The 57,671-nt window shown below is 60.5% G+C and carries 52 protein-coding genes (2 of these 52 cut by a window edge); 38 read left to right on the top strand and 14 right to left on the bottom strand.

Going from position 1 to position 57,671, the window contains the following annotated elements:
• Both IPM54_42660 and IPM54_42655 read right to left on the bottom strand, forming a co-directional pair.
• Nucleotides 1–952 carry the 5' portion of a sensor histidine kinase gene (locus IPM54_42660; protein ID MBK9266479.1) on the bottom strand. It extends 5 nt beyond the left edge of the window, so the window shows 952 of its 957 coding nt (coding positions 1–952); it begins with the start codon at nt 950–952; its stop codon lies off the left edge, out of view.
• On the bottom strand, nt 924–2,210 hold the full coding sequence (locus IPM54_42655) for an MASE1 domain-containing protein (GenBank protein MBK9266478.1): 1,287 nt from the start codon (nt 2,208–2,210) through the stop codon (nt 924–926). The genes IPM54_42660 and IPM54_42655 overlap by 29 nt, the downstream gene beginning before the upstream one ends.
• 437 nt (nt 2,211–2,647) lie before the next feature.
• Here IPM54_42655 and IPM54_42650 point away from each other — a divergent pair, with 437 nt between their 5' ends.
• The 7 genes from IPM54_42650 (at nt 2,648) to IPM54_42620 (ending at nt 8,699) form a co-directional block, all read left to right on the top strand.
• Nucleotides 2,648–3,268, top strand: a complete 621-nt coding sequence (locus IPM54_42650) for a PAS domain S-box protein (GenBank protein ID MBK9266477.1) — start codon at nt 2,648–2,650, stop codon at nt 3,266–3,268.
• Complete coding sequence (locus IPM54_42645) at nt 3,186–4,580, top strand: PAS domain S-box protein (protein MBK9266476.1); 1,395 nt, start codon at nt 3,186–3,188, stop codon at nt 4,578–4,580. Before IPM54_42650 ends, IPM54_42645 begins: the two co-directional genes overlap by 83 nt.
• Before the next feature lie 6 nt (nt 4,581–4,586).
• On the top strand, nt 4,587–5,285 hold the full coding sequence (locus IPM54_42640; GenBank protein MBK9266475.1) for a HAMP domain-containing histidine kinase: 699 nt from the start codon (nt 4,587–4,589) through the stop codon (nt 5,283–5,285).
• 203 nt (nt 5,286–5,488) lie between these two features.
• Entirely contained in the window at nt 5,489–5,836 is a 348-nt protein-coding gene (locus tag IPM54_42635; GenBank protein ID MBK9266474.1) for a hypothetical protein, read from the top strand.
• 185 nt (nt 5,837–6,021) lie between these two features.
• Nucleotides 6,022–6,672, top strand: a complete 651-nt coding sequence (locus IPM54_42630; protein MBK9266473.1) for a sigma-70 family RNA polymerase sigma factor — start codon at nt 6,022–6,024, stop codon at nt 6,670–6,672.
• Nucleotides 6,669–7,871: a hypothetical protein gene (locus tag IPM54_42625; protein ID MBK9266472.1), complete on the top strand. Its 1,203-nt coding sequence runs from the start codon at nt 6,669–6,671 to the stop codon at nt 7,869–7,871. Before IPM54_42630 ends, IPM54_42625 begins: the two co-directional genes overlap by 4 nt.
• A gap of 93 nt (nt 7,872–7,964) precedes the next feature.
• On the top strand, nt 7,965–8,699 hold the full coding sequence (locus IPM54_42620) for a hypothetical protein (GenBank protein ID MBK9266471.1): 735 nt from the start codon (nt 7,965–7,967) through the stop codon (nt 8,697–8,699).
• A 100-nt stretch (nt 8,700–8,799) separates the two neighbouring features.
• Here the strand turns inward: IPM54_42620 and IPM54_42615 are convergent, their stop codons facing one another.
• Both IPM54_42615 and IPM54_42610 read right to left on the bottom strand, forming a co-directional pair.
• Entirely contained in the window at nt 8,800–9,312 is a 513-nt protein-coding gene (locus IPM54_42615) for a hypothetical protein (protein MBK9266470.1), read from the bottom strand.
• A 54-nt stretch (nt 9,313–9,366) separates the two neighbouring features.
• The gene (locus tag IPM54_42610; protein MBK9266469.1) at nt 9,367–9,726 is read right to left on the bottom strand and encodes a hypothetical protein; all 360 of its coding nucleotides are present in this window, start codon (nt 9,724–9,726) and stop codon (nt 9,367–9,369) included.
• Nucleotides 9,727–10,035: 309 nt separating this feature from the next.
• Between IPM54_42610 and IPM54_42605 the strand changes: the two genes are divergently transcribed.
• The 4 genes from IPM54_42605 to IPM54_42590 all read left to right on the top strand — a co-directional run bounded on the left by IPM54_42605 (nt 10,036) and on the right by IPM54_42590 (nt 12,400).
• A complete protein-coding gene (locus IPM54_42605) occupies nt 10,036–10,662 on the top strand; it encodes a hypothetical protein (protein MBK9266468.1) in 627 nt (208 codons plus the stop codon).
• 10 nt (nt 10,663–10,672) lie between these two features.
• Nucleotides 10,673–10,969 carry a hypothetical protein gene (locus IPM54_42600; protein ID MBK9266467.1) on the top strand — a complete coding sequence of 99 codons (297 nt, stop codon included), beginning with the start codon at nt 10,673–10,675 and terminating at the stop codon, nt 10,967–10,969.
• A gap of 7 nt (nt 10,970–10,976) precedes the next feature.
• Nucleotides 10,977–11,678, top strand: a complete 702-nt coding sequence (locus tag IPM54_42595) for an ankyrin repeat domain-containing protein (protein MBK9266466.1) — start codon at nt 10,977–10,979, stop codon at nt 11,676–11,678.
• A 119-nt stretch (nt 11,679–11,797) separates the two neighbouring features.
• The gene (locus IPM54_42590) at nt 11,798–12,400 is read left to right on the top strand and encodes a hypothetical protein (protein ID MBK9266465.1); all 603 of its coding nucleotides are present in this window, start codon (nt 11,798–11,800) and stop codon (nt 12,398–12,400) included.
• Nucleotides 12,401–12,460: 60 nt separating this feature from the next.
• Here IPM54_42590 and IPM54_42585 read toward each other — a convergent pair whose 3' ends face one another.
• A complete protein-coding gene (locus tag IPM54_42585) occupies nt 12,461–13,573 on the bottom strand; it encodes a sigma-70 family RNA polymerase sigma factor (GenBank protein MBK9266464.1) in 1,113 nt (370 codons plus the stop codon).
• Nucleotides 13,574–13,600: 27 nt separating this feature from the next.
• Between IPM54_42585 and IPM54_42580 the strand changes: the two genes are divergently transcribed.
• Both IPM54_42580 and IPM54_42575 read left to right on the top strand, forming a co-directional pair.
• Nucleotides 13,601–14,611, top strand: coding sequence for a hypothetical protein (locus IPM54_42580; GenBank protein MBK9266463.1), 1,011 nt, complete (start codon nt 13,601–13,603; stop codon nt 14,609–14,611).
• 4 nt (nt 14,612–14,615) lie between these two features.
• The gene (locus tag IPM54_42575) at nt 14,616–14,801 is read left to right on the top strand and encodes a hypothetical protein (protein ID MBK9266462.1); all 186 of its coding nucleotides are present in this window, start codon (nt 14,616–14,618) and stop codon (nt 14,799–14,801) included.
• 213 nt (nt 14,802–15,014) lie between these two features.
• Here IPM54_42575 and IPM54_42570 read toward each other — a convergent pair whose 3' ends face one another.
• Both IPM54_42570 and IPM54_42565 read right to left on the bottom strand, forming a co-directional pair.
• A complete protein-coding gene (locus IPM54_42570) occupies nt 15,015–15,998 on the bottom strand; it encodes a transposase (protein ID MBK9266461.1) in 984 nt (327 codons plus the stop codon).
• A 37-nt stretch (nt 15,999–16,035) separates the two neighbouring features.
• The gene (locus tag IPM54_42565; protein MBK9266460.1) at nt 16,036–16,590 is read right to left on the bottom strand and encodes a hypothetical protein; all 555 of its coding nucleotides are present in this window, start codon (nt 16,588–16,590) and stop codon (nt 16,036–16,038) included.
• 414 nt (nt 16,591–17,004) lie between these two features.
• Here IPM54_42565 and IPM54_42560 point away from each other — a divergent pair, with 414 nt between their 5' ends.
• The 7 genes from IPM54_42560 to IPM54_42530 all read left to right on the top strand — a co-directional run bounded on the left by IPM54_42560 (nt 17,005) and on the right by IPM54_42530 (nt 26,610).
• On the top strand, nt 17,005–17,394 hold the full coding sequence (locus tag IPM54_42560) for a hypothetical protein (protein MBK9266459.1): 390 nt from the start codon (nt 17,005–17,007) through the stop codon (nt 17,392–17,394).
• Nucleotides 17,378–17,896, top strand: a complete 519-nt coding sequence (locus IPM54_42555) for a hypothetical protein (protein ID MBK9266458.1) — start codon at nt 17,378–17,380, stop codon at nt 17,894–17,896. The genes IPM54_42560 and IPM54_42555 overlap by 17 nt, the downstream gene beginning before the upstream one ends.
• Before the next feature lie 1,445 nt (nt 17,897–19,341).
• Nucleotides 19,342–19,461, top strand: coding sequence for a hypothetical protein (locus tag IPM54_42550; GenBank protein ID MBK9266457.1), 120 nt, complete (start codon nt 19,342–19,344; stop codon nt 19,459–19,461).
• 10 nt (nt 19,462–19,471) lie between these two features.
• Nucleotides 19,472–20,008 carry a hypothetical protein gene (locus IPM54_42545; GenBank protein ID MBK9266456.1) on the top strand — a complete coding sequence of 179 codons (537 nt, stop codon included), beginning with the start codon at nt 19,472–19,474 and terminating at the stop codon, nt 20,006–20,008.
• A 75-nt stretch (nt 20,009–20,083) separates the two neighbouring features.
• Nucleotides 20,084–20,257 (top strand): hypothetical protein, encoded by a 174-nt coding sequence (locus IPM54_42540; protein MBK9266455.1) that lies wholly within the window; start codon nt 20,084–20,086, stop codon nt 20,255–20,257.
• Between the two features lie 32 nt (nt 20,258–20,289).
• Nucleotides 20,290–21,339, top strand: coding sequence for a hypothetical protein (locus IPM54_42535; GenBank protein MBK9266454.1), 1,050 nt, complete (start codon nt 20,290–20,292; stop codon nt 21,337–21,339).
• A gap of 51 nt (nt 21,340–21,390) precedes the next feature.
• Nucleotides 21,391–26,610 carry an SDR family NAD(P)-dependent oxidoreductase gene (locus tag IPM54_42530; protein ID MBK9266453.1) on the top strand — a complete coding sequence of 1,740 codons (5,220 nt, stop codon included), beginning with the start codon at nt 21,391–21,393 and terminating at the stop codon, nt 26,608–26,610.
• A gap of 13 nt (nt 26,611–26,623) precedes the next feature.
• Here IPM54_42530 and IPM54_42525 read toward each other — a convergent pair whose 3' ends face one another.
• Nucleotides 26,624–27,772, bottom strand: coding sequence for an acyl-CoA/acyl-ACP dehydrogenase (locus IPM54_42525; GenBank protein MBK9266452.1), 1,149 nt, complete (start codon nt 27,770–27,772; stop codon nt 26,624–26,626).
• A gap of 174 nt (nt 27,773–27,946) precedes the next feature.
• Between IPM54_42525 and IPM54_42520 the strand changes: the two genes are divergently transcribed.
• From IPM54_42520 to IPM54_42480, 9 genes are all read left to right on the top strand, one after another.
• Nucleotides 27,947–29,731, top strand: a complete 1,785-nt coding sequence (locus IPM54_42520; GenBank protein ID MBK9266451.1) for a DUF4215 domain-containing protein — start codon at nt 27,947–27,949, stop codon at nt 29,729–29,731.
• 113 nt (nt 29,732–29,844) lie between these two features.
• Nucleotides 29,845–30,885 carry a hypothetical protein gene (locus IPM54_42515; protein MBK9266450.1) on the top strand — a complete coding sequence of 347 codons (1,041 nt, stop codon included), beginning with the start codon at nt 29,845–29,847 and terminating at the stop codon, nt 30,883–30,885.
• Nucleotides 30,886–31,058: 173 nt separating this feature from the next.
• A complete protein-coding gene (locus tag IPM54_42510) occupies nt 31,059–32,036 on the top strand; it encodes a DNA-processing protein DprA (GenBank protein ID MBK9266449.1) in 978 nt (325 codons plus the stop codon).
• A gap of 85 nt (nt 32,037–32,121) precedes the next feature.
• Complete coding sequence (topA, locus tag IPM54_42505) at nt 32,122–34,773, top strand: type I DNA topoisomerase (protein ID MBK9266448.1); 2,652 nt, start codon at nt 32,122–32,124, stop codon at nt 34,771–34,773.
• A 154-nt stretch (nt 34,774–34,927) separates the two neighbouring features.
• The gene (trmFO, locus tag IPM54_42500) at nt 34,928–36,316 is read left to right on the top strand and encodes a methylenetetrahydrofolate--tRNA-(uracil(54)-C(5))-methyltransferase (FADH(2)-oxidizing) TrmFO (GenBank protein ID MBK9266447.1); all 1,389 of its coding nucleotides are present in this window, start codon (nt 34,928–34,930) and stop codon (nt 36,314–36,316) included.
• A gap of 55 nt (nt 36,317–36,371) precedes the next feature.
• Nucleotides 36,372–36,794: a hypothetical protein gene (locus IPM54_42495; protein MBK9266446.1), complete on the top strand. Its 423-nt coding sequence runs from the start codon at nt 36,372–36,374 to the stop codon at nt 36,792–36,794.
• A 165-nt stretch (nt 36,795–36,959) separates the two neighbouring features.
• The gene (locus tag IPM54_42490; protein MBK9266445.1) at nt 36,960–38,873 is read left to right on the top strand and encodes a potassium transporter Kup; all 1,914 of its coding nucleotides are present in this window, start codon (nt 36,960–36,962) and stop codon (nt 38,871–38,873) included.
• Between the two features lie 92 nt (nt 38,874–38,965).
• Nucleotides 38,966–40,663 (top strand): DUF4118 domain-containing protein, encoded by a 1,698-nt coding sequence (locus IPM54_42485; protein ID MBK9266444.1) that lies wholly within the window; start codon nt 38,966–38,968, stop codon nt 40,661–40,663.
• Nucleotides 40,660–41,376, top strand: a complete 717-nt coding sequence (locus tag IPM54_42480) for a response regulator (GenBank protein ID MBK9266443.1) — start codon at nt 40,660–40,662, stop codon at nt 41,374–41,376. Before IPM54_42485 ends, IPM54_42480 begins: the two co-directional genes overlap by 4 nt.
• Before the next feature lie 9 nt (nt 41,377–41,385).
• On the opposite strand, the gene sseA is transcribed toward IPM54_42480, so the two are convergent.
• On the bottom strand, nt 41,386–42,225 hold the full coding sequence (sseA, locus tag IPM54_42475; GenBank protein ID MBK9266442.1) for a 3-mercaptopyruvate sulfurtransferase: 840 nt from the start codon (nt 42,223–42,225) through the stop codon (nt 41,386–41,388).
• Between the two features lie 207 nt (nt 42,226–42,432).
• Between sseA and IPM54_42470 the strand changes: the two genes are divergently transcribed.
• The 4 genes from IPM54_42470 (at nt 42,433) to IPM54_42455 (ending at nt 47,874) form a co-directional block, all read left to right on the top strand.
• On the top strand, nt 42,433–44,847 hold the full coding sequence (locus IPM54_42470) for a DUF1588 domain-containing protein (GenBank protein ID MBK9266441.1): 2,415 nt from the start codon (nt 42,433–42,435) through the stop codon (nt 44,845–44,847).
• A gap of 11 nt (nt 44,848–44,858) precedes the next feature.
• Nucleotides 44,859–46,196 (top strand): DUF1501 domain-containing protein, encoded by a 1,338-nt coding sequence (locus tag IPM54_42465; GenBank protein MBK9266440.1) that lies wholly within the window; start codon nt 44,859–44,861, stop codon nt 46,194–46,196.
• Between the two features lie 382 nt (nt 46,197–46,578).
• Entirely contained in the window at nt 46,579–47,211 is a 633-nt protein-coding gene (locus tag IPM54_42460) for an Hsp20/alpha crystallin family protein (GenBank protein ID MBK9266439.1), read from the top strand.
• Nucleotides 47,212–47,409: 198 nt separating this feature from the next.
• Nucleotides 47,410–47,874 carry a hypothetical protein gene (locus IPM54_42455; GenBank protein ID MBK9266438.1) on the top strand — a complete coding sequence of 155 codons (465 nt, stop codon included), beginning with the start codon at nt 47,410–47,412 and terminating at the stop codon, nt 47,872–47,874.
• A 245-nt stretch (nt 47,875–48,119) separates the two neighbouring features.
• On the opposite strand, the gene IPM54_42450 is transcribed toward IPM54_42455, so the two are convergent.
• From IPM54_42450 to dusB, 3 genes are all read right to left on the bottom strand, one after another.
• Entirely contained in the window at nt 48,120–50,207 is a 2,088-nt protein-coding gene (locus IPM54_42450) for a hypothetical protein (protein ID MBK9266437.1), read from the bottom strand.
• Nucleotides 50,208–50,245: 38 nt separating this feature from the next.
• Nucleotides 50,246–50,731 carry a hypothetical protein gene (locus IPM54_42445; GenBank protein ID MBK9266436.1) on the bottom strand — a complete coding sequence of 162 codons (486 nt, stop codon included), beginning with the start codon at nt 50,729–50,731 and terminating at the stop codon, nt 50,246–50,248.
• 96 nt (nt 50,732–50,827) lie between these two features.
• On the bottom strand, nt 50,828–51,751 hold the full coding sequence (gene dusB / locus IPM54_42440; GenBank protein ID MBK9266435.1) for a tRNA dihydrouridine synthase DusB: 924 nt from the start codon (nt 51,749–51,751) through the stop codon (nt 50,828–50,830).
• 153 nt (nt 51,752–51,904) lie between these two features.
• On the opposite strand from dusB, the gene IPM54_42435 reads away from it, so the two are divergent.
• The 5 genes from IPM54_42435 (at nt 51,905) to IPM54_42415 (ending at nt 56,143) form a co-directional block, all read left to right on the top strand.
• Entirely contained in the window at nt 51,905–52,702 is a 798-nt protein-coding gene (locus tag IPM54_42435; protein MBK9266434.1) for a hypothetical protein, read from the top strand.
• Between the two features lie 133 nt (nt 52,703–52,835).
• A complete protein-coding gene (locus IPM54_42430; protein MBK9266433.1) occupies nt 52,836–54,365 on the top strand; it encodes a DUF2330 domain-containing protein in 1,530 nt (509 codons plus the stop codon).
• 60 nt (nt 54,366–54,425) lie between these two features.
• Nucleotides 54,426–55,553 (top strand): prohibitin family protein, encoded by a 1,128-nt coding sequence (locus IPM54_42425; GenBank protein ID MBK9266432.1) that lies wholly within the window; start codon nt 54,426–54,428, stop codon nt 55,551–55,553.
• A gap of 42 nt (nt 55,554–55,595) precedes the next feature.
• Nucleotides 55,596–55,823: an addiction module protein gene (locus IPM54_42420; protein ID MBK9266431.1), complete on the top strand. Its 228-nt coding sequence runs from the start codon at nt 55,596–55,598 to the stop codon at nt 55,821–55,823.
• Nucleotides 55,820–56,143: a type II toxin-antitoxin system RelE/ParE family toxin gene (locus IPM54_42415; protein ID MBK9266430.1), complete on the top strand. Its 324-nt coding sequence runs from the start codon at nt 55,820–55,822 to the stop codon at nt 56,141–56,143. The genes IPM54_42420 and IPM54_42415 overlap by 4 nt, the downstream gene beginning before the upstream one ends.
• Here the strand turns inward: IPM54_42415 and IPM54_42410 are convergent, their stop codons facing one another.
• Both IPM54_42410 and IPM54_42405 read right to left on the bottom strand, forming a co-directional pair.
• A complete protein-coding gene (locus IPM54_42410) occupies nt 56,144–57,160 on the bottom strand; it encodes a peptidylprolyl isomerase (protein ID MBK9266429.1) in 1,017 nt (338 codons plus the stop codon). It lies immediately after the preceding gene.
• Nucleotides 57,161–57,226: 66 nt separating this feature from the next.
• Nucleotides 57,227–57,671, bottom strand: the 3' portion of a protein-coding gene (locus IPM54_42405; protein ID MBK9266428.1) for a hypothetical protein. 41 nt of this gene lie beyond the right edge of the window; the window shows 445 of its 486 coding nt (coding positions 42–486); its start codon lies off the right edge, out of view; it ends in the stop codon at nt 57,227–57,229.

Here is a 57,671-nt window from a genome sequence, read left to right as displayed (position 1 = left end):
ATGTCAATCTCGGAGGCAAGCCAATCCCATTGTCACCCACCGACAAGACGAGATGCTCGGCGTCCGCACGTTCGAAGCTTATTCGAATTTCATTGTCGTCGTCGCCTCGGAATGCATGCGCCAAGCTATTCGATACGAGCTCGTTGATGAGCAATCCACAAGGAATCGCCGTGTCGATGTCGAGCATGAGTGGCGAAATCCGCGCTCGTATCGTTACCCCATGCGCCGACGACCGATATGCGCCCACGAGCGTCGTGACGAGGCGATCGACGTAGCTGGGAAACTCGATGCCAGCGAGATCGGGCGCCATGTACAGTTGTTCGTGCACCAGCGCCATCGCGTGCACGCGACGCTCACTCTCGGCGAGCTGCGCGCGGACAGGACCCTCGGACACATGCCTCAGTTGCAAATGGAGCATCGACGTGATGACCTGCAGGTTGTTCTTCACGCGGTGGTGAATCTCCCTCAGCAGCACTTCTTTCTCGTGAAGAGATGCCTCGAGCCGCTCGGCCTGCTGCTTCAGCGCCGTGATGTCCTGCACGACGTAGGCAAAACGTGGGCTCGCGCCCGTCGTTGGCGTGATTGGACAAACCGTCGCCGAAAGCCATCGCGTGCCCTCGTTCGACGGATGTTCGTATTCGAATTGCACGGGCACGCCGCGCGCGGAGCTTTCGCGGTAGCGTGAAACCCACATGGCAATGACCTGCTCGGGCACTCCGCGGTCGCGCGCCGAAGGAGTGTCTTGGGTTTCGGGGGGAATTTGGAAAAAGACACGGGCAGCCGCATTGTCGCGAATGTGTCGTATGTCGTCGTCGTCATCGAGCTCGACGATTCCCATCATGGACGCGGCGTTGTCGAAGAAGCTGCGCAATGTCGCCTCTTGCTCGACGAGCGCCTGCGTTGCACGCTTGATTTCTGCGATGTCACGCCCTTCGGCAATGAGCTGCGTCACGCGCCCGAGCTCGTCGTACACGGGCTTGATCGAGAAATCGGATGGTGGTCGTCGTATTGCCCGCCCCGAGAACTTCGACATCGTAGCGCACGAACTCGCCGTTCGCCGCGACTTGAATGGCCTCGCGGAGCCTCCGCTGCGTTTCGGGAGAAATCGTCCACCAGCGCGCGTGCCAAAATGGTTTGTCGAGAACATCCTCGGGCTCGAGGCCCCCGAATTCGAGCGCGGTCCGGTTGGCTTCGATGAGCGTGCCATTGGGTTGCATGAGGCCGACGAATTGGAATTGCGAATTGAACATGGCTCGAAAACGCCGCTCGCTTCGCTCGAGCGCCCCCTCCAAGCCGAGCCGCTCGCTCATGACGGCCGCGACGACCAGCGCCGACAACACGGCGACGCCCAGATAAACCTGCACAGCAAGGATGTGCTCGGCCTTCGACGAGCCGGCGATGACGAAAGGACCACGACCTCGGACCGTTTCCCAAACGGCAATGCACGAGAGCGCGAGCGAGCTCAGCGCCGCGCCACGAGGACCTCGCCGCACGGAAATCCAAAGCAGAAACGGCAAAGTCAAATAGGGGAGCACGAGCAAAAAGGTGTCATTTTTGACCACTCGACCAAAAATGAGAAACGTCGAAGCGACGAGCAGGACGAAGACCAGGAGGTCCCCGAAACTGCGGTGACTTCCGCCGCGTGGAAAGAAGCGCAGGTCGGCGTGTGCTGCGGTAAGGACCACGGGACACACCATCAGCATCCCAAGCGCGCCACCGACCAGCCAGACACGCCAAGCAGGCCAAAAAGGCGCTCCAAACCCGAACGTTGCAACGGCTGCACCAAGGAGCGACGTGACACTCATGGAGCCCGTGGCGGCAAGAAAGACCAGCGCCGCGACCTCGGACAACCGCGTCATCTTGATGGGTGGCTCGAGCACCGTCCGCATCAGGCTTGCGGCAAGCAGCGGCTCCACAGCGTTGGCTATCGCAAAACCGAGGCTAATCGGCAGCGAGGTTCCAGCGAGCAGATTGGCTACGGTCACGGCGAGGCCGATCGCGACGACGATGAACGGCCAGTCGCGTCGCGGCCGCAACAACAAGACCGCCAGGGCGAGCCCGACCGGTGGCCAAATGGCCGCAATGTTCTCAGGCTCGACGACGAACGTGAGGCTCACCTGGGCCGTGAGAAAATAAGCACCCCCGACCATGACGAACCACGCGAGCGACGGTCTGTCCGATCGAACATGCGCGGCATTGAAATGAGTCATTTCCGATCCAGCCACGAGCTTCCATCGCGAAGTGCCAAAAGGCGTGAACGGAGACAATGTATGGTAAAATGCGCCCGGGGGCCACTCGAAGGGCTGAATATCCTTCGAGCAGCACTTCTCGCATGGCAGAAGCTGGCGCCTCGGCATGCGGTAGCGAAGAGATCTGCCGTGCTGCCCGCGCGCTGCAATACCGTCGTCAACCGATCCATCACCGCGTCGTAGGCGCTCGAGCTCGATCGCACCTGCCTCGCAAAGGCGGACAAAACCCCGAGTAGGGCTGGCCGAGCGAGTGGCAGAGCAACGGCGATTTTGTTAGTTTTCTTCCGGTGAAAAAACGTAGGGGACGGCACCCGCGGGCTGGCCAGGGTACTCCGAGCGGTCGGCCGACGTCGTTCGTTCGGAAACGGGGCAATGTCCCGAACGACGTTGGGCCCCAATTGGCTTCTCTTTTCGAACAAGCGCCCGACGGGATTTTCATCGCCGACATTGACGGCCGCTATACCGACGTGAACGACGCGGCCTGCCGGCTGCTCGGCTACTCTCGCGAGGAGCTCATCGGAAAAACCATTCTCGATTTGATTCCAGCCAAGGATGTCGAACGGCTCTGGCGATCGAAGCAGCGGATGCTCGATGGCAACGTCGACATCGACGAATGGACGCTTCGGCACAAGGACGGAAGCGACGTCGCCGTGGAGGTTAGCGCGAAGATCCTTCCCGACGGTCGCTGGCAAGGGTTCGTGCGCGACATCCGCGGGCGAAAGCAACTGGAACGAGCGCTTCGTGCGAGCCACGAAGATCTGGCGCGGGCCCAGTCGGTGGCCAAGATCGGCAGTTGGCGGCTCGACGTCCGACGCAACGAGCTGGTATGGTCCGACGAGAACTACCGAATCTTCGGGGTTCCCTTGGGGACGCCGATGACCTACGAGGGGTTTCTCGACTGCGTCCATCCAGCCGACAGGGATATGTCAACCTCGCGTGGGCGGCCGCGCTGGCGGGGCTCCTTACGACATCGAACACCGGCTCCTCGTCGGCGGAGAAACCAAGTGGGTGCGAGATAAGGCGGATCTCGAGTTCGACGAGCAAAACGTCCTCATTGGTGATGCAATCATTTCAATGGGCGATGATGGGCGCATCACGCTGTTCAACGAGGGCGCCGAGAAGATCTACGGCTATTCGAAGACCGAGGTGATTGGGGCTCCGCTCGAGATGCTGATCCCGGAACGCTTTCGAGCCGCTCACCGTCGGTATGTGGAGCGGTTCGCGGCGGCGCCGGAGGTAGCGCATCGTATGGCCGGACGCGGCATGAAAATCTTTGGCCTTCGCAAAAACGGGGAAGAGTTTCCCGCCGACGCAGCCGTATCGAAAGTGGTCGTCGACGGGACGAGAGTTTTTACGGTGATTCTTCGCGACATCACGGAGCAGCAGCGTGCCGAGGATGAAATTCGGCAAACGCAGGAGCGGTTCGAGCTTGCCTTGAAGGGCGCGGACATGGCCACGTGGGATTGGAACATCGAGACGGGCGAGGTCGTTTTTAATGCTCGGTGGGCCGAGATGCGCGGCTTCCGCCCCGACGAAATCAAGCCCCACGTGGACACGTGGATCGCCGGCATGCACCCGGATGATTGGCCTCATGTGCAAAAAGCATTGGACGATTATTTCAATGGCGTCGTGCCCGAGTACCGCATGGAGTTTCGCATTCGCACGAAATCCGGACAGTGGATTTGGATCCTCGATCAAGGAAAAATCTTTGCCCGCGACGAAAAGGGCAAACCCACCCGCATGGTCGGCACCGAGATCGACATCACCGACCAAAAGCGGATTGAGCACGAACACAAACTGCTTGCCGAGGTCGGCTCGATGTTCGCGTCGACCCTCGACTACGAAGAGACGTTGAGCAACGTCGCGCAATTGGTCGTTCGCGATATTGCAGACTTTTGCATCGTCGACGTGCTCGAAGATGGCGAGGTGCGACGGGTCAAGGTCGCGAGCCGAGACCTTCTGAAAGCCCCGCTCTGCGAAGTGCTCCAGCATACTCCGCTCGATCGATCACGGCCGAGTTTTTTCACGGAAGCCATCGTGCACAGACATCCGGTCCTCATGGAGCGTCTGTCGCCTGAAATGGTCGAATCGTTGTCTCAGAATGAGCAGCACCTACAAGCGCTTCGTGCCATTGATCCACAATCCGTCATCGCCGTGCCGCTCATGGCGCACGGGGCGCTCATGGGCGCGATGGCTCTGGTATCCGCGACACCGTCTCGAGTGTATGACCGCGAAGATCTCCGCCTGGCCGAAGAGCTTGCTCACCGAGCAGCTTTATCGATTGACAATGCGCGGCTCTATCGTGCAGCGGGGCGCGCGATTCAGGCGTGAGACGACATGATGGGCATCGTCGCGCACGATCTTCGCAATCTGCTCGGGAGCGTCCTCACGTGCACGTCGCGTATTCGGCGTCACTTGCCCGAATCGAACGACTTGATTGGAAACCCTGTCGGGGTGATCGAGGCTGCCGTAGCTCGAATGAATCGTCTCATTCAAGATCTGCTCGACGTGGCGCGTATGGAGGCAGGGCGCTTTTCCATCGAACGGGCCGGCGTATCCACGGCGCATCTCCTCTTCGAATGCGTGGATAGCCAAAAGCCGCTCGCCTCCGAAGCATCTCTCGACCTCGTGCTCGAAGCGGCTCCCGGCCTCCCCCGCATTTGGGCGGATCGCGACCGGCTTCTCCAAGTGTTCGAGAACCTCATTGGCAATGCGCTCAAATTCACCGAGCCAGGCGGTCGGATCACGGTGGGCGCAGAGCCTCGGAAAGGCGAAGTGCTGTTTTGGGTCGCGGACACGGGTGCGGGCATTCCCGCAGACGACCTGCCGCACGTATTCGACCGGTTCTGGCAAACGCGAAAACCCAACCGACGCGGGGCGGGGCTCGGACTGGCGGTCGTCAAAGGTATCGTCGAAGCCCACGGCGGCCGCATCACGGCCGACAGTGCCCCAGAACGCGGCAGCAAGTTCACCTTCACGATTCCAATCGTGACGCCGACGGTCGCCACGACTTCGCGAGATCTTTGTTTGGCATGACAACCTATTTCTTCGCGCGCCGGTCATCATGAAGAATTCATCGCAAAGGGGCAAAGGCGCAGAGTCGCAAAGACGTGGTCTCTGCAATAGCTACCAGAAGCGACAACTTGGGATTTTATTATTTGCGCCTTTCATCTTACGCGTCACATGAGCTCGGCATCCTGCTTGCTTGTACGTACGGGTCGAAACGCGGGGGGACGACCGTGCGAAAGCTGCTCGCGGGCCTTGTGGCCCCATTGCTCATTTTTGTTTTCATCGCATGCGGCTCGAGAGAAATGCCACCTGCGGAAGATCCCGTCGACATGGACACATCGGGAAGGTGGTTGACGGCTGGTGAATGCTGGTCGTGTGGAAATACGGAAGCGTGCTTCGATGACCATGCCGTCAATTACTGCTTGGCGAAGTGCTCCACCGTCAATCGCTATCTGGTCGTCGGCTCGGCCTACGCGGTCGGGGGATGGGCCAACTGCAATGACGCTGCGACGAAATTTTGCATGGAGCAATCGAACGGCAGCGTCGAGGATGCGTGCTGGGGCAACGTGCAGTGGTAGTCGCGTGACGCGGTGACGTCATTGGCTGCGCGAAGGCACACGTGCGTCCGTGGGTCGGGACGACGAAGGGTTGCGTGTTCGGCGAGCGCCAGCGCATCGAAGAACGAGCGGGCTGGAAAAAAGTGCGGCACGTAGGAAACTGGAGGCACTCTCGCGCATGTTGAAGGGCGACGAGAGTCCGTACCGTGCCCAACCCCGAAATTGCCCCTGCCCACGTTCCGCCCTTGCTCGCGCCATCGGGGTGCGAACCGCGAGCAGCCGATCTTGCAGCGCCCAAACCATTGCCTGCTTCCCGAAACGAGCGGCGCATCGAAGCTCGTCCCCAAGATCCCCGAACCGAGCTCGCGGCGCTCTATCGCGCTCACCACGCGCTCGTGTACCGAATCGCTCTTCGCTACGGAAAAGGAAATACAACGTGGGCCGAAGACATCATGCAGGACGTTTTTCTCGACCTCATGAAAGCACTTCCCACCCTCGATGACCGCGAGCATCTCGAAGGGTGGCTGTACAAGGCGACGACGCAGCGCTGCTTTTGTCGATTGCGCCGGGAAAAATTCCGAATGCTTGCGCCCATCCGGTGGCTTTTCGGCGCGGAGCAGGTCGAACCGACCACGCCCGACATGCTTGCGATGGCAAGACAAGACTTGCAGCGCGCCGCCCATGCGCTCGCCGAATTGCCCGCGAAAGAACAGATTGCATTTTCCATGTATTACCTCGATGGCAAAGAGCAAGACGAAATCGGGGAAGTGTTGGGTCATTCCAAAGGATACGTTTGCAAATTGATTCAACGCGCGGTCGACAAACTCCGAAAACGAGGTTGGGAGGTGCCGGGATGAGCGTCGAGAGCAGCCGCAACCTCGTGGCACGATTGCGCGAAGTGGATGAGCACTATGCGCGGCACGAGCCTGCGCGCGGGGCGGAAACTCGGTTTTTGGCCCGCCTGTCAAAAACGACGGATTCGTCACGAAAACCCTTGGCATGGCGGACCATTTGGCGACCTCTCGTCGTCGGCGCTTGCTTGGCGGCCGTCGCCATTTCGCTGCACGACGAGATTTCCAGGGCGCGCCGGTCGTATTTTCGACCCTTGCAGCCGAACGTGCCGGCCGCATCGACCGATGTGCACAATCCACCGCCCAAAACACCTCGAAAACAAGACCCCGTATTTCATGACGCCATCGTTCCCCAGGCGCGTCCAACGAATGAAAATCGACACGACATCGCGCCATCGCTGCCGCTCCCGCAACCTCCGCAAGCGGATGATTTCATGGGTCCATCACAACCGCGGCGTGAACGAATGCCGCGTATGTTCCTGCCCTATCGTTCGAGCCTCTTCGACGCGCAGCGCATGAAAATGCGCTCGTTCGATTCATCGTCACCCGAATGGTATTGGTCGGGCGCACCCGTTCCGAAATCGGAAACGCCCCTTTCTCTTTGGAGTGGCTCGTCGAGCACGTCGAGTGCTTCACGCAGGCATGAAAAAGCGTCCGAGCCCAACACCATGATCGCTTGTCGTTCCACCGATTACTTGAAAACAGCAGCCGATCTCGATTGCTCCGAAAAAGGACTCATGCTGACCGAGCTCACGCTGCTCGAACCATGTGGCAATGGTGGGTTTCGTCGAGAAACGCACGAGTGCATCGAAGCCGAGCTCGAAACCTGCTTCACGGATACGATGAGTGACGGCAAAGCTTGCCAAGATCCCGGACTTCTCAAAATGCTCGCTTATGAAAAGTGCACGGCTGCGGGACTACAACTGACCGATTTGGTTTACGATTTCGAGAGTTGCAATGGAGGAATGGGCGGGGCGAAGTATACTTGCTGTGCGCCGGCGGTGGAACCTCCTCCGCCAAACCCTCCGTCGTGCCATAAGCTCGCCCCCATCGACAGCGCGACCTGCAAAGACCTCGGGACGTTGAAGCAAGAGGCATCCGATATGTGCGCAGCAGAAAAGGGATACCTTTTCGATTTGCACGTCGGGGTCGGTTGTCCCGACGGTCAGGCATCGCAAGTGATCGCCGTGTGTTGCGACTTGTGAAGTGAAGAAAAAAGGAAACTTTTTGGCACCTCGCGATTGATAGAAGCGTCGGAACGAGGCCGGTCCACCTCGAATGGGACCATGGAGGTTCACATGCGGACGATGAAAACGCTCGTTTTTCTTTCCCTTCCTTTGGTGGCAACTTTTTTTGGCGGCTGCGCAGCCGACGTCAAAATTGGGGACGAAAATGCACGTCCGGGTACGGATCAGCAACTCGTCGAAGGGAGCGAATGCATCCAAGCGACGCTGCCCGCGAGCGGCTGTATCGATTATGGCGACCTGAAAATGCAAGCGCACGATGCTTGTCAACAAGCGGGCATGCAGCTCGTGGCCCTCACCATTGAACCCGTCGATGGCTGCAACAACGTGACGGAAGGAGCTGGCGAGTATCAGTGCTGTCCCGCCGCACCTGCGCCAGAGCCGCCCGATCCAGGTACTTGCACGAGCGGCACCATTGGCGATGGAACCTGCCAAAGCCATGAAGACTTGAAAATGGCGGGATGGGACTTGTGCAAACAATCCGGGTTCGTCCTAACGGACCTTGTTTTTGATGATGGTGCGTGCTCCGGCGACTCGGCCATTTCGGCGGCTTACGAATGTTGTTCCGGCGGAACTGCATTACCTCCGCCCCCGCCCAGCATTTGCGCGAGCGGAACCATCGGCAATGGGAGCTGCCAAGGTTATGCCGACTTGAAAATGGCGGCGCATGAAACGTGCGAGCAGGCTGGGTTCGTTCTTTTTGACCTGATTCCCGATCCGGGAGCCTGCCCTGATGGCGAGGCGATCTCCGCGTCGTATGCTTGCACGTCGAGCGGTCCTTGTCCGTGAATCGTGGCGTCGCGGGCGTTAGAGTTGGTACGACGCCGTTACACGATCTGGCAAAGCGGTTTTAGCGTAGTGCAGCGTGAATTGCGGGCATACCCGGGTTTCACGGCGTGCCGTTGCCATCGGGCGGAGTCCCCTCCTCCGCCTTGGCTTCGGCATTCTTTCGTCGCGTTTGCGCGGCTTTTTCAGCAATCTGTGAATTGTATCGAATGGTTTTCTCGAATGGTGCGAGGATGCTCTTGTCGCCAGTGCGGTGCGCGGTCGACTTGGCCGCGTCGGCCATTTGGGCGATCGTATTTTCGCGATTGTGCACCTTTTTCGCTCGGCTTTCGCGTACGACTTCGAGGAGCTTTTCGAGCTCGCTCTCGCCCGCCTCGAGCTTTTCGATGATCGCCGTATCGTCCACGAAGCTTTGATAGACCTTCGTCGTGATGCCGGCATTCTCGCCATGCAATGGGACGCTTTGTGCAAGCTCGGTGATGACCTCATCAATGCCGTCTTGTGCTGAACGAAGACGTTGCATTGCGTTTTTGGGTAGGTCGATCAAGTGTCCATCGAGATCCTTCAATGATATTTCCAGCGGTCCCGCGTAGGCTGCACCGGTGACTTTGCTCATGATTGGCCTCCTCGGCTAAGGTGGTTTGGACGTTTGCATGCCTGGAAACGGACGTCAACACGTATCTGCCAACAGTGTGAAGCCTTGGTGGGTGGCGACGAAGTCGTCGATGGGCCTGGTGAAGTCGCCGTGTTCGTTGATGAAATCGTCGCTTTCGCTGGCGAAATCGTCGAGGGGGGCGACGATGTCGTCGCGTTCGTTGGTGAGATCGTCGAGGGTGGTCGACGAAGTCGTCGCGCTGGTCGGCGAAGTCGTCGCGTTGGCTGACGAAGTCGTCGCGTTGGTTGGCGAGTTCGCCGAAGGGGTTGGCGAAGTCGTCGCGTTGGTTGGCGAAGTCGTCGCGCCGGTTGGCGAAGTCGTGGAGTGTGGTCGACGATGTCGTCGGGAGTGACGCTGTCGCCAACCGGCAAGCACCTGTATCCTCGCACGCCGGGAGTTGCGAGCGGGCCGCGTGGGTTTGGTCGCGAAACGAGGAGTGGGCTTGCATAGGTTTTCCCTTGCAATGCCGACGCGGATCTGCATGAGGGCGGGGCCGCGCCACAGGTCGCGCGTGAAGGTTGGTCATAGCGGACTCTTGGTGAGCAAACGAAAATGCTGCGTGTAGTCAGATACGCGATTGAATTGCGTATCCGCGTACGCACGAGCAGGCGGCGGATGGTTGTACGGGGATCACATGCGGGTTTCACCTTGACCACGGCGCACCCCTTCGGGTGCTATCGCACCATGGTTCCCACCATCAATAGACTTGCATTGTCCTTGAGCTTTACCGTGTGCTTGGGTTTTGCGTTCGTGCCTCAGGGATGCGGGGGCGTTCATCATCCTGTTGCGGACATTCCCGAGCACGTTGCAGCACCGATCCGAGGGTGCGCTTTCGAGCACACGCATCACGTCCGAGATGCGGACCATATCGTCAAGTATGACGTGACGCTCGATAGCAACGGCGAAGTTGACTCCATTGCGCTCATGGATTCCAGCGTCGGCGATGAAGAGCTCGAGCAATGCATAGCTGCCTCGATCCGTTCGCTGACCGAGAACGATCTTCTGCGCCACCGCTCGGAGAATTTCGATCGCGAGCTTGCACAGCCGGAATCGCGCATGCTGCTGGGTACTCCGGCAGTACCGCTTGCGGTTTGCGTTGCGTCGCCACCTTGTTTGCTCGCGCTGGGCATGGTCGTGGCTGGTTTCCGTGTACACCGTGCAGATCATGGTGCACACGGCGACCACGACCACGGCCAAACCCACCACGATAACGACGGGCTGGCCGATGGCGACCGCCAAACCCACCGCGACGACGACGGCGCCGCCGATCCCGATCGCCCTACCGCGAAAGTATCCGAACCAGACGTGTGAGGACGACGAGATGGCTCGCTTGGAAAAGGAGATGCACAAGATTTGCGACAAGGGCTTCGCCGCGACCTGCGGGGGTAAGGCCAAAAAGACGGATCTTCCGTTGATCCCCTGCTCGGCGATCAAGCTCAGCATCCTGCAAAGGCAGGCCTGCATCGCAGCGCGATGGCTGGTTCAGGACAAGTGCTTCGGCGGCAAGCCAGACGACATACACAAGAAGCCGATTGACGACCACCAGCGAGGGCTCGACGCCTGCGAAGCCCTGAAGCTGATCAATTGCGCCAAAGGCCACCCCATGGCAGGACTATAGGCGAACCATGTCTGACGCACTTCTCGAAGCCATTGAGGCTGGCAACATCGACCGCTTGGCAGAACTTCTCGCCGCCGGCGCCGATGCCAACGCGACCGTCATATCCCGCTACTATACCCTTGAGTTCCGCCTCACTCCATTGCTGGTAGCGGTTCGGGCGCTCCAGACTCCCGGCGCGTCAGAGCCAGGCTGCTCCATCGACACGGTGGTCCTGCTCCTGCGTTACGGCGCCGACGTGAACCGTTGGGACGAGGAGCATGCGTCGACGCCGCTCTTGACTGCCGTGTTCAACAACCACATCGACGCTGTGCGCATCCTTCTGGCAGCTGGCGCGGATCCCAATGTACGGGGTGATGAGGGCGAGTCACCGCTGCGTTTGTGCGCCGAGAAAGGCTATCTGGCGATGGCTCGGCTCCTCCTACACTGCGGTGCGAACAAAACCATCCATGAGGGAGGGGGGCCTGCTGGCATGAATGCATTGGGGTTTGCGGCAACCAGGCTCAATGTCGAGATGGTGAAACTGCTGCTCGCTCATGGCGCAGATCCGCATGTTGGAGACGCAGACGACATCACGGTGTTCGAGCGACTCCAGTTCACGGTTGAGCTAGGTCGTGTCCCCGAGGATCCTGCCGCCCAGGAGCGCCTTCGGGAGATTCGCGCGCTGCTCGGCGACCCGGGTATTCCCGGGTCCACAAGCCCCAACCTCTAGAGAAATCCCATGGAGAACGATCCCCGCCTGCGCCGCCCGTCGAACCCCACAGGGACGCCGCGGAGTTGGTCGCTCAAGAAATCCGAAGCAAAAAATTGCTCAGTGAAGAGAATTGGACGGTGGACCCGGAACTGAGCGCCATATTCAACATTGCGTACGTTTCTGACCGGGGTGAGGTGTTGCTGTTCCAGGAGCATGGTGGCAGTGCGCTCTACGAGTCGAAACAAGCTCTTGTGGAGCGCCTTGACAGCATCAGTAAACGCCCCTTTTCGCAACACGTTTTGGAGGGATTGCTCCCGCAGGGGCCGCATTTCATCGAAGCGGTGCCGGGATTGGTCGACGAATTGGTGAAGCAATTGAAATTGCCCCGCGAAGCGCTCGACAATACGCCCGAAAGTCTGGACGTGGTGGAAGAAGCGCTGAAGAAACGCATACGACCGCGGAGCCGCATACTGGAAATTCCCAATTTGTTTGCCGCGATTGTCGCGTATACGGGCGAAGTCGCGAGACACGTGACGGGAGGCCATTGGCATTTGAACGAAGTGCACGGGGGCATCTGGGAACCGTACGTCATGTACGACGACGACTCCGATTACGTGAATCCCTTTCTGGAACCATACAAGAGCATCGCGGAACGTAGACGCGCAGGTCTGCTGCTGCGGGTGCTGATTCCCGTTCCGGGCCATCAGGGCTTGAAATTCAAAAAGGCTGATTGGGAATAGGTATGCCGAGCGCCTCCGCTGCCGAGCATTGGTTTGTCAGCGCGGCAAGCGGTATGCGTTTTAATACTCGGCGTCCCACTCTTCCCTTGACATACACTTGTTTCCGCGCGCTCGTTCCTGATTGCAATAGGCTCTGTAGAATACGTCGTTCTCGCGACGACGGTCAGCTTCGTCGTCGTCCACGGGTTGTCGTGGGGGTGGTGTTTGCGGGGGTGGTGTTTGTTCCGTACCCGCGCATGCGACTTGGGTGAGCGCCGGAGCGACCAGCAAGGCGAACGGGAGCGCGGTTGCTTGGAGATAACCTGCGATCTTGGCGGACTTCATGTCCATACCCGAGCACGGGTTTGTCACGGTGTCAAGGGCTTCCGGTTCTTCCGGCGCAACCTCGGGAATGAAAGTTGGCGGCAAACGTGCCGCTTGCGTTGTGACCGATTCAGGGATGCTGTACGGCGTCAAACCCATGGCCATCGTTGGAGGAGTGTTCGCCGACGAACCTGTGGGCAGAAGCGCGCCGCAAACCACGGTCACCGCCAGGGCGCCGCTGAATTGTGTCGCCTGCACCATCACGTGCGGGGCCCGCTGCGTCACGTTTGCGACAAACGCGCGCGCTTTCTTCGGCAAAAGCAGCACCAGGAGGGCGGCTACCTTGGCTTGAACGTGGGCGTAAAGCAGCTTCAGGAGCCGTAGATGACGGGACTCGACCGTGGACCGCGGTTCACCTTGTTCTCGAGCTATCTCGCTAATGGTTTTTCCTTCGGCGAACAGCGCATGAAGAAACGCTCGATCCTCAAGATCGAGTTCCGTTATGGCGCAATCCAACATCTTGCGCGCTTCGACGACCCCCGTGGCCGGTGGAACCCCAGCCAGTTCGGCGATATCCGTGCCGGCACCAATCTCGCGTTCCGCTCGGCGACGCTGGTCGGTGCGGATCGTCAGGGCCTCGTACTTCACGAGCTCGCACATCCTTGCGACAAACTCTTTGTGATTTTGGATTGACGGCAGTTCGTTGCCGGGCTTGAGTAATGCCTTGACGAACGCCTGCTGCACGGCGTCTTCAGGAGAAGCACCGGAATGACGAGTGACCCGTCGCGCGACGCCCAACATCTTTCGCGTGAGCTTGGCAAATTGATCGGCCGACAAACCAAAAGGGAATTCCGGAGGTCGTTTGCCCATGCAGGTACAGGGCGCGAGCGTACCTGGATGACGAAAAATCGTTTCACTTTTTGTCAGGTGCTGGCGATGGCCGTGCTGAGCCTGGCTTTTTCCGCTCAACCCGCGTTTGCTCACGAGCCACCCGTGATCCTTCCCACACGGCTGGACTTCGACGCATCGCGTGCCCCCAAGAAGTGCAACAACGATGACGCTTTTCGCTCGATTCTGGGCGCATGGGTGCCTCCTACGGTGTTGGATGATGATGCCGAGCGTCGGTTGGTGGTGCGTATCCGCTGGACGGCGACGGGCGGCAAGCGAGCGGAGCTGTCGCTCGTCGATGCTCAGGGCGCCGTCGTGGCGGAGCGGCACACGGAACATCCAGCCACGGACGAGTGCTACTTCGTGCTGTATGGCGCCGCCCAGGATGCAGCGGAGCTCTTGGGCGCCTTCGAACCACCTCCGCCAAAGCAACCCGTCACGTGTCCCGCGTGCGCCCCGTGCCCATCATGTCCGCCCGCACGTCCATGTCCAACGTGCCCACCGCCTGCGCCGCCCGTGCCAACGATCACGCATGCACCAACGCTTTATCGATCCTCCATCGGCATTGGCGCATTCGTCGGGTCGGGCATACATTCGGGGCTCGGCGGCGGACCGTATCTGCTCCTCAGTTACGCCCCATGGCGCCAATGGTCCCATGTGCACGTCGAATTCGAGGGGTCGTGGACATCGCAAACGTTGGAATCCATTCGCACACACGCCATCCCGCTCGTGGGTTCCCTGTGTCTGGTCCGCGGTGTCGTTCGATTCTGCGGCGGCTTGGCGACCACGGCATTTTATTCGAATCAATCACCAAATCATGACGACTTGCATTTGATGTTCGGCGGAAATTTTCGTGTTGGAACCCAATTGTTCGTTCGCGGTCCGTTTTCCATTCGTGCTGATGTTTTAGCGCGCATCGCATTCGCCGATAAAAGGTTTGGTAAGGCTACGATGGCAATCGACGACCCAAGGACCTTCGCGGCAGGATTGGCCGTGATGGGCGCGTGGTCGGTCGAATGAGTGCATGGGCAAACTGCCGAACCACTGGTCACAGGCGCCGATGGAGTGGTTCCTCGATTGGTGGCTCGTCTATCGCTCTCCGCAGAAGATGGCCAAGCTGGCGGCCAAGACTGGCTTTCGGCGTGAGGATGTGGAGCTGAGCATGGACCCGACGGGTACCATCACCCTGATGAGATTGACCCGGCACTAGACCTCAATCAAGCGCTAACGAAGAAGCGATCCAATTTACAACAGACGAATGAACCCAATTGACCCCAAAGGGTACACGTTCGCCATTTGGGTTATGCCCCATTCGTTGTCCCCCATTTTTCAATTACGTCGTTGCCCTCGGTTTTTCATGTTCGTAGTTGAATTCATGCGAGCGGATCGTCCCGGGCCCCGGTGCGTCGGGCGATCCTGATGTTCAGAGCGCGTCGAGAAGTCGGAAGAGGATGGGAAGATCGGGGCGCCATGCGAGAAGTCGATAAACGAGTCGACGACCTGTGGAGATGATTTGCGCGGGAACGAGAATGATTCGCTGGACGAATGAGCGGAATTCCATACCGAGCACGCGTCTCTGCTCGGCATTGTGCTCCGTTTCCTTTCCGCCTTCTACGGGCAGGAGCAATGCAAGCCAGGCTTTGAGTGACCACGCGATCGAAGTGGTGACCATATAGGCCCAATTCGCTTCCAACGTATTGAGTGGAGCGGTAAATGCGCGGGTGCCGGACTTCTGCTCGGCAATGATATTTTCCTGGTTACAACGGTCATTGGACTCCGCAATGACTTGCGCAGCGCTCATATTCCAGTCATTGGTCACGTAGAAAAAGTACCGCGAGCGATAGCCGAGGGTGAGTTGGCCTTTTTCTTCGACAATCGTTTTTACAAGGACGATGACGCGATAGTTGCGATTCGTCGTTCCTGATTGATAATCGAACTCGGCGATATCTTCCTCTTCGAGTTTGAGATTCAAATACTCGCGCTTGCGAATGATTTCCTCTTTTACGCGCGGCTGCTTTTTACGTGCATTCAGTACTTCGTCCGCCTTGCGCACGAGAGCCTGATACTCGGAATCATCAATGCCGTTTGCTTCTGCAAGCATGTTTTTTCTCGCGTCATAACCGAAGACGAAGCGAACGCCCTCGTTATCCAATTCATCCAAGTCTTTGCCTGACGCGATTCGAGTATCACCGCGCACGAGAATATCTTGAAAGCCGGCGCGGCGGCAGAGCGTTATGGAGCGCTTGATATATTCCAAAGCGCCCTCTCCAGATGGCCGATTTCCGGGACGATTTACGATAAACAGCGGTTCTTTCGTATTTGCCAACGTAACGATGAATGGATGATAGCCCCATTGGCCATTGTAGGCGAGATCCATTCCCTGCTTACATTCACCCTGGGTTGCCACGATGGTACTATCAATATCGATTCGCGCTGTCTCCTCGTCAGCATCTCCACGCTATCTGATGCTGCCACACGTTCACCCGCACATTGTTGACGGTATCCATCAATTGGTTTATGGATGTGCCATCGAACCGACGGAAAAAATCGCCAGATGTCGTTGGATCCGGAATCGCGCGAGCATCGATAGCGTCCAGAAACGCTGAGTCGTTGCGTCGCACCTCAATATCGTCGAGCACCTTGGCGCCACACAGCCCGTTGTACGCGACATTCAGGATATGGTCAGATTCTCGATATGGGCGATGGCGCTTCAGTATCGAAATATCCTTATCAATGGCTCGCGCGAGCCCCACCTTTTGAACAACCTGATGGATTGCACCAATGCCACCACAGGTAATTGCCTGCACGCGATTTGACGCTTCGTAGTGAATCTTCTTGGCGCCGAATTCGGGACCACTGTCCCGTGGTGTTGGGTCGCGTCGAATCGCGTCCAGTCGATCCCTGATCTTTTTCTTCCCACGCTCGTACCAATCGCGCAAACGCTGTTTCGCTTTGGATGCTTTGACACGCCGGTTTGCTCTAACTGCTTTGACACTCATACCACGTATGGACAGGCTCGAGCACCTTTCCCGAAATCTTTTTGCGTTCGTTCCCAAAATATGACAATTGCTCGACGCGCTTCACCTGAAACGCTCGTCCTGAACTCCATGAGCGAGCCCAAATCTAGGCTCGGCCAGAACGTAGCGCTTGATCTAGGCCTAGTTCCCCGTACGGTGACGCGTTTTGCGTGACGTCGAGCTTGCGTTTGTCGGCGTCGATGCACGCGTGTGTCCACATGTCAAGGAAAAGGTTACCCGTAGGTGAGCACCATGCCGTGTGACGAAGCGGAGTGGATTGGGATGTGCGCGTGGACACGATGGTGCGATACTTTGCCAGCCGTCTTGACGAGAAAATCTTGATACGCAAGGTTCCGGACGTGGCCGTGTTCGTTCGAGCGCACTAGAAGAGGTCACATGTCGAATGGAATCGCGGTCGTTGGAATGGGTTGTGTATATCCGGGTGCCTTGTCACCGGAGACATTATGGGAAAACGTGGTAGCGGGGCGGCGCTATTTTCGCGCCCTGCCGGATGAGCGCCTTCCAATGGCGGATTATTTCAGCGAGGACCCCAATGCGCCTGGAAAAACCTATTCCAATCGGATGGCCGTCATCGAGGGATGGCATTTCGATTCGCTTCATTTTCAATATCCCGCCAGTGACCTACAACGTCACGGACATCGTGCTGGCTGGCGCTGTGGACCGCCGACAAGGCGCTGGAGGATGCCGAGCTGGATCTGGCCAGATCGATCGCAACAAGGTGGGGTGATCCTCCTCGTCGCTGCTCGCGGTGAACCAGGCGTGTGAGGCGCTGGTCAATCATGAGATGGACATCGTCCTGGCCGGTGGCGCCGATGTCAGCCTGGATCCCTTCGAGGTGGTGGGTTTTGCCAAGACGAAGGCTCTGACCAAGACCGATATTCGCCCCTATGACGATAACGCCGATGGCATGTTGCCCGGCGAGGGTTGTGGTCTGGTGGTATTGATGCGTGAGAGCTTTGCCCGTGCGCGCGGTTTTCCGATACGGGCTGTGATCCGCGGCTGGGGACACTCGACTGACGGTCGTTCCACTGGCATTACAGCGCCGGTGGCGGCGGGGCAGATGCGCGCCATTGCCAAGGCTTATCAACGTGCCGGGTTATATCGCGAAAACGGCGCTCAAGACATTCTCGTTTACCAGTGGGCGGGGTCAGCCGATGACCGGCTGCTCGCGCGCTCGACGAGCTTTTTCCCGCACAAAGCCATCGAGAAACATTTGCAGCGACTCGCGGCGGGTGTTCTCCGATTGGGCCACGATCTGCTGTTGTGATGCGGCGAGCGGCTGAGGGCTTGCGGAGAAAACGAGCCCTCGCCGCGGATTCAGTCGCGATCCCTGCTCGGATTGCAAGCAGAGTTTGCATCGCGCTCGTAGTCACGCGTGAAGGACTTCCGCTTGGCTACGAGGTTTTCCCCGGAAACCGTGTAGACATGACGACGGTCAAAGAAATCGTCGAGGCGTACGGGACGGAGATTTGGCATCGCGCAAACGTTGGGTCATGGATCGCGGGATGGGCAGCGAAGCGAATGAAATGGCTTGAATCAACGGCCAGACGGTATTGGATTGGCACGCCCAAAGCAGCGATGAAATCTTGGCGTGAGGCGTTGGATTCGGCGGGCGGACGGCAATTCGTGACGGATTGGAAATTTAAGCTGTGCCGAAGGGATCCGAGACATTTGCTTTGTGCCGGTCCGCAGATCGAGCTAGAGAATCGGCGATGCACGACGGATTCGAAACGGCTCGAAGATGGTCTCGAACGGATCGAGCGGCGGCTTGCAGGCAGCCAAAGCCCGTGGATCGAAGTTACGCTCGGACGCCAAGTTGGGCGGCTTCGGCGGCAATGGACGCGCGGCCGGCCGCCGTCGAATACAATGTTTCGATCCTTAAATCCAGGGGCCGGAGGATTGAAACTTCAGAAAGCGCTGCAATTTGACTGGAATGAACGGGCCCGCGAAAGCGAGGGTTATAGTAGCTGCGCACCAACGTAAAACAATTGGTCGGCGCAAGAAATATGGCACACGTACATTCAATGACGCAATCGGAAGCCGTACTTCCGCGCATTCATAAAAACGACCTCTCGAATTCGACCGATATGGCATCAGAAAGCCGAGCAGCCACAAAACCGGCCCGCGCCCCGCGGGGCTCCGGGGGGAGGAAAACGGGGGAAAGGGGGGGGGGAGGGCGGGGGAAAAGGGCGGGCGCCCGGCGCCCCCCCCCGGGGGGGCCCCCCCCCCCCCACGGGGGGCCCACCACCCCCCCCCGGGGGGGGAAGGCGGGGGGGGGGGCGGGGGGTTGGTTGCCCCCCCCCCCCGGGGCCGGGGGGGGCCCCCCCCCCCCCCCCCCGGGGGCCCCGCCCCGAGGGGCGCGGGCCCCCCCCCGGGGGGCGGATTGGTTTGTGGGCCCCGGTTTGGGGGGCCAGTGGTGGAAAGGTGTGGTCTGGCCCGGGCCGCGGGGGGAGGTGGGGTGGTTCCCCCGTACGGTGACGCGTTTTGCGTGACGTCGAGCTTGCGTTTGTCGGCGTCGATGCACGCGTGTGTCCACATGTCAAGGAAAAGGTTACCCGTAGGTGAGCACCATGCCGTGTGACGAAGCGGAGTGGATTGGGATGTGCGCGTGGACACGATGGTGCGATACTTTGCCAACCGTCTTGACGAGAAATCTTGATACGCAAGGTTCGGACGTGGCCGTGTTCGTTCGAGCGCACTAGAAGAGGTCACATGTCGAATGGAATCGCGGTCGTTGGAATGGGTTGTGTATATCCGGGTGCCTTGTCACCGGAGACATTATGGGAAAACGTGGTAGCGGGGCGGCGCTTATTTTCGCGCCCTGCCGGATGAGCGCCTTCCAATGGCGGATTATTTCAGCGAGGACCCCAATGCGCCTGGAAAAACCTATTCCAATCGGATGGCCGTCATCGAGGGATGGCATTTCGATTCGCTTCATTTCAATATCCCGCCAGTGACCTACAACGTCACGGACATCGTGCACTGGCTGGCGCTGTGGACCGCCGACAAGGCGCTGGAGGATGCCGAGCTGGATCTGGCCAAGATCGATCGCAACAAGGTGGGGGTGATCCTCGGCAATTCCGGTGCTGGCGAGTTTTTCCGGTCCGCGGTGTTGCAATTTCGCTGGCCCTATGTGGAACGCGCGCTGCGCCGGTCCCTCGCAACACTCGGTACGGCGTCCGGCGAGGTTGAACGCATCGTCGAACACTTCAAACAACATTACCAGCGGCCTCTGCCGCGGATCACCGAAGACAGTTTGGCTGGCAATATGTCCAACACCATCGCCGGGCGTATCTGTCATCAATTCACTCGGCGGAGGTGGTTATACCGTCGACGGCGCCTGTTCCTCGTCGCTGCTCGCGGTGAACCAGGCGTGTGAGGCGCTGGTCAATCATGAGATGGACATCGTCCTGGCCGGTGGCGCCGATGTCAGCCTCGGGATCCCTTCGAGGTGGTGGGTTTTGCCAAGACGAAAGCTCTGACCAAGACCGATATTCGCCCCTATGACGATAATGCCGATGGCATGTTGCCCGGCGAGGGTTGTGGTCTGGTGGTATTGATGCGTGAGAGCTTTGCCCGTGCGCGCGGTTTTCCGATACGGGCTGTGATCCGCGGCTGGGGACACTGACTGACGGTCGTTCCACTGGCATTACAGCGCCGGTGGCGGCGGGGCAGATGCGCGCCATTGCCAAGGCTTATCAACGTGCCGGTTATTCCATCAATACGGTGGACTTGTTCGAGGGCCATGGCACCGGCACGGCCCTTGGGGACAAGACAGAGATCACGGCGCTCAGGTCGATGCTCGAACAGGAGGACGAGAAGCGGCTGCATTGGCTGGGTTCGATCAAGGGCAACATCGGCCATTGCAAGGCGGCGGCCGGGGTGGCCGGTCTGATGAAGGCGGTGATGGCCCTGCGCAACAAGATCATCCCGCCCTCCGTCGCGTGTCTGCAACCCAATGGCGCATTCGGTCGGCCGCTCGGTGTGCTGCGGCCCGCGACCCACGGCTCGGCCTGGGAAAAGCCGGCTGGGCAGCGGCGTCGAGCCGGAGTCAGCGCTATGGGCTTTGGTGGCGCCAATGCCCACATCACGCTCGAAGAGGCCGATGAAAGCACGGTGAATGAAGCTCATCTCGCGGTGATCCACAGCGCGCAGAGTCATGAGCTGGTCTGCTTGTCCGCCGACTCGCTCCCGGCACTTCACAAGCGATTGCGGCGTTTGCACGAGGTTGCACGACAGATCTGTCGGGCCCAGCTCACCGACCTTTCGGCCGCGGTGCTGAGCGGGGAACAGCGTGGCCGTTATCGCATCGCCTTCGTGAGTGAAAGTCCCTGGGAGCTTTCCAAACAGGTCGAGTATGCCCTCGGTGCGATGGACGGCAGTGACGATATCCACGCCCTGGACGCATCAAAGCGGGGGATCTTCGCGGGGATCACGCGGGATGAGCCAAAGATCGCCTTTCTTTCCCGGGCCAGGGTGCGCAGCGCCTCAATATGGGCGAGGCCTTCATTCGCCGTTACCCCTTTGTACGCGATTTTTATGAACGAATCGAAGGCAACATGGCCGACCTGCTGCCTGAGCGGCTGCGCAGCATCATGCTGGTCGATACCCATACCCTCGACGACGACCGTCGGGCGGAGCTGGAGCGGCGCATCAGCCACACCAGCTTGGCCCAGCCCAGCATCATTGCCGCCTCGATCGCCAACCTGAAAGATCCTCGAGCACTTGGGGATCAAGCCCCACGTGGTCCTTGGTCACAGCTTGGGCGAGATTGCGGCGCTGCATGCGGCGGGCGTGATGGACGATGTCAGCGCGGTGCGCATCGCCTGTCAGCGCGGCAAGTTCATGGGCCAATTGCCGGGAGAAGATGGCGGCGCGATGTTGGCGGTGATGGCCCCCGTGCAGCAGCTTCAGGCGCTGATGGCGGAGAGCGGCCAGCAGGTGCATATCGCCAATTACAACTCCACTCGGCAGACGGTTCTGTCGGATGACAGGGCGGCGATCGCCCAGCTCGCACGCCTGCTGGAAGAGCGCAAGATCTCGCACCGGCTTCTCAAGGTATCGCACGCCTTCCATTCACGGTTTGTCGCACCGGCGGCGTTGCCGTTCGGCCAGTGCCTGCAAAAGATGAGCTTTGCCGCACCGCAAGGGCAGGTGATCTCCAGCATGACGGCGGCGACCTATGACAGCTCGAGCAATATTGCAGAGCAACTGGCCAATCAGATTGTCGAGCCGGTGCAGTTCGTGCAGGCGATCAACAAGGTTGCGGCAGACGAGCCGGATATGTGGATCGAGGTGGGGCCGGGTAATGTCCTCGGCCAGTTCGTCAACGACGTGGTGGATGGTGCGGAGTGTTTCGCCACCGATATTGGCAACGATGACGGCAGCCGGCTGCTCAACAACATCATGGCGCGTGCTTTTGTGATTGGTTGCCCCGTGCGACTGGAACAACTGTTCAATCACCGTTTCTACCGGCCGTTTGACCTGGAACACTATCAACCCGAGCTTATCGTCAATCCCTGCGAGCGCCCGTATGAAACGCCCGAGGTGGGGGACGGGACCGGTATCGTGCTCGGTGACCGCTTCAGCGCTCTGCGTCCGGCGGACGTGGACGAACAGGCATTCAACGATTATTTGGCCGTGCGCGGTGATTATCTGCGAGAGCTGATCGCTCTGGACCTGAAACATGCTCAGCCAAGCGCCGCCCGCCCGGCGGCAACGGCGGCGTTACCAATCGCTGTGACGGTCGACAAGGTCGGGCCGGTGCAGACGCCGCAATCGGTGCAGGATTTCGTGATGGCCTGGGTCGCCGAGCGGACGGGTTATCCGCTGCAAAGCATCGACCCCGGCAAGCGCTTGCGCGATGACCTCAATCTCGACTCCATCAAGGTGGGCGAGCTGGCCATCGCCATGGGGCAACACTTGAATGCCCGGCTCGCTGGCGACCCTAGCGCGCTGTCCAATGTCACGCTGCAGGAATTCGTCGAGCGGCTGGAGATCGACACGCCACCGGTCATCGACGCCCCCGCCCACGTGGTCGACCAACCCGTTCAGACCTATCGCATGGACTATCAGCCCTGTGCGCTGGAGCAGGAAGAGGCCGCTTTGGCGGTGCGTAACCGGCACGGCTTGCTGGTGCCGCTGTTGGACGGCTCGGCAGTGGCCGCCATCGAGGCGGAGCTGCGTCGGGCCGGCGCAAAGCTCGACGTATTGCAGCCCGCTGAGCTTGCCACGACGAATATCGTGGCGGATTTTTTGATTGTATTGGCGGCAGGAGAGGCGCGGCATTTCGTCGAAACACTGACGGCCGATCCGCAAGCGTCGATCGCTGCCGAGGCGAGTGCCCTTGTGCGCGTCATGCAGCAGGCCGCCGCGCGGCTCGACCTGCGCAAGTGCAAGACGCTGGTGGTGAGTCTGGAGCGAGGGAATGGCACACTGACGCGCGCAGGTGCCGCCATGCTGAAGACGTTGCATCAGGAATACGGTGGGGCCATGAAGTGGCTGGCTCTGCCCGCTGACGGCAATACGGACTGGCTCGCCAAGACCGTGTGCGCCGAGCTGGAAACCGCTGGACAGCACATCGGTTATGTCTATCGAGACGGCCAGCGTCATGCTGAATTGACCGCCCCTGTCCAAACCTCGGCAGCGCCCGGTTTCAGCCCATTGAATGCGAATGACGTGGTGCTGGTTACCGGCGGCGCGAAAGGCATTACCGCTGAATTGGTCATGGCCCTGGCTCTTCAGAGCGGAGCGACATTGGCCCTGCTCGGCTCCTCTGCCGCGTCGCACCCCGACGTGGTCGCCGGTCTGCAACGTTTTGCCGCCGCCGGGATTCGTCACGAGTATTATATGTGCGACGTCGCGGACAGCCTCGCCGTCCACGCGACGTTGCAACAGGTCCGGGCTGACCTAGGTGAACCTCGGGGCGTGTTTCATGGCGCTGGGGTCAGCGGCCTGCATCCTTTCACGCAATTGAGCGAGTCGGAGTTCATGCGCTGCTTCAGGGTCAAGGCGCAGGGCTTGTGGAACATCCTGCACGGCGTTGATCTGACACGCCTCAAAATGCTGCACGTCATCTCTTCCATCATCGGCAAGATGGGCATGCACGGCCAGGCCGATTATGCCTATGCCAATGCCTGGCTCGACGAAGCAGTACGCGATCTGGCCTACGCGTATCCAAAGCTGCACTGCTTGACCCTGGGTTATTCCGTGTGGAAAGGCACAGGCATAGGGCACAAGCTCGGTGTGGTCGAATCCCTGGAGCGGCGGGGCGTGTCGGCGATCAGCGTCGAGCAGGGCGTTGCAGCCTATTTGCAATTGATGTCCGCTCCCCACCCTGGTCCTGTGCATGTCATCATCGGTTCGCTGCCAGATGCGCAGCGCAGCGTGATCATGAGCAGTCGCCCGGTGGTAACGGGTCGCTTCATCGAAATGATCAGCGACTGGTTGCCCGAGGCGGCGATCACCGTCGAGGCCGTGCTCAATCACCGCGTCGATCGCTATATCGCCGAACACGTCTACCAGGGCACGCCGTTGATGCCGGGGGTGGTGGCCCTCGAGGCGATGACTCAAGTGGTGATGGCCTGTCGCAACAAGGACCAGCGACCGACACGGATCGAGGAGATCGTGTTTTACCGGCCGCTCATCGTGCCGTTTGGCGTCGACACGCGGGTGCAGATCTCGGCGCGAAAACGCGAAGGGCAGGGCGACAGTTATGGAGTGGAGCTGTTCGCCAACAAGGTGCGTTATTACAGCGCGACATTCGTGTTCGACAGCGCGCCGGTCGAGGGCAGTGCCCCGATCATCGGTGCGCCGCTGCCGCTCTCAGCCGAGAGCTACAATCCCTACCCGCTGTTTCAGGGTAAGTTCTTCCGCCGCATCGCCAACATCCGCAAACTCGAGGCCGGTGCGTCGGTGATCTCCGAGATCCGCGTGCCGAAACGGGAGGAGCTGGGTATCTTCATGCCAGAGGGCATGCACGTCAGCGCCGTGGTGCGGGATACCTTCCTGCAAACCGGAGCGCTGGCCCTGCCCAATGGCTATCTGCCGGCGGCAATGCAGAATTACTTTATCAATGCCGAGCTGCCGGAAGGGGAGTCGGTGTTTTGTGAGTGCCGCATCCTGAGCGACATGGCCAATAGCAAGCTGGCCGATATCTCGATTTTCGACAAAGGCGGCCGCCTTTTGGAAAAAATCGCGGGCATTACCCTGCGCATCTCGGCCGAGGGGCTCAATATCCAGCAATGCCAGTTCGAACCGGAGCCCGTCGCTACTGCCATCGAGCGGCGCCTGGGCGGCCTGTCCCTGCACGGCATCGGCATGGCGCTGCTTCGTGCCGAAGACGAGACGGCATCATCGGGCTGGCTGCAGGACGACGAGATCGCCGCCCTGCGGGAGCGGGTGTCGGCCGCCCGCTTCGACACCAGCCGCAACAACGTTCAGGCAGCAAAACAAGCGCTGGCCAGGATTCGCAACATCGACGTCAACGCGATCGAGGTGCACCATGCGCCCGATGGCCGACCGATGTTGGCGGCCAAGACCGCCGCGGTGCAAGAGGTCATTGCTGGGCTCGAGGTGAGTATCAGCGACAGTCATGGGTTGTCGCTCGCTATCGTTGCAACGGGTCCGGTCGGGATCGACCTCGAACCGGTGCAGGAGCGCGATGCCAACAGTTGGTTTCTGTTGCTCGGTGCCGAGGACTATCGCCGCGCCGAGGCCATCACCTATCAGAGTGGTGAACCCTATGGTTGGTCGGCCACCCGGGTGTGGACCATGCGGGAGGCCTTGCGCAAGGCTGGCATCGAACCGACCGAGGTGCGCCTCGAGCGCCTGACGCTCGAACAGGGCTGGTACCAAACGCATTTCGTCGTGCAGTCGCAGCGCTACATTCTCAGCAGCGCGATGGTCGATCTTGGCGCGCCGGGTGAGCAGCCCGCGGCGCTGACCCTGGTGTTCGTGGATCAACAACCTGCCACCGTGGCGCCCCTGTTGAATCTGACTGCCAGCAGCGACCCGCTCAGCCGGGTAGAACAGTGCTTGGACGAATTCGGCCGCCAATTGGAGCTGGGCAGCCACGCATTCGGCCAGGACCCGCAGCATGCGCTGACCGAGGCTCATCAGCAATATGTACGGCGCATCATCGACGAGACCCTGCAGACCCTGCGCGAAGCGGCGCCCAGCTTGAACAGGGAACAGACCAAACGCCTGCAACAGCGCGGCTATGAACTGATCCGTCGTTATGGCCAGCAGTCCAATATCTTCTACCGCGTGCTCGAGAAGCCATTGGGTTATCCTGGCGACCACGTGCTGCTGGACCGCATGTTCCGCAACCAGGTGCATACCACCGGCCTCGCTTACCACCTCGATCGCTGCTTCCTCGACTACGCTGGCACTGAGGCGGTGCGACAGCGTACTTATTGGGTGGTGCGCAAGCTGCTCCGCATGCTCGATGAACGGGGCCTCCGGCAGTTGAAGATCCTCGACCTCGGTGCCGGACCGATGGCCATCGAGCGTACCCTGGCGCATCGCTTTGACGGCATGCTCAGCATCACGGCACTGGACTTCGACAACAACTCCTTCGAGTACGCCAAGGCCGCTTTCGACGTGCCCGCCGAGTTTTACACCGAACAGCAGAATCTGGTTTCGCCGGAAGGTATCCGCCGCATTCGTGAGGCGGCGGCGACGGTCGATGTGGTGTGTTCCATGGGCCTCATCGAATACCTCGGGGAGGAAGCCGTCGTGGCGATCTTGGGCGCCATCCATCAGGGCATCCGCCCCGGTGCACAGGTGTTTACCAGCAATTATGTGCCGCACCACTGGTCACAGGCGTCGATGGAGTGGTTCCTCGATTGGTGGCTCGTGTATCGCTCTCCGCAGAAGATGGCCGAGCTGGCGGTCAAGGCTGGTTTTCGGCGTGAGGATGTGGAGCTGAGCATGGACCCGACGGGTAGCATCACCCTGATGAGATTGACCCGGCACTAGAAGGTGGGCCACATTACCCAGGCGGCAGGCCCAAGAGCAATTTTCCGAGGAAATCGCGCGTGACCTCGGTCGACCACGCCATGAGTTGACCGCTCACGGCATCGCGAAAATGGCGCTCGATGGGGTGCTTTTTCAAATAGCCCGTTCCTCCCGAGATCTTGAGCGCCGATGCAGCTATTTTTGCCGCTGCTTCGTTCGCCGCCACTTTCGCCTCGAAATGGAGAATTCCTGCGCGCGGGTCCCGCGTATCCGTCGCCGTCGCTGCGCGTGTCGCAAGCGCCGTTGCCGCATCGAGCGTGATGGCCATGTCTGCCACCGCGAATTGCACCCATTGCAAGTGGGAGAGCGGTTGGTTCTTCACTGGTATTACGCGATTTTTCGCATATTCGATGGCAAACTCCATCGCCGCCTGCGCGATTCCAATCGATAACCAGGGAAGTCCCACCGGAATCGGATTCGGCGCGTCCATGCTCACGTTTGCCCGACGAGCTTCGGGGAGAAGCGTCCCATTGAAATGAACGAGCTGGCTGCGTGTCCCGCGCATACCCATCGTGTCCCAAATGTCCTCGATCCCGATGGTCTCGTCCTTGTCAATGAGAAAGAATCCCGGCACGCCGTCGCACAGCGCATTGACGAGGAAATGCTCTGCCCGTTCACAGCCACTCACGAATCGTTTGGCACCCGAAAGTCGCCATCCACCTTCGACTCGCTCGGCCGCCTGTAGCGGCATCAGGAAGAGATTGCCACCGGTAGGCTCGGACAACGCATTTCCAAACCACGCACCGCTACGAACCTTGGATTCGAACGATGCTGCAAGGTCATGGTTCGGCAAGCTTTTCAAGAGCCACGAGGCACCTTGATGCATGAGCCATATCGTCGCGGCGGAAGGATCGCCCTTCGCCAAGGTGCCGACGATTTGCGCAAACGCGGTCCAACTTGCTCCATCGTGAAGCGATGTGTTGATGGGCGACGCGAGGATCGCGTCGATCCCCTCGACGGGCAGCGAAGCCTCTCGGTCGTGTTCGGCAGCGTGCTTGGTCAACGTTTCTGCAATTTTGGCGGCTTCCGCAAGCAATTCACTCTCCGAAACGACAGTCTTGTTTTGCACGGTATGACCTCCATGAGCGGCGTCGACATAACCTACCTGGCGCCCCGTTACCATTGCAATTCCACCCACCAACATCGTTTCTCGCGTTCTTGGCCGCTTCGCAGGACAAAACCGGTCGCTGTTGCAGCTTTCGGTCCCATCGCGAGAAATCACCCCTTCGTGGACGGATCGGTTAGGATGGCGATGCGGCGTCGCTCGATGCGGGCCGCAACGCTTAGGAGGCATGACGTGCAAAGGTTTTCGAATTCGCTTGGATTCATGGCTCGTATGGGGCTCGCGGGGCTCGTCGTGATGGCGTCCGTCGCCGGGTGCGAAGGTGACGTCGCCACCACGTCCACGGGCTCGGGCGGCAGTGTGAAGTGTGGCAACGCGGTCGTCGAAGGCGACGAGGCGTGTGACGATGGCAATGACGTGAGCGGTGACGGTTGCGAGGCCGATTGCTCTTACTCGTGCGACAACAGCACGCCAGAAACCGGAAATGTGAAATGCGACGACGGTAACTGGTGCAATGGCCCCGAGACGTGTAGCGACGCCCACGTCTGCACGCCTGGGCAAAACGCGGACGATGGCACATCGTGTGGCAATGGCCAAATCTGCATTGCGGGCGCCTGTCTTGCCGACATCTGCGGCGATGGATATGTCAACGCAATCGAAGAATGCGACGACGGAAACATGATGGACGGCGACGGCTGCGATTCCTGCCAGTTCAGTTGCGTCTCGGATGACCCAACGCGCAACTGCTCGAACGTCGATCCGTGCATGGGCACCACGTGCGACGACGCTACGCATACCTGCGGCAATCCCATTGGCGATGGCGACGTCTGCGCGCTGGCATCGGTCTGCGTTGGTGGCGCCTGCTCGCCCACGGTGTGCGGCGACGGCGTCCAGCATCTCGGTGAAGCCTGCGACGACGGCAATACCGTCGATGGCGATGGCTGCCAAGCCGATTGCACGCTGCTCCCCTCGGGATCGGTCTGCGGCAATGGCATGCGCGAGGCTGGCGAGCATTGCGACGACAGCAATACGACGAACCTCGACGGCTGCGATTCCGCGTGCAAATTCGAGCACGTACAGCGCGCCACGTGGCTCAAGCTGCAATTTGGCACAGAAGCTCCGTTCTGCCCCGTGAATCAGCTCGGAGGCGCCATTTCTGCCGCGGCGCAAGGCCAGATTCAAGGCTCGATCGACATGGGCGTTCAAAACGGTTCTATCAGCGTCTTGTTCAAAACGCTCGGCCTCGACGACGCCAGCGGCAAGGCCGATCCCAAGGTCGAGGTTGGCGTATTGGCCGGATCGCCCGTCATGGGCGCCATGTACGACGGCACGAGCGATCTCGATTGGTGGTACACGATAAGCCAGCTTTCCATCGATGCGAACCGCAATCCGCTCGACAAGCTCGTGGGCTACGTTTCGGCGAGTACGCTGCATGCGGGTCCGGGTAACCTCACGCTCGCCATCAACTTCGCGGGCACGCCTGCGACGCTCAGGATGAGCGGCGCGCGATTGACGGCATCCATTGGCGCGGTGAGCACGCCGCTTATGTCGGCGGGCACGACGCCGGGCCACCTTGCATCGGAGAACCTCGACCCGGCGCTGCAGACGTATGCGAGCACGGGGCAACCGGAGGACACGGGTGCGGGCAAGCTATGCGGCAATGTTGGTGCGACGTCGCTCGACAAGGTGCCCATACCGGCGGACCTCGCGTCCGGGGGCCAGCTCGCCTGCGATCAGGGATACACCGTGCAAAACTCGTTGCTCGACGTCATCGTTGGCGGATGCAACGTATTCGGCATCGTCAGCGTTATCAGCCCAACCCAGCCCGATCAGGTTGATTCAAGCGCGCCGGTCGCGGGTGCGGGCGGCCCATATACGCTCGTGGCGAACGGTATGACGAAGATCGTCGACGGCTGTCGGGATGCGAACAACCAGAGCGTCGACTTCGCTACCTGCCTCGAGGCTGCGGCGTATTCTTCCTACTTCAAATTCGCGTCCGGCCGCGTGATTGGCAAATAGGGAAGACGCTTTTCCGGCGGCCTACTTGCACTGCATATCGCGCGAGGGTTCGCGGTTGCATTCGTTTCGCTCGCCCATTGACACCCCTGTGCGCCCGCTGCGAGCATGACTGCATGCATCCAGTCCTTGCTCTTGCGCTTCTCGGTTGCGTTTTCCTCACCAGCGGCTGCGGCGATGGGTCGTCCACTGCGACGAGCGGCACCGGTACCGGCGGCAGCGGCGGCGCTGGCGGTGACGGTGGCGCCGGGGGCGATGGCGGTGCTGGCGGAAGCGGCGGCGGGCAAAGTGGCGATGCCCGTGTCCATGTCGTGCTCTTCACCCACATCGAAGACAATTCGCCTGGAGGGATGCTCGGGGCGCCAGAGAATCGGCAGCAATACATTGGCCTGCGCGGCAAGCTCATCGAAATGGCGGAGCTTGCGCAAAAACACAACCTTCAATGGGTCTTTCAACCCGATTGGAAAATCCTCGAAGCTGCACGCCTTTACGAGGACGCACAAACGACAGCGAATACGGGCGGCAAGAACTTCCTCCGATACATGCACGATGACCTCGGCGTGGTCATCGACCCGCATTCCCACGAAAATGGCGGCTACAATTACACCGACGTTGCCTACTTGCTCGAGCTGCTCGAGGTCGGTGGGAGCACCGTCATTGGCGGTCATATTTGGGATCCGGCACTGCCGCAATTTCAACAGTGGGATCGTTTTCGGAGTCCGGTCCCTGGACTCAAATACCCCATGGCGAGCTGGCGCGGCGATATCTTGATTGGTGCCGGCACCCCGATGCACGTCAATGACCCGCTCGTCAGCGGCGCCTGGCGTCCCAAAGACCGCGACAATTTCTTCATTGACGACCCGGCCGGAAACATCATCGCATTCGGGGCCTGGCACAATCAAGTGGCGGGCGTCGAGGAGCTCGTGGGCCTATACGCCAGCGGGACCGCTCCCGCGAACGCACTGCTCACGGCATCGTGGAACATCAGGCCCGCGGACATCACGGCGCCGGGGGGTCTTGCGAACATCGAGACGACGGTTTTGGTGCCCATCGCGTCGCTGCGCGACAAGGGGTCGGTCGTCGTGACGGATTTCACGACGCTCGTACAGACATGGACCACGCAATACGGGGGCAGCGCATTCTTGTATCAGCCGTAATGACGGACGACCGATGCGTGAGCGTTTGTCTCTGCTGCGTCCAACGAACCCCATGCCGCCAAGACAAACGCCTCACCCCCAACCCCTTTTTGTGAAACCTCCCGCCTCCCAGCCCCTTCCAAAAAAAGTGCACGCCTCACGCAACTCTTCCGCCGCCGAAACGATGGACCTATGTGCACACCACCATCGTCCTCCAGCCCGACCACCCCTCGTACCCAGCTTCCCTCTACGTGCTCGGTAAACCCGACAAACCACCGCCCACCCTTTACCTGCGCGGTACGCTGCCCCTTCAGCCCGCCGTCGCCATCGTCGGACGCCGCGCCGCCAGCCGCGAAGCCGCCGCCTTCACCCGCTCGCTCGTCCACGACCTCGCCGGCGCCGACCTCTCCATCTGGTCCGGCGGCGCCGTCGGCGTCGACGCTGCCGCTCACCTCGCCGCGCTCGAAGCCGGCACTCCCACCGTCGTCGTCATGGGCGCAGGCCTCGATTGCCCCTACCCACCCGAACACGTTCGCCTCTACGAACGCATCCTCGACACCGGCGGCGCCCTCCTCTCACGCCTGCCCGATCCCTATCCACCACGCCCCTTCAACTTCCTCGCCCGCAACCAAATCCTCGCCGCCCTCACCCTCGCCACCATCGTCGTCGAAGCCGGCCTCCGCAGCGGCGCTCGATCCACCGCCGCCTGGGCCCGCCGCCTCGGACGACCCCTCTGCGTCGTGCCTCATGCCCCTTGGAGCCACGCCGGCGCCGGCTGCGCCGAAGAGCTCGCTCGAGGCGCCCGTGCCGTAACGTCCGCGGCCGACGTCCTCAACACCCTCGGTCTGCCCCCACCGTCGAAAAACCGCTCGATGTCCCACCCTACCACGCTATCCGGACAAGCCCGATTGTCCTTCCCTGCCACCATGGGCGAACCTGATCAAGTCCTGCTGCACGCGGTTCGTCAGACCGCTCCTTCGCCCAACTTGGAACTTGGAACCTTCGAGCAAACCGTTTTGAGTGCTATAGGTTACGAACCTATGCACATAGATGTAATTTGTGACACCGTTGGAGCCCCTCTGCCTGCCGTGGTTGGGGCACTCTTGACGTTGACACTGCAGACCGTAGTAGTAGAGGGCCCCGCCGGCTGCTACCGGAGGGGCGTCCGGTAGGCAGGGCTAGAGGCTGCCGCTCGAACGGCCTTTGGCCCTTCGGTTTTTTCCCTCGTTTTTACGCAGCGTGGATCAGTAGGTGGTGATGACCAAGACACTCGTCATCGTGGAGTCGCCGGCAAAGGCGAAGACGATCAAGAAGTACCTGGGTACGGGCTTCGACGTCATTGCCTCGAAGGGGCATTTGAAGGACCTGCCCAAGAACCAGAACGCCGTCGACGTCGCCAAGGACTTCACCGAGAAGTACGAGGTCATCGAGGGCAAGGAGAAGATCCTGGAGGAGCTCAAGGCGGCGGCGAAGAAGGCGGACACCGTGCTTCTCGCGACCGACCCTGATCGCGAAGGTGAAGCGATCGCGTTTCACATTTCCGAAGAGATCCAGGACGACAAGCTCAAGGTGGCGCGCGTCGAGTTTCACGAGATCACCAAGCGCGGCGTCGACCAAGGGGTGAATCATCCGCGGCCGCTCGATGCGAACTTGTACGACGCGCAAAGGGCGCGCCGCGTGCTCGATCGCATCGTCGGCTACGACGTCTCGGCGCTCGTTTGGTCGAAGCTCGCGTTCGGTCTGTCCGCGGGTCGCGTGCAGTCCGTTGCGCTGCGCCTGATCACCGATCGCGAGAAGGAAATCGAAGCGTTCGTCCCGCAGGAATACTGGAACGTTTCGGCGACGCTGTCCGCTCCGAATGGGTCGTCCTTCGGCGCAAAACTTGCCGGCGCAAACGGCGAGAAGATCGAGGTGACGAACGGCGAGCGCGCTGCCGACGTGAAGCTCGACCTGGAGACCGCGAAGCTCAAGGTCGCTCGCGTGACGAGGCGCGAGCAGAAGCGCAATCCGCCGGCGCCGTACACGACGTCGAAGCTGCAGCAGGACGCGACAAACCTTCTGCACTTCGGCGCCAAGCGCACGATGCAGATCGCGCAAGCGCTCTACGAGGGCATCGATCTGAAGCAAGACGGCGGCCCCGTCGGTCTCATCACGTACATGCGTACCGACTCGACACGCGTCAGCGACGACGCGATCGCCGAAGTGCGCACCGCCATCGAAAAGCGCTACGGCAAGGCGTTCGTTCCGGACAAACCGAACGTCTACAAGACGAAGAAGAGCGCGCAGGACGCGCACGAAGCGATTCGTCCGACGAACGTCGACTTGCATCCGGACTCGATCAAGAAGCACCTGAAGGACGAGCAGTACAAACTCTACAAGCTCATCTGGAACCGCTTCGTCGCGTCGCAGATGACGCCTGCGGTCTACGATCGAACGACGGTCGAGATGCAGGCGAAGACGACGCGCCCGGATGCGCTTCATCGCGAGTACCTGCTTCGTTCGACGGGCCGCGTGCTCAAGGCGAGCGGGTGGCTCGAGGTGACCGAAGGGCAGCGCGAGTTTGCGGGCGACGAAGAGACCGACGCGCAAGCAGCTCCCGAAGCGCCCGAGACCGAAAAGACGGTTGCAGCGCCTGCAGAAGAAGACAGCGATGCGCTCTTGCCGGAGCTCAACGAAGGTGACGAGCCGAAGCTCGTGAGTCCGCCGGGCGTGTTGACGGAGCAGAAGTTCACGCAGCCGCCGCCGCGGTACAACGAAGGATCGCTGGTGCGCGAGCTGGAAAAACGCGGCATCGGACGGCCTTCGACGTACGCGGAGATCATCAGCAAGGTGCAGCAGCGCGCGTACGTGGAAAAACTCCCGGGCGGCGCGTTCCAACCGACGATGCTCGGCAAGTTTGTCGTGGACGGGCTTGTCCGTTCAAACCTCGACTTCATGGATCCGAACTTCACGGCGCAGATGGAGGAGGAGCTCGACGAGGTTGGTACGGGCAACCTGAAGCGCGAAGCGCTGTTGAAGCGTTTTTACAAGCGTTTCCGCGAGCAGCTCGACAAGTCGAAGAAGCTCGCATCGTGGAAGCCTCCTTCGGAGAAGACCGACATCGTCTGCGAAGAATGCGGCGATGGTTTCATGGTGAAGAAGTGGGGCAAGAACGGTTGGTTCTTGAGCTGCGAGCGGTATCCGAAGTGCAAAGGCACGCGCGATCTCGGCGTCGATGGAACCTCGGCTGCATCGGTGCGCGAGACCGACATTCACTGCAACGAGTGCGACAAACTCATGGTCGTACGCAGCGGGCGCTACGGCGACTTCTTGTCGTGCACGGGTTATCCGAGCTGCAAGAACACGCGCCCGGTGCCGCTCGGTGTGGCGTGTCCGCAGTGCGGAGGTGATCTCATCGAGGTTCGTCCGCGCAAGAAGGGCGGCCGCACGTTCTACGGATGCTCGAACTTCAACGCCGAGCAAAAGTGCGAGTTCAAGCTTTGGGCGAAGCCTGTGCCCATTCCGTGTCCCGCATGTGGAGCGGAGTTCCTCACGCGTGCAGGTGGCAAGACGCCGATGCTCGTGTGTGCAACGAAGGAATGCTCGCACAAGCAAGAGCTGACCGAGGAGATCGAGGCAGATCTTGCGGCGAGGCCGATCGTGGCGCCGAAGGGCGGGCTTGCTCCGCGGATTCCGCGCGACGATGAAGACGACGAGGGGTCGTCGAAGTCGAAGGCGAAGGCCAAGGCGTCCGATAAGGACAAACCGAAGGCCAAGGCGAAGGGCGACGACAAACCCAAGGCGAAGGCCAAGGCGAAGAAGCCCGTAGCCAAGAAGGCGGCCGAAGCCAAACCTGCTGGCAAGGCTTCCGGCATGAAGATCATCAAGCGCAAGGCTGGTGATGGCCGCAGCGCGCGAGCCTCCGACTAGCCTCCTCACCCTCCTCACCCCCCGGCCCCCTCTCCCTGCGTAAGGGAGAGGGGAGAGGCGGGGGTGTTGTTTTTTCTCTCCCCCCGGGCCCGCGGGGGGGGGGGGGGGGGGGGGGAGGGGGGGGGGGCGGCCCCCGGGGGGGCCCGGGTTCGCCATGACAAACTCCGAGCTTTCGTTCGACGTGACCATCGTCGGAGCTGGCCTTGCTGGTTGCGAGGCTGCGTATCAACTCGCCGAGCGCGGCTTTCGCGTGCGTCTCTTCGAGATGAAGCCCGCCAAGCGCACGCCCGCGCAAACGACCGATCACTTCGCGGAGCTCGTCTGTTCGAACTCGCTGCGCGGAGCAGCGCTCGCGAACGCCGTGGGGCTGCTCAAGGAAGAACTGCGTCGCTGTGGGTCGCTCGTGATGCGCAACGCGGACCTGACGGCGGTGCCCGCGGGCGGTGCGCTGGCGGTCGATCGGGAAAAGTTTGGTGCGGAGATGACGGCGGCGATGCGTGAGCATCCGCGCATCACGGTGGACAACCGCGAGGTCACGGAGATACCGGCCGAGCGTCCAGTGATATTGGCCACGGGGCCGCTCACGTCGGATGCGCTTGCGCAGAGCATCGCAGCGGCCGTTGGGGCGCCTCATTTGGCGTATTACGACGCCATCGCGCCGATCGTGGCTGCCGACTCGATCGACCAGACGAAAGTGTGGAAGCAGTCGCGCTGGGGCAAGGGAACGGGCGAGCGGGACCCGGCGCGCAAGATGATGGCGGAGGACGCGGAAGAGTCTGGTGATGAAGCGTACGTAAATTGTCCATTCGATGAGGCGCAATACAAAGCTTTCGTCGCGGCGCTCGTTGCGGCGGAAAAGATGGAGGCGCGGTCGTTCGAGGATGTTCGGTACTTCGAGGGGTGTTTGCCGTGTGAGGTCATGGCGGAGCGTGGCGAGCGGACGCTGGCGTATGGTCCGATGAAGCCGGTGGGTTTGGTGAACCCGCATACGGGCAGGCGTCCTTATGCGGTGGTGCAGCTTCGGCCTGAGGATCGGGCGGCGACGGCGTACAACTTGGTCGGTTTTCAGACGCGGATGAAGTATCCCGAGCAGGCGCGGGTATTTCGGATGATACCGGGTCTCGAACAAGCCGAATTTTTACGGTTTGGCTCGGTACATCGAAATACGTTCGTCGATGCGCCCAAGGTGCTTGGTCCTGGGATGGAGCTTCAGGCGATGCCTGGGGTTTTCGTGGCTGGGCAAGTGGCTGGGGTGGAGGGGTATGTGGAGAGCGCTGCGGCGGGGTTTTTGTGTGCAGTGATGCTCTCGCATCGATTGGCAGGAAAAACCATTGTAGCGCCTCCAGCGACGACGGCATTGGGTGGCATTTTGACGCATCTTGGTCGCGAGCAGCCCAAGTATCAGCCGTCGAACATTACGTGGGCGCATATTCCGCCGCTCGAGGACCCAAAGCAGAGAAAGCTCGTCAAACGAGCTCGGTACGAGGCGATGGCGGCGCGGGCGCTTTTGGATTTGGAGCCGTGGCGCGTGGCGGCGTTGTGAGGGGGCAGCAGAGCCGCCCGTTGCCCAGATGGTCGAACCCATGTAGCATGCTCGTATGGTCGACGGGGGTTCAGAAGCGGACAGGCAGCGCCAGGTAGGGCGACATCGGCTGACGATCGAGCCGCCGGATTTGATTTACCTGCACATCGATGGCGATGTCGATCTCGAACACATCAAAGCTTTCGTCGCTGCAATCCGCGAGCTCCCATCGTCGACGAAGGTGTATGTGCTTCGGGACGCTCGGAAATCGGGCCTCATCACGCTCAGGGCACGTGAATACGTTCTGAAACACGTGGAATCGGGCAGGGTGGGTGCATTCATCAGCTTCGGCGCCCCGTTCCATGTGCGCACGATGATTACGATGATTGCCAAAGCCGTGCGACTGCTGCGTGACGGCTCGCTGGTCGTTGGATTCACCGACACCGAAGCCGAAGCGCGCGCGTGGATCGACAGGGTTCGCGCCGGCGAACGCACCTGACGCGCACGCGGCAGGCGTACGCCGAGGCATATCTCCCACGATTGAACGAGCTGCCTCGACGACGCCCCCGATTACCCATTGTCGGTTTTTTGCCGTATCAAGATTGTATCAAGATTTCCGCCTCGGTGCTCTGGACGGCTTGTTGCAGAGTACCATGCGCCCGTCATGGACGCCGATCACGCGAAGTCCCCCGATGCCGCTGCACATGCACCGGCCCATCCAGCTCGATTGCCTTTGCTCCTCGGAGCGCTTGGCGTGGTTTTTGGGGACATTGGCACGAGTCCTCTCTATGCCATCAAGGAATGCTTCAGTCCGCACAGCTCGCATTACGTCGACCCCACACCGGCCAACATTCTTGGCATTCTGTCGCTTGTTTTTTGGTCGTTGACGCTGGTCGTGACGGTCAAATATCTGACGTTCATCTTGAGGGCGGACAATCACGGGGCGGGCGGAGTTTTGGCACTTTTGGCGCTCGTCCCGCGCCGCAAAGGTGGAGGCGCGGCGACCGGACCGCTCGTGCTGCTCGTGCTGTTCGGCGCGTCATTGCTGTATGGCGAAGGCGTCATCACGCCGGCCATTTCGGTGCTTTCCGCCATGGAGGGGCTGGAGGTGGCGACCGTCGAGCTGAAACCGTTCGTAGTTCCGCTCACGGTGTTCATCTTGTTGGCGCTTTTTCTCATGCAAAAGCACGGCACCGCGGGCATTGGAAAAGTATTCGGGCCGATAACGCTCCTCTGGTTCGTGACGATTGCCATCCTCGGCATTCGCTGGATCGTGGTGCACCCGAGCGTTCTTGCGGCCGTCAATCCCGTCCATGCCATTACATTTTTCATGGCGCACCGGCTGCACGGCTTTTTGCTCCTCGGCGCGGTTGTGCTTTGCATTACAGGATGCGAGGCGCTTTATGCCGACATGGGGCATTTTGGCCGCCGTCCCATTCGTACAGTTTGGTATGTTGTCGTATTTCCTGCGCTCTTGCTCAATTACTTTGGACAAGGCGCGTGTTTGCTCGAGAACCCTGCGGCCGTGACGAATCCATTCTACGCGCTGGTGCCTTCCTGGGCGCTCTATCCCACGGTGGGGATTGCCACGGCTGCCGCCATCGTCGCATCGCAGGCACTCATTTCGGGCGCTTATTCGCTCACGCAGCAAGCCGTGCAGCTCGGGTATTTCCCTCGAGTGACCATCATTCATACATCGAAAGAAACCGAAGGGCAGATCTACATTCCCGAGATCAACAGCGCGCTGCTCGTCGCCTGCATTTGGCTCGTCCTCGAATTCAAAACGTCGAGCTCGCTGGCGGCGGCGTACGGAATCGCCGTCACGGGCACGATGGCAATCACGACGATCGTCTATTTCGTGGTCGTGACGCAGCGTTGGCATTGGCCCCTTTGGAAGGCGCTGCCGCCCGTGATGCTCTTCCTCGGTATCGACCTTGCCTTTTTTACCGCAAATACGGCGAAATTATTTCACGGCGGATGGTTCCCGATCGCCATGGGGACCGTCATTTTCACGGTCATGACGACATGGAAAACAGGTCGCCGATTCCTCGCTCAAGCTTTCAAATCGAACATTCTTCCCATTGACGCGTTCATCGAGGACGTGCAGCGAACGAAACCGCAACGCGTTCCGGGAACGGCGGTATTCATGGCGTCGAACCCTCATGGCATTCCGCCCGTGCTCCTTCACCATTTCAAGCACAACAAAGTACTTCACGAGCAAATCGTTTTTCTTTCGGTCGTGAACCAAAAGGTGCCCGAGGTACCACCCGACGAACGTATTACGGTCGAACACTTGGGGCACGGGTTTTACCGGGTGAAGGCACTTTACGGATTCATGCAAACGCCGAACGTTCCGAACGTCCTCGTCGCATGCAAAGAGCACGGGCTCACCGTCGAGCTTCACGACACGAGTTATTACCTCGGGCGCGAGACATTGCTGACGACTGGAAACTCGCGCATGATGAAGTGGAGAAAAGCGCTCTTTGCGTTCATTTCACGCAATGCACGGCCGGCGACGGCGTACTTCGGTTTGCCCCCGGGACGCGTGGTCGAGCTCGGCATGCAGATTGATTTGTAAGCGGTAATCGTCGTTCTTGCTGCCGTTACGACGAGCCTTGAATCTTGCCCGCGATGAGCTTACGAAGAACGAGCGACCGTGAGCACTTCGCGATGAAGAATTCGACCACAGATGCACCGACCGAGGATGATGGGAGACCCGATCCCGATGTGTTGTTACGTCGCGCGAAGGAAGCGGAGGCTCTCGAGAAGCGCGCTCGAGGAAGTGGAGACGTCATCAGCGGCAATCCCACGGCGGACGAGAAGACGGAAAAAATCATTGTAAAAAAGCCGCCCGCGGCAATGACGTCGTATGTGCTCGCGGCGCTCATCGTCGCTGCGGCGACGGGTATTGCAGCCACGGCCAAGGCCGTGTATGCGGTGCCGGATATCGAAGTATTGTATTTCGTCGCCGTCATGGTGGCTGCGGCATATCTGGGGCGAGGGCCTTCGATTCTCGCCGCGGCGCTTTCGGTCGTCGCGTACGATTTGTTTTTCGTGCCACCGTTTCACCTGTTGGATGTTGCCGATGGGCGATATTTATTGACTTTCTTGATGATGTTCGGCGTGGGATTTTTCATCAGTGAATTGACCGCGCGCATTCGCAGGCAGGAGCAAGATGCTCGGCATCGCGAGGAGCGTACGGCGGCGCTTTATGCGCTCAGTCGCAATCTCGCGGCTGCTGCCGACGAGCTCGGGATTGCAGAGATCGTCGCGCATCAGGCAGCGGGGGTATTCGGTGCGCCCGCGATGGTTCTGCGCGTGAATGAAAGTGGCGAGCTGCATACGCTGGCAGCCGAGCCGGCTTCGACCGTCGCGGATACCAAGGAGCTCACCGTGGCACGCTGGGCGCTCGAGCATGGGCGATTATGTGGTTTTGGAACGGACACGCTCCCCGGCTCGAAAATCGTATGCGCTCCGCTCAGCGTGGGCGGCTCGGTCCTCGGCGTGCTCGCGCTCGCTCCAACGTCGCCGCTCGGGGTGGAGCAACGGGCGTTTTTGGAAGCATTCTGTCGTCAATCGGCATTTGCGCTGGAGCGCGTGCGGCTTTCGACCGAAGCGAGGGCCGCCGCATTGCGCGCAAAAACGGAAGAAACGCGCAGCGCATTGCTGTCCGCAGTTTCGCACGACCTCAGAACACCGCTCGCTTCGATTACGGGCGCCGCAACTGCGCTCCGCGACGATCGAGGACTTGGCGCGAATAGTCGCACCGAGCTGCTCGAGACCATTTGTGACGAAGCCGAACGCCTCGAGCGCCTGGTCGCCAATTTGCTCGACATGACGCGGCTCGAATCCGGTCCCGTCGCTTTGAAACGCGAGTGGGTCCCGTTCGAAGAAGTGGTTGGCTCGGCACTGAACCGCCTCGAACGATATCTTGGAGAAAGGCCCATACAAATCGATTTGCCTGATTCGCTTCCGCTGCTTTCGGTGGATGCGGTTCTTTTCGAGCAAGTATTCGTCAATTTGTTGGAAAATGTCTCGCGCTACACTCCCGCGGGATCACCGGTCGAAATCGCAGCGCGCAGGGTCGATGATGCTGTCGTTCTCGAAATACGAGATTCCGGTCGAGGGTTTGTCCCGGGGACCGAGGAACGCGTTTTCGAGAAGTTTTTCCGGGGCGAACATGCCGGCAAATCAGGCGCTGGACTCGGGCTTCCTATTTGCAGAGCGATCGTCGAAGCACATGGAGGCGTCATTTCTGCAGAAAATCGCCCGAGCGGCGGCGCCCTCGTGCGTATCGTTCTGCCGCAGGTCGGGCAGGTTCCCTCCATTCAGTCCGTCCAATCGACCGCAGACGAGGTATCCCCATGACCGATCCTCGCGCGCTGGTATTGGTCGTCGAAGACGAACCGCAAATGCTGCGATTCATGCGCGCCACGCTTGGTTCGCACGGCTATAGGTTGCTCGAGGCAAGCACGTCGGCCGAAGCATTGATGCTCGCGACGACACATAACCCGGAGCTCGTCCTTCTCGATCTCGGGCTCCCCGACGGCGACGGAATCGATGTCACGCGGCGAATTCGTGAATGGAGCCGCATGCCGATCATCGTCATCTCTGCCCGCGGCCGAGAAGACGACAAGGTGGCGGCGCTCGATGCCGGCGCAGACGATTACTTGACAAAACCTTTCGGCGTGAACGAACTATTGGCGCGTATGCGCGTTGCGTTGCGCCACGCTCGAGGCTCGAGCGCCACGAAGGCCGTGCAAGTGTTGGAGTTTGGCGAATTGAAAATAGATTTGGTGCGCCGCGAGGTAACGATTGCTGGTCGTGAAGTGCACCTTACGCCCATTGAATACAAGTTGCTCGTGCTACTGGCTCAGCATGCCGGCAAGGTATTGACACATCAGCAAATCTTGAAAGAAGTATGGGGGCCAGTGTATGCAAATCAGGCGCATTACGTGCGCGTGCACATGGCCGAGTTGCGGAAGAAGATCGAATCGAACCCAGCACGACCCAAATTGCTGGTGACCGAGCCGGGCGTTGGATATCGATTGCGTGATCGAGGGGCGGAAGGTGCCCCGTGACGGTTCGGCTCACCCCGTTTCAATCGGCGTGTCCGTTCGGCTGCCCCATTCGGTCCACGAGCCGTCGTACACGGGTGCTTCGGGCAAACCGGCGAGTCTCATTCCGAGCGAAAGAATGCAGGCCGTGACGCCCGTGCCGCAACTCGTCACGACGGGTTTGCTTCCATCGATACCCGCCTTTGCAAATCGCTCCCGCAATGCATCCGGCGGCAGGAACGTGCCGCCCGGGCCGAGCAATTGGGCATAAGGTAAATTCATGGCTCCAGGGATGTGACCCGATCGGACGCCCGGGCGCGGTTCGGGCTCTGTCCCTGCAAATCGCCCCGCTCCACGCGCATCGAGCACGATTTCAGCTTTCGTCGCGAGATTGGCGAGCATGTCCCCCACGCCTCGCAGGCGCTGCGCACGAAACGCAGCCGAGAATTTCGTGGCAATCGGCGCAGATGGCTCGCCCGATTGCAGCACACGCCCTTCGTTACGCCATTTCGGGAGCCCTCCATCCAGCACGGCGACGGCATCGTGTCCGAAAAGTCGCATGAGCCAATACCCTCGCGCCGAAGAAGCAATGCCTTTTTGATCGTAAAACACCACGCGCATGGTATTCGTCACGCCCATGTCCCCCATGAGCCGTTCGAATCGACCGACGGACGGCACCATGTGTGGCAAATGAGTGTCCTTGTCTGCGACTTCATCAATGTCGAAAAAACGTGCACCTGGAATGTGCGTCGCGATGAATTCATTGCGACCATCACGATTTTCGTTCGGGAGATACTTCGTCGCATCGAAGATGACGAGGTCGTCCTTGCCCAATTCAGCGGCGAGCCATTCGGTGCTGACGAGAGGTTCCATGAGGTTTCCTTTTGCTCGATGTCCCGATCATCTCGGTCGAGCATGGTGATTCCACAACTCGGCTCCGGTTGCAACTGGGGCGAGCACATGAGTACGCTGCAAAACAATGATGCGGCTACTCGCACTAAAAAATGAAAGCCTGGGTGATACTGTGAAGTCGGCAAAATGGAGTTACCAAACGCGCGCATTTCTTGATATCGTGGTCCAATGAGCGGACTCGATACATCCGAAACGAGAAAACGAACGAGACGGAAGTTGGGCGCGGTCCTTGCTGCCGCGGCACTTTTCGCGGTGGGCGCGACGGCGCCGGGCTGCACGAGCGACGAAGTAACGGCTGCGCAAGCATGCGCCGAGACGCGACAGCTCTTCGCCGAGCAGGTTTGGCCCATCCTGAATGCGAAATGCACCGGGTGCCATGCTCCAGGCGGGTCTGCTGCCACGGGCGACAACCCGAAATCGCGCGCTGCGGCATTCGTGCTCGAATGGGACGCGTACCCGGACTTTCTCGATGTGAACTTGGACCAAGTCAGCCGTATGGTGAGCGAGCAGATCGACGGCGTACCCAAGTTTTTGGTCAAGCCAACCGGCGGCGATACGCACGTCGGCGGTGCCGTCATTGGGAAAGACAGCGCCGAATACAAGCTCTTCGAGCAATTGGCGAAACAAGTTCAGGCGACCGCTGGCACGTGCGGCGGCACCATCGTCGATCCGCTCGCGGGCGTCGAAGTCGATGGCTGGGCGACGACATTTCGCCGTGCCGCCATCATTCTGGGTGGGCGATTGCCGGCGGACGGCGAAAAAGGCATTTCCGACGAAGCGAGCTTCGACAAGGCGCTCGACGCGCTCATGACCGAGCCTGGATTCATGCGGCACGTCAAAGAATCGTGGAACGACGTGCTTTTGACGAATGCAGGCGGCGATGTGCAGGTCGGCCCGTTCCAATTCAGGCTCGAAGACTTTCCCGCCATGAGCGTTTGGCGCGACGGACCTGATCCGCAGTGCGCCTTCAAGCCAGATTACGATCAATGCGTGTACGAGTATTATACTCATTGGGGGACGGTCCGGGATGCGCTCATCGAAGAGCCATTGGCCTTGATTGCCAACGTGGTTCAAAAGAACGCCCCGTTCAGTGAAATCCTCACGGCCGATTACACGATGGCCAATCCTTGGTCGGCCATTGCATACAACGCCGCGAATCAATTTCCTGCGCCGACGTACGATAACTTTGGCGAGTGGAAAGAAATCAAAGTCGTTGGTAACGAGCGCGGGCCGGTGCCTCATGCCGGCGTCCTCACGACACCCGCGTTCCTTGGGCGGTGGGTCAGCACGGAGACGAATAAAAACCGCGCACGGGCGAGAATGGTGTACAAGGCGTTTCTTGCGACCAACGTTCTCGCGCTCGCGCAAAGGCCCGTCGACACGACGGCGCTCACGGGCATTGCCAATCCGACCCGCAATGCGCCTGCGTGCGCTGTTTGCCATACGCTCATCGATCCGGTGGCGACGTCGTTTTCGAATTATTCGGACACCGCGAATTTCGATTACGATCCCGAAATCACGGCGGCGACGATTCCGCACCAAGAAATGCTCCCGCCGGGATTCGGCACGGAACGAATTGCTGGGCAAGAATCGGCCCTTCTCCCGGCGCTCGTGAAAATGGTCACGACGGATAGTCGCTTCGCATTGAGCGTCTCGCAAGTCGCCTACAAGGGCATCATGGGCCGCGAAGTCCTACGGTATCCGGACGACCCTGCCGATCCGGCATTCAAAGAAAAACTCGCTGCGTGGGACGCGCAAGACAAATTCCTCCATTCGCTCGCCGAAGTCTTCAGGACGTCGGGGGAGAACTACAAGGAAATCATTCGCGCCATCGTGAAGAGCGCGTTTTTCCGGTTCAAGGGAACGGAGGTGGGCAATCCTCAACTTGCTTTGGAAATCGGTGCGGGAAGGCTCTTACCGCCGGAAATTCTCGATAGAAAAATCGAAGCGGCGGCGGGCATTCCGTGGTCGATCGGCGGCTGGGGCTCGAAGGGGCAACGTCCACACGATTTATACGAACGGTATATGATCTTATACGGTGGTATAGATTCGCTGGCCGTGACCACGCGCCTCACGAGCGCCAACCCGCTCGTGGCGAACATTTCCGAGCGCATGGCGAATGAAATCGCCTGTCGCACGGTGGCGTTCGAATTCACGCAACCGGCAGAATCGAGGACGCTGCTCAAAGGCGTCGAGCGGGACACGACACCCGAAAATGGCGAGGCGAAGATTCGCGCGACGATCGTGGAGCTCTTCGAACGAGCGCTCGGGGAAACACACGGGCCGGACGATCCCGAAATCGACGCGGCATATGCCATTTTCCGCGATACGTACCAGGAGATCTCGACGGCGGGCGATGCGTGGTATCTCCCCTGGGATTGCCTCGGAATATGGAACAGGAAGTCGTCGCAGATTTATTCTTGCGGAACGCCCGGTTGGTTGGATTACGATCCGACCTGCTACGCATTCGACGAGGAACTGCCCGAGGGGCAAAAGATCGATCACGACGACAAATACACGATTGGCCCATGGATGGCCGTCGTCGCTTACATCTTTTCGGACGTCCGCTTCATCTACGAATGAAAGAGCAAGCCATGAAACGACGACAACTCTTGCAACTCGGATCGCTCGGCGCGCTCTCCATGTTTTTGCCGTGGCGGAGCGAAGCCGAAACCGGTGGTTATGGTGGGCCGTACGTGATTGCGCTTCACGCGGCTGGAGGTTGGGATACGACGCTTTTTTGTGACGCCAAAAAGGCGACCGCGAAGATTCAACAAAATCTTTACGGAGATCCCATCAAGCATGGTGCACTGCAAATCGCGCCGCTCGAGTGCAAAAACCAAGGCGTCACGCTCGATACGGTGCAAAACTTCTTTAGCGATTTGGGCAGCCGATTCTTGGTCGTCAATGGAATCGACACCCAAACGAACAATCACGACACCGGCGTCAAGCACGTTTGGAGCGGTAAAACATTCGAAGAGCTCCCGAGCATTGCGGCGTTGCTCGCTGCCGGAGTCGCCGAAACGCAGCTCTTGCCCGTCTCGTACATCAGCTCGGGCGGGTATGACGTCACCGATGGCCTCGTACCGCTCACGCGAATTTCGGGCGGAAACAACCTTTTGCGTGTCGCGCGGCCGAGCATTACGAATCCGAGCGAACAGCAAGCCAATTGGCGCCCGTATTTCAGCGATGCGACGTACGACCGCCTCACGGCCGCTCGCGCAACGCGGCTCGAACAGCTCGCAAAAGCTCCCGGTACGCCGCGCATGGCCGAATCCATTCGCACGTTCAGCGAGGCGCGCGCCGGAGCGGCTGGATTTGCCGCTCTTGCCAATGTTCTTCCCGCCAAACTCGTCGAGGTTGGCGAGGCGTTCCCGAACCTCGGTGGATACAACGACAACGAGCTCGAGCGGTATCTCCAAGCGGTTCAAATGGCGCTGTGCGCATTCAAGTCGGGGCAGGCGACGAGCGCGAGTCTCGCGACGTTCGGATTTGATACGCATGCCTTCCACGACATCGATCACCCGCGTCAGCTCGGGCGGCTCATGCTCACCATCAGGTACTTGATGACCCTGGCAGATTCGATGGGTTTGTCGAATGACCTGTACGTCGTCGTGGGATCGGACTTCGGGCGAACGCCGACGTACAACTCGCAATTCGGCAAGGACCATTGGAACGTCACGAGCATGTTGTTTGCGGGCCCGGGAATTCCGGGCGGGACCGTGATTGGCGGAACGGACGATGAAATGCGGCCGCTTTCGGTGAGCAAGAGCAATCCGAAACAATTGCTCGGATACGATGATCCGGCGGGAACGCGCATTTTGCCGGCGCACATTCAACGAGCGCTGCGCAAGAAGATTGGCATCAGCGCCGCGCTGAGCGACAAGTATGCGCTGCCCGTCGACGCACCGCTCGACGATATGCTGAGCTGATACCCCGCCAATCCTTGGACGCTCGCTTCGCGCGTTGGATGCACGAAGCGAGCGGTCATGCACGCGCATGACGAAGCACGCCGAAGCAAACGATCCGTAATGGGCGGACGATTTCCCAGCTTTCCATCATGGCGTTCAAGAAACGCCGTGATTTGTGCAGGTGCGCGTTTTTTGCCCGAGCGTGCTCGGCAGGATGATTGCCAAGGCCTTCTTCGAAGGGCGATTTTTGCAGATCGCGTTTACTTCGGGAAATTCCTGATCCGATCTCACCGACTGGACTGACAGACAAGGGCCAGAGCAATGGGTATTGTCCGTCGTCGTCGCGGTTGAGGCGGGCTGCGTGCGACGCAATGACGCTGCTCCGGTGGTTCGGGGGCGCTTCATGAGCGTTTTGCAAATCGAAGCCCCGCCCGATGGTGGCATGTTCGATAATCATCTCATTGCGGCCTCGAGGCGGAAGGACAATCCGATGTTGAACGTGGAGCAAGCGTTTGCCGAAGTGGCGAGTGCATATCAAGCATTGACAGGGCGACCCTTCACACCGGTCGGGCGCGAATCGCCGCCCGAGGTCAATCCGCAAGAACAAGCGGAGGCAAATTACAGGCAGTTCAAGCGCCTGATGGAGCAGAGAATGCAAAATGGCGGCGATCCGCGCAAAGTCACACCCGTGGCGCCCGTGCCGCCTCCCATCGACGTGCTCGAATTCGAGCGGGAGGTCAGGGTGCTCGTTGATTTGCCGGGTACGGCGCGGGAGCAAGTCAACGTGTCCATCACGGGTGACGCGCTCACGATTCGTGCGGAGCGAACGAACACTCGAAGTGGCAATGGCAATGGCAATGGTACCTGCCGGCTCGAAGAACGGAGAAAAGGCGCCATGCTTCGTTCGGTCGCATTGCCTCCGCGTGCGCGACGAGACGGCATCGAGGCGCTCTTGCGCGATGGAGTGCTGACGATATCGATTCCGACCGATGGGACTGCCGGCGACAATACGGAGATTCCCATCGAGGTCAAGTGAGCGGCAGTGACGAAAGCCAAATCTACGGCGCGCGGCCGCCCGGCGGGGACTGGTGTGCCCTTGCCAAACCGCGGGGGGGATGCCCCCGCCAAACAAGATTTCCCGCGCGAGAGCGCTGGAATGGTAGTACCGTCACGGAGCAATGATGCTTCGGGGCGTCAAGCAGTCGAAACATCCCTGGTACAGGGGGGTATGACAATGGACCTGAAGACGAACGAAATCTATCGCCTCAATTGCCTCAACGAGTGTCTCTGCGAGACGATCTCCGTCCTCGCCCGCGCTCAGCGCATTGGTTTGCCCTCGACCGGCATGGGCTTGTCCCATACTCCGTTCGTGACGAGCCCCTTCGGCGTTGGCGTGCCGACGGTGGATCCGCGCTCCGTCGTGGAGTATCCCGGATTCTCGCATTCGGGGTATGATTATCGCGGCATGTATCCTTTTGGATACAATACGATCCCGGGCTGGCAATCGACGCCTGGGGCAATTCCCCAGACGTTCGTCGATCCGTTCAACCGTGAGCGAGTCGGCTTCAGCCACACGCCGACCACGCCGTGGCAGATCTCGCCGTACGCTGCCGAAATCGAGCGTCAACGCCTCCAGGCGCTGCTCGCGCGGCAACAATACGAAGCCATGGTCGGTGGCTGGCGCCCGTTCGGCATCTGATCTCCCAATCCCGCTGAATGCATCGAAGCCCCGGTTGTCGTACGACAATCGGGGCTTGCCCTTTTCGTGTTTATGGAGCCACGGTACGAGCCCGAATTTTCTCGCGCTCGCGGTTCCCCCGAACTCGCGCGCTCAAACAGCGGGACCCACCACGAGCGCGAGAAAATTCGAGCTCGTACCTACTTCACCAAGGCGTTCCCGCGGCGCGTGCGTAGCGAGCGTACAAATCCGGGCCTGGCTTCGGATCAACCCCTTCTTTGCATCAACATCCGCAATACCTCATCCAACGTGCTCGCGAAAATCACCGTATCCTCGGCAATCTTGCGCGGTACTCGTTCAGCGAACGTCACGTCGTCACGATTGTCCGCCGGTAGCACGATTTTGCACGGCCGTCGCTCGTACGCCCCTTCAATCTTTGCATCCACGTCGCCAATTTTGCCAATCGTGAGCACATGGTGCGCATCGCAAATCAGCGCGCCGGAAAATGCCATGTTCCTTGGTGGAGAAAACCCGAGCATGGCGCTCGCGAACGCCACTGCAATGGGCAAACCCGCACTGTCTCCGGACGAAGGTTCGTCGTCTTTGGTGATGCGCAAGAAGTAGCGCCGATCGTCCAAATCCCGCACCACACGGTGAGGATACCGCGCCCGGACAAACGATCGTACGGCGTGAAAAATGGCCACCGCTCGCGCGCGCAAATCCGGCGCAACCGATCCGAGCACGTCGTCTGCATCGAGCCCCCCGCGGCCCGTTCTCACGCGCCGGCTGTCCACCCAAAGTTCGTGAATGATTCCACGTACTTCGCCACCTCGACGAAAGGCCGCCGCAGCAAGCACGACGTGCCTTGGCGCCGATTCACGCCGCCCCACGAGCTTTGCATGCGCTTCGTGCACCGACGCTTCTTCCAAATGCCCTCGCGCTTCCACCACGCGCGCAAGCGCCACGAGCGTCGCCGCATCGTCAGGACAAACCGCGTGCCGCGCATCGAGCAGCCGCGCCGCTTCCTCGATACGCGCGTCATCGCCAAGTGCTGCCAGAACGTCGTCTGCCGTCACATCCGAGCGACCACAAAAGCGAACGAGCGCCGCGGCGTCGAGTTTGTCCAGTGCTGCGATGGCGCGCTTTCGCGTTGCCAAAGCGCGCGCCGATTCTTCGCGATTCTCGAGCGCGTCCGCGTAGTACAAAAGATCAACCGGCGTTGCGTGCCCTTCGTCATCGAGCGCCCGGAAAAGCGATTCTGCGCGTGCACTGTCGCCGGCCCAGAGCGTCAGAATGGCCGCTCGTCGCCGGTGTTCCATGCGCTTACGATCATGATGACGCGACGCCAAATGCAAAATTGCTTTGGAACCAAACGGTAATCGATCCAAATGCTCCGGCGGTATGTAGACGAGCCGCAAGACACTCGCGACTTCACGCAGCGTGAGCGCATGCATGCGACGACGAAAAACCTCCAAATACCTCGCCTCGAACGCCTCCGCTATCTGCACATGTCCAAGTTTACTCGCGAGCCGCGCAATACGACGAAGCAGCGTCGGCCTTCGCGTCGCGAGATACGCATGCCGAACCGCTCGCAGCGCCCGCCTTATCCGCTCCACGGTCCCTTCGCGTTCGTAGAGCATCGACAAACACAAAAGCCGCTCGACATCGCTCGCCAGACCCGGTTCGTCCGCAAGCCGCTCGAGCGTCACGATCGCTCCGCGAATGTCATGCGCTTGTTCGAGCAAGAATGCTCGCTCGAGCATCGCAAGCTTGTAGAGCGAGCGCGCTTCGGTTCTCGCACGCAGCGCGACTCGATCGACGATCCGAAGTGCTTGCTGAAGGTTCCCGGAAAAACTCAAACGAAAAGCATGTTCGAGGTCCGACATGCCCGGTGGCGTCGACCCCGAATCCGACCCGTTCGTCGTCGGGCGAGCCGCTGGATCCGCCCGCAAACTCGCCTCGAAAAGCCGCCCCAATTCGGCAAGCGCCGATGGCTCAGACGGCTTGCGCGCTGCCATTTCTGCGTGCAGTCGAATGGCCGCTCCAAGCTCGCCTCGCTGATGGTGAATGGCTGCCAAAAGCGCCAATGCCGGCTCGTCATTCTTCGTGAGCGCAAGCGCCACGCGAGCTTCCGCCTCGGCGCGATCCGACAATCCCGCCTCGAAACAAAGCCGAGCGATCGTCAGATGCGTCCGCGCACGCCGAAGCGCCGTTTCAGTCGTACCTGGCTCGATTTGCCCCCGCTCGGGGTCGATTTCGAGCAGTCGGCTCAGTTGACGAACGAGCTCGTCGTCGAGCCCCTCGGCCACGACGCTCTCGTCGAGGTTCGACGCAGTCTCGACTGGCGTACGCACGTTTCCTCGCGCTTGGGGTAATGCCATCCTCCGCGGGCCTACGCCGTGTGCATTCGCGGCCGGGATGACTCCATCATCGGAAGCTTGCTATCGGATCGCGCATGACGTCGCAATTCGAGCGCACGATCGATGACCGCAAACAAGGCGCTTTCAGATGCCCCTTTCGGCACCCAGCCAATACCCAATTCCGCCAGACGCAATTCGAGCGCTCGGGCAATCGGACCGCTCGTCACGACCGCCGGTACGCCCAGGGAAGCTGCGTCGAGGATCAGGCGAAAGCCGCCTTGCGAATGTCCGGGCAAACAAAGATCGCCGAAGACGAAATCGGGATGCCTGGTCAGCAATGCTTCGAGCGCCGAGGGCACATCGCCCGCTTCAATCGCGACGGCCGGGGCGAGTTTGTCCACGATGAGCGATGCCATGAGGCGCCGTCGGGTCGGATCTTCGTCCGCCACCAAAATTCGCATGGGCGTTTGTCGGCGTGGTTTGTCGCGTCCAGACCGAGGCTCACTTGCATCGCGCATGGGGTCCTCCGAACGTACCTCGAAGGCGGAGTTGGCCACGGCGAGCCGCCCGGAACCATCGGGAAGTGCGTCCAATTCTCGTCCGGAAAAACCTGATCAGGCCGCTCGTCGGGCGAGCGCTTCGTCCAGAATGGACAAACATCCGTCCAGCGAATCGCATTCATTCAGCATGCGACGTAATGCCGCCGCACCGTGCAATCCGTGCAGATAACCCGCCAAATGTCTCCGCGTAACCCGCACACCCGCCGGCTCTCCACGCCCTCGCGTATTCATCACCAGGTGTTTTTTGCACAATGCAATTCGTTCTTCGGCCGTGGGCGGATCGATCTCACGTCCTTCTCGCAATAGCGCATTGGCCTCGCGAAAAATCCACGGATGCTCGATTGCACGCCGGCCGACCATCACGCCAGCACAACCCGTTTCGTCCAATGCGCGCCGTGCGTCCTGGGCAGTCTTGATATCGCCATTGACGATGACCGGAATTTTCACCACTTCCCGAGCTCGCCGCGCCCATTGCCAATCGGCCGCTCCCGAATGACCCATGTTGGCCGTGCGGCAATGAACGGTCAGGGCTGCCACGCCTACGTCCTCGAGCCGCCGGGCGAGATCGACGATGGGCATCTCCGATTCCGGTCCCCATCCAATACGCGTCTTGATCGTCACTGGGAGCGACACGCGTTTCACGACCATGTCTGCCATCGCGACCATGGCCCCCGGATTGCGCAGCCAACCAGCTCCAGCGCCGCGCCCGGCGATTTTCGGCACCCAACATCCACAATTGATGTCGATGAACGACGGCCGTGCTTCTTCGGCGACTTCGGCCGCTTCCGCCAAACGGTCCGGGTCCGATCCGTAAATCTGGATGGCCGTGGGTTGGTCGTCCGCGCCGAGGGTCAGCTTGCGCTTGGCGTTTCGGCACCCTCGCAAGAGCCCTTCCACATTGACGAACTCGGTCACGCACAGCTCGGCGCCGAGCTCTCGGCACAGGGCGCGAAACACGGCATCCGATACGTCCTCCATCGGCGCGAGGATCACGGGGCGAGAAGCGAAAATTTCTTGGAATCGTTGGTGCACGGCGGACACGGCAGGGGCCTCGAAACGCGTCGCACGTTAGAGCACGACGTTCGCCGTTGTGCCAGCGCGCCGCGCCGTTTTGCTCGTAAACTCGCCCCCATGATGCACACGCGTTCCATCGTCATGTTCGCCGCAGCGCTCTCCGTCGCTGCTTGTGGGGGCAGTCAGTACGCCGAGCCTTCGACACCATCTCTCCTGTCGAGCTCGTCGTATTCAGCGCCGTCATCGCCTTCATTTTCCGGCCCGAGCTCCCCCGCGATCCCGCGCCACGACACGCGCGGTGACCTCGTCGTACGCCCGGATCTCGTGTGTGTACCGTTTGTCCTGCGCCTCGAAGGCACCGACGTCAAAGCCGTGCTCGCCAGTCTCGAAAAAGCAGCACAAGTCGTGCAGGAACGGTTTGCCGCTGCAACCGGCGGCCAAGCTACGACGACGATGCTCGGTGCGAACGTTTCGAGCATCGGATCGGGCCGCAAGGCGAAAGACGACGCGCCCGTGAAGTACGTCGTGACCGTGGATGGCAGTGTCGAAGTGCCACTCGCGAACGAAGCGAATTATTGGGCGCGCGCGCGCGTTTTGACGTCCCTCGTGGAAGCATCGAACGACTCGAAACCGCTATTGCCGCCTCCGCCCGAGGATCAACCGCAGCTCGACACGGCCTTCGGCGCTCCCGAGGTCAAGCTGCGCAACCCCGAAGCGCACCGCGCAGAGCTCGTCAAGCGCTGGGTCGAGCGCACGCGTGCATTCGCGCGCACCGCGGAATCCGAAAAAGCGCCGCTCAACGTCGTCAGTTGCGAGCCGCCGCAGGGCATCTCGCAAACACACATCTCCATCGAGCAAGTCGGTCTGACCTTGCCCGTGCAGTGCCGCGTCGACGTGGCGCGGACGACTCCGTAATCCGGGACGTGGCTGCCTTGCTTGGCACACTTTGGCCGCGTTCCGAACCCCTCGGGCCAGGTGCTCTCCCGGCATCGCTCTTGCTCAGCCGACGCAGGATATCCTTCCGTCGGACTCTCGAAAGGAGACTGCCATGCGACTTCGTTTCGTTCTTCCTGCGCTCGTTGCGGCCTGTTTTTCCACCTTCGGACTGACGCACGATGCTGATGCCTGCGGCGCGTGCGTTCCCCCGCCCAAGGAAAACACCGTCGTGACTGGTCATCGTATGGCGCTTTCCATTTCGCCCAAGCAGACGGTGCTTTGGGATCAAATCGAATACGCCGGGGCGCCCGAGAGTTTTGCGTGGGTTTTGCCGGTCAAACCTGGCGCGATCATTCAGGTGTCGACCGATGCATGGTTCGACACGCTCGATTCGGCGACGACCACGCAGATCTTTCAGCCGCAAATCACGTGTGCGAACGGCAGCAGCCCGAGCTTTGGGTGCGGCATGTCGGCAGACGCTGCGACCCGCGCCGATTTTGCCGGCGAAGGAACGGGTGGAGGCGGCGGGCCTGCCGTGACCGTCGTTCATCGCGGATCGGTTGGTCCTTACGAAACCGTGACGCTCAGCACGGAAGTGCCCGGAGCGCTCAACACGTGGCTCACCAATGCCGGTTTTGCGCTCGATCCATCGACGCAACCGGTGGTCGATGCCTACGTGGCCGAAGGCTTCGACTTCATCGCGCTGAAACTTGCGCCGGAAAAGGACGTGAGCGCGATGAAGCCCGTACGCGTCGTGCAGCCGGGGGCAAACCCGACGCTTCCGCTGCGAATGGTGGCGATCGGCACGGGGGCCAACGTGGCGCTCACGCTTTTCCTCATCAGCGAAGGTCGTTGGGAAGCAAAGAATTTCAAGAATACCGTCGCTCCGACAAACCTCATCGCCTGGGATTTTGCGACGACTTCTTCCAACTACAGCGAGCTTCGGACAAAGGCGCTGGAACAGAACGATGGCGCGACATGGCTCACGTCGTTTGCGTTCCAAGGAGGCCTACTGTCTCAACTGCAGGGTTTGAACGGCTTCGGCGGTACGTCGACGCGAACGTACGCTGCGCCTGGAGCGTTGGGGCTATCGAACACGATCGCCTCGGCTTACGTGCGGCAAGGGATCAACAACGGTGAAGCCGCGGGCGAAGAGTGCATTCAAGCCATGACGAACATTTCAGCGAGCGGGCTCATGGTGACGAACCCGTGTCCTTTGGACAAACCCTACGACGATCCTTCGTGCGGTGCGGTTGGAGCTGGCGAAATCGACGCGAGAACGCTCGCGTGCGGACTGGTGGACAACATCGAGGGCGCGCTCGACGATGTCGCGGTCGCGTTGAATGGTTTGCACCCCAAAGATGTGTGGCTCACGCGCATCGAGGCGGATTTGCCGCGCTCGGCGCTGGCCAATGACTTGATCGTGCAAGCGGCGGCCGAGCAATCCTCGGTCGACAACATCAAAATAGCGGCGATCGCGAAGAACGTGCAGGTCATCTGCGGTGATGGTGGCGCCGTTGCGCCCATTGCGAAGAGCGGTGATCGGTCGGGTCCAGGAAGGCGCGGCGATCTCGTCGTGCTCGTCGGTTTGGGCCTCTTGTCGCTCGCGGCTCTCGCAAGGCGTCGCTTCGTGACCGCTTGAGACGACCTTGCACGCGCGCGATCCCGAGCGTGCGCGCGCTGGGTGTGGTAGTCGCTCGTCATGGCGACAGTCCGTCCTTTCTCGAGCCCTCCTCCTGGAAACTTCATCAAACGCATCATCGCCGCAGCGATCGTGCTCGCGGTTGCTGCCATCGTCCTCTCGTCGTGCCTCATCCGTGTCGATGCGGGACACGTGGGCATTCGCGTCAAGCTTGCGGGCAGCTCGCGCGGCGTCGATGACATTCCCGTCGTCACCGGATGGGTCTTCTACAACCCGCTCACCGAGCAGCTCATCCGGTTTCCCACCAGCGTACAGAACGTCGTTTGGACGCGGGATGCGCACGAAGGCGGGGGCAGGGACGACTCGATCACGTTTTCATCGCAAGAAGGCGTGAACATCAACGCGGACATCGGTTTCTCGTTCCACATCGAGCCGTCGATGGCGCCGCATCTCTATTTGCGCTTCCGCAAGTCGGATCTCGTCGACCTTGCAAACGGCTACGTGCGCAACGCCATGCGTGAAGGGTTCAACATGGTCGCTTCGCAGATGCCCGTGCAAGACATCTACGGGGCTGGCAAATCGAAGCTCGTGGCGGACGTGCAGAAGCGGATGCAGGATCAGCTTGGCAAGGACGGGTTCGTCATCGACCAACTCACGATCAACGGTGCGCTGCGTTTGCCCGAGAACGTGGCGAGCGCGATCAACAGAGCGATGGAGGCGACGCAGAACGCGATCCAAGCGGAGAATCGCGTGCGCCAGGTGAAGGCCGAAGCGGAGCAAGCGATTACGCAGGCCGAGGGGCAAGCATCCGCGGCGCGTGCGCGAGCCAAAGGCGAAGCCGACGCAAAGCTCATCACGGCCAAGGCCGAAGCGCGGTCAAACCTCATCCTGAAGTACTCGATGACGCCGAGCGTGCTGCAATTCCGAGCGCTCGAAAGGTGGAACGGACGCCTCCCCGTGATGAATGGTGCAGGCACGTTGCCCATGCTGACGTTCGACGTGGACAAACTCGGCAAGGGCGGGGCCGACGACGAAAAGAAGTTGATCGAGCTTCTCGGTCAGGAAGAGGAGATGGAGAAGCGCGAGGCTGAAGCGAAGAAGGCGGAGGAGAAGGCCGCGAAGGATGCGAAGGACGCCGTCGTCAAGGATGCGAAAGCGGTCGAAGTGCCTGCGCCGGCGAAGCCGTGAATGGATGGCGAGTGAACACGCGGCTGTGCTAGGGTGCATTTCATGGCGCAGAAAGAACGTCTGATGCAGGAAGTGCTCGAGCTTTCCGCCGAAGATCGGCGCGAGATTGCCGATACGTTGTTGGCATCTCTCGTGCCCGACGACGAACGTTCAGACGACGAGTGGTGTGCCGAAATCGAGCGTCGCGCTCGGCGTGCACTTGCAGGCGAACCCGGGGTGCCTTGGAGTGATGCACGGGCAACGCTCGAACGGCGCTTTGGTTCGTTTTGAAAAACCTTTCGTTCGATCGTGAAGCGCTTGCCGAACTAACCGACGCTGCCGAATGGTACGACAGGCAGCGAAAAGGCTTAGGGGCGCAATTTCTTCACGAAGTCGATGCAGCTCTCACACACGTGCGTGAACGCCCGCTGCTGTTTCCAAGGCTCATGATCTGTTCGGAAGTTGAGCTCAGACGTGCGGTAGTGAAGCGGTTTCCGTACGCTGTGGTCTTTGTTCTGCTCGGTACCGAAGCGCGGATTCTCGCTGTTGCACATACCAAACGGCGAGAAGGTTATTGGTTGGGACGCGTTCGCGGTTTGTCTGAGGACTAGCTACAGCCTCTGCTCCACGCGCGTGCGCTGGTTCAGCTCCTCCAGCCACTTGCGCTTCGCCTTCTCCAAAATCTCCGTCTGAAGCCGCTGCACCATCTCGTCTTTCGACTCTTCGTAGCTCTTGTAGCGCGACGCCTGCCGCGAGATGAGCTTGAAGATCACGATGCCTCGGTCCACCGCGATCGGCTCCGATATCTGGCCCGGCTCGAGCGTCATCACCGCGTTCTCGAACTCCGGCGCGAGCACCGGCCGCTGACCTGCCTTCGCCGCGGGCGAACCTTGCGGCGTACGAAGGCCGAGATCCCCGCCTGCATCACGCGTCGCCGCCTCATCCGAATACGCCTGCGCAAGCATCGCGAAGTCTTCCCCGCTTCGCGCTCGCTCCACGATCTCGGCCGCAAGCTTCTTGCGATCCTCGATCACCGCAGGACTCGCTCCCGGCACGAGCTGCAGCACGATCCACGCAGGGTGGTAATCACGCCGCTTCTTCTCTTCACGCACCGTCCGCTCGTACATCGTGCGTACGTCTTCCTCGGTGATGCGCACGCGCCCTCGTACGCGCAGTTGCAACATCTTTCCTTCGAGGATCTGGCGTCGGATCTCGTCGCGGTAGTCCTGCTCCGGCATGCCCGATCGCGCCTTTGCCTCGCGCAAGAGCGCCGAAACGCTGATGCCTTGCGCTGCGGCAATGTTGCGTAGGGCGTTGTCGATCTCCTCGTTCGTCACCGACACACCCGCACGCATGGCTGCTTGAGCTTCCAGCCGCTCGTCGATCATCTTCGTGAGCATGTCCTTGAAGACTTCCGACTCCGCTGCGGCTTGTTCGGCGCCGGGCCGTACGCGCTGCTGGATCTGAATCAGGAACGGCTTTGCGCGGCCGCGCAGCTCCGACAGCAGAATGGGATCATCTCCGACGATGGCGACGATTCGTTCCACGACGATCGCTTCGGCCGGACGCGGAAAGAGCGCAGCCAGAGCGAGCAGGCCGAGCGCCACGAGGTGATGACGAGCACGCATTCGCGCCTCAGTAGCACAACTCGGCCCGTTCGTCGCGATTTCTGTGACGTTGCCGGCGCAGCAGCCTCAACAATTCGGACACTCGCAGCTCAATACCGCCGGATCGGGCGGATCCGTGCAGACACCGTACGGGCTGATGCACGAGCTCGCTCCTACGCAACTGCAATCGATTTGCCCCCCACAAGCTGCCGGAACGTCCACGCAATGCCGCTCCACCACGAATGCGACGTTTTCAATGCACGCTTGATCCTTCGTGCATTGACTACACGCGCCCACTTCGCGGCATTCCGCCACCGCAACACACCCGCCCCAGCATGGTCCGTTGACGTGAGCGGTTTGTCCTGGTGGGCATGCTGGCGGAAGGCTGTCGCAAAGCGCGTTGTCGTGATTGCAATCGGCGTCGATGACGCATCGGCCGGCGCGGCACAAGGGCGCAGCAGCGGACAACCCCGACGCGTCGCACGCCGGTGCAAAACATTCCGAAATGGGACACGACGGAGCCGGACTGCCA

Source organism: Polyangiaceae bacterium, assembly GCA_016715885.1.
Classification (GTDB): Bacteria; Myxococcota_A; Polyangia; order Polyangiales; family Polyangiaceae; genus Polyangium.
Note: the sequence above shows the minus strand (reverse complement) of the source record. Positions and strands in the feature narration are given on the sequence as shown.

Coding starts and splice junctions, on each gene's coding strand:
- IPM54_42455 (MBK9266438.1), top strand. CDS start 47,410: ATGGACCTGAAGACGAACGAAATCTATCGCCTCAATTGCCTCAACGAG.
- IPM54_42515 (MBK9266450.1), top strand. CDS start 29,845: ATGCATCCAGTCCTTGCTCTTGCGCTTCTCGGTTGCGTTTTCCTCACC.
- IPM54_42495 (MBK9266446.1), top strand. CDS start 36,372: ATGGTCGACGGGGGTTCAGAAGCGGACAGGCAGCGCCAGGTAGGGCGA.
- IPM54_42615 (MBK9266470.1), bottom strand. CDS start 9,312: ATGAGCAAAGTCACCGGTGCAGCCTACGCGGGACCGCTGGAAATATCA.
- IPM54_42545 (MBK9266456.1), top strand. CDS start 19,472: ATGGCGGATTATTTCAGCGAGGACCCCAATGCGCCTGGAAAAACCTAT.
- IPM54_42620 (MBK9266471.1), top strand. CDS start 7,965: ATGCGGACGATGAAAACGCTCGTTTTTCTTTCCCTTCCTTTGGTGGCA.
- IPM54_42470 (MBK9266441.1), top strand. CDS start 42,433: ATGAGCGGACTCGATACATCCGAAACGAGAAAACGAACGAGACGGAAG.
- IPM54_42465 (MBK9266440.1), top strand. CDS start 44,859: ATGAAACGACGACAACTCTTGCAACTCGGATCGCTCGGCGCGCTCTCC.
- IPM54_42410 (MBK9266429.1), bottom strand. CDS start 57,160: ATGCGTGCTCGTCATCACCTCGTGGCGCTCGGCCTGCTCGCTCTGGCT.
- IPM54_42580 (MBK9266463.1), top strand. CDS start 13,601: ATGACGAAAAATCGTTTCACTTTTTGTCAGGTGCTGGCGATGGCCGTG.
- IPM54_42605 (MBK9266468.1), top strand. CDS start 10,036: ATGGTTCCCACCATCAATAGACTTGCATTGTCCTTGAGCTTTACCGTG.
- topA (MBK9266448.1), top strand. CDS start 32,122: ATGACCAAGACACTCGTCATCGTGGAGTCGCCGGCAAAGGCGAAGACG.
- IPM54_42585 (MBK9266464.1), bottom strand. CDS start 13,573: ATGGGCAAACGACCTCCGGAATTCCCTTTTGGTTTGTCGGCCGATCAA.
- IPM54_42485 (MBK9266444.1), top strand. CDS start 38,966: ATGAAGAATTCGACCACAGATGCACCGACCGAGGATGATGGGAGACCC.
- IPM54_42435 (MBK9266434.1), top strand. CDS start 51,905: ATGATGCACACGCGTTCCATCGTCATGTTCGCCGCAGCGCTCTCCGTC.
- IPM54_42595 (MBK9266466.1), top strand. CDS start 10,977: ATGTCTGACGCACTTCTCGAAGCCATTGAGGCTGGCAACATCGACCGC.
- IPM54_42560 (MBK9266459.1), top strand. CDS start 17,005: ATGTCGAATGGAATCGCGGTCGTTGGAATGGGTTGTGTATATCCGGGT.
- dusB (MBK9266435.1), bottom strand. CDS start 51,751: ATGGAGGACGTATCGGATGCCGTGTTTCGCGCCCTGTGCCGAGAGCTC.
- IPM54_42625 (MBK9266472.1), top strand. CDS start 6,669: ATGAGCGTCGAGAGCAGCCGCAACCTCGTGGCACGATTGCGCGAAGTG.
- IPM54_42460 (MBK9266439.1), top strand. CDS start 46,579: ATGAGCGTTTTGCAAATCGAAGCCCCGCCCGATGGTGGCATGTTCGAT.
- IPM54_42490 (MBK9266445.1), top strand. CDS start 36,960: ATGGACGCCGATCACGCGAAGTCCCCCGATGCCGCTGCACATGCACCG.
- sseA (MBK9266442.1), bottom strand. CDS start 42,225: ATGGAACCTCTCGTCAGCACCGAATGGCTCGCCGCTGAATTGGGCAAG.
- IPM54_42575 (MBK9266462.1), top strand. CDS start 14,616: ATGGGCAAACTGCCGAACCACTGGTCACAGGCGCCGATGGAGTGGTTC.
- IPM54_42550 (MBK9266457.1), top strand. CDS start 19,342: ATGTCGAATGGAATCGCGGTCGTTGGAATGGGTTGTGTATATCCGGGT.
- IPM54_42525 (MBK9266452.1), bottom strand. CDS start 27,772: ATGGTAACGGGGCGCCAGGTAGGTTATGTCGACGCCGCTCATGGAGGT.
- IPM54_42640 (MBK9266475.1), top strand. CDS start 4,587: ATGATGGGCATCGTCGCGCACGATCTTCGCAATCTGCTCGGGAGCGTC.
- IPM54_42425 (MBK9266432.1), top strand. CDS start 54,426: ATGGCGACAGTCCGTCCTTTCTCGAGCCCTCCTCCTGGAAACTTCATC.
- IPM54_42430 (MBK9266433.1), top strand. CDS start 52,836: ATGCGACTTCGTTTCGTTCTTCCTGCGCTCGTTGCGGCCTGTTTTTCC.
- trmFO (MBK9266447.1), top strand. CDS start 34,928: ATGACAAACTCCGAGCTTTCGTTCGACGTGACCATCGTCGGAGCTGGC.
- IPM54_42445 (MBK9266436.1), bottom strand. CDS start 50,731: ATGCGCGATGCAAGTGAGCCTCGGTCTGGACGCGACAAACCACGCCGA.
- IPM54_42565 (MBK9266460.1), bottom strand. CDS start 16,590: ATGAGTGTCAAAGCAGTTAGAGCAAACCGGCGTGTCAAAGCATCCAAA.
- IPM54_42600 (MBK9266467.1), top strand. CDS start 10,673: ATGGCTCGCTTGGAAAAGGAGATGCACAAGATTTGCGACAAGGGCTTC.
- IPM54_42480 (MBK9266443.1), top strand. CDS start 40,660: ATGACCGATCCTCGCGCGCTGGTATTGGTCGTCGAAGACGAACCGCAA.
- IPM54_42655 (MBK9266478.1), bottom strand. CDS start 2,210: ATGACTCATTTCAATGCCGCGCATGTTCGATCGGACAGACCGTCGCTC.
- IPM54_42420 (MBK9266431.1), top strand. CDS start 55,596: ATGGCGCAGAAAGAACGTCTGATGCAGGAAGTGCTCGAGCTTTCCGCC.